This window comes from Acidobacteriota bacterium (assembly GCA_039028635.1).
In the GTDB taxonomy this organism is placed as follows: Bacteria; Acidobacteriota; Thermoanaerobaculia; order Multivoradales; family JBCCEF01; genus JBCCEF01.
In genome coordinates this window covers 57,672-115,342 of record JBCCHV010000012.1, presented here as the reverse complement: position 1 = coordinate 115,342, position 57,671 = coordinate 57,672, and the positions used below count along the sequence as shown (strand labels likewise).

The following is a 57,671-nucleotide window of genomic DNA, read 5'->3' as shown; positions in this document are numbered from 1 at the left end:
CACCCGGCAGCGGGCGCGCGACGCCAAGCGTCGAACCTCGTCGGAATCGCCGCAGAGCACCGCCAGGCCATCCTCCGGCACCAGCTCGAGAAGACGACCGTAGGCGTCGCGCAGGGCATCGAAGTCGGGGTAGAGGTCGGCGTGGTCGTACTCGACGGCGGTGAGGATGACGGTCTCCGGCCGATAGTGCAGAAACTTCGCGCCGCGATCGAAGTAGGCGGCGTTGTACTCATCGCCCTCGATCACGAAGCGCTCGCCCCGCCCGGCCCGGAAGCTGCCGTCGAGGCCGCTCGGCACCCCACCGATGAGGTACCCCGGATCGGCCCCTCCCTGGGTGTACACCCACGCCGCCAACGAGGTGGTGGTGGTCTTGCCGTGGGTTCCAGCGACCACCAGCGGCTGGCGCCCGGCGAGGAAGAAACGGCCGAGCGCCTCGGGCATGGAGATGCGCTCCAGGCCGAGGGCCTCGACCGCCTGTGCTTCGGGATTGTGGCGCGGCACCGCGTTGCCCACCACGACCAGATCCGGCGGCGGCTCGAGGTGGCTCGGGTCGTAGCCCACCAAGGGCTCGATGCCCGCCCCTTCCAGCAGTGTGCTCATCGGCGGATAGAGGGGACCATCGGCACCCCGCACACGATGGCCTTGCTCTTGCAGTAGACAGGCGAGCGGCGCCATTCCGGTGCCCCCGATGGCGATGAAATAGAGATCTAGGGGACGTTCCACAGCTACCGGCACACCCCACCCATCTCGAGAAAAGCCCTGATTTCAAGCATTATGACGTCCCGATCCGAATTTCGAAGGAGCTAGGCCCATGAATCGCGTCCTCAACCCCGCCATTTTGACACTCTGCATCGCGTTTCTGCTAGCCGGTGTGACCGTTGCCCAGGACGCCACCGGCGGTCCGAAGATCGTCCTGCCCGAACCGATTCACGACGCCGGCGTGACCCCCAAGGGCGAAAAGATCGCCCACGAGTTCGTGCTGCGCAACGAAGGCGCCCAGGAGCTCGAGATCGTCGACGTTCGCCCCGCTTGCGGCTGCACCGTCGCCGAGTTCGACAAGAGCGTCGCCCCCGGCGGCGAAGGCAAGATCCACGCGGTCCTCGACACCACCACCTTCGCCGGCCCGATCTCGAAGGGCATCACGGTGCTGACCAACGACCCGGTGAGCCCCCGTCTGCAGCTCGCCATCAAGGCCGACGTGCAGCCCTACCTGTTCGTGCAGCCGGGCTTCGCGCGCTTCATCGCGCCCCAGCACAGCGACGCCGGTAGCGTCGAGCAGATCCTCTTCACTCGCACCTTCGAGAACCTCGAGGTGGTGAAGGTGGAAACGCCGTACGATTTCATGACCGTCGACTACCGCCAGGCCACGGAGCAGGACGATCCGCGCGAGAACGCCGTCGGCAACCAGTATGTGTTCAACTTCAACATGGACTACGACAAGGCGCCGATCGGCACCATCGCCGACTACGTCACCATCCACACCAACCATCCGGATCAGCCGATCATCAAGGTGCCCGTCTCCGGCTTCGTGCGGCCGATGATCGCAGTCTCTCCGCAGGAGGCCGACTTCGGCGAGATCACCGCCGGCGAGGAGCGCCAGGCGAGCATGGTGATTCGCTCCTTCGCCATTGAAGAGATCGAGCTCACCGGCGCCGAGTCGACGGTCCCGGGCGTCGAGCTCGACATCACGCCGATCGAAGAGGGCCGGCGCTTCAACCTCAGCATCACCCTCAAGCCGGAGCTGCCGAAGGGCGAGTTCGACGGCAAGATCAAGATCACCACCAACAGCAATCGCAAGCCGATGATCGAGGTGCCGCTGCGCGGTAGCGCGATCTAGCAGTCTGCTGAACAAGTCGCGCTGCGACTTGTTCAGCGCCTGCTAGATATTCGTTTCAAGGGGGGCTAAAGGCGCCCCCCTCGAGCCAACGCACAGGTCGTTGGCTCTCACCCCCGACCTCGGCGCCGAAGGCGCCGCCTCGCGCTTTCGCGCTCGGAAGCAGGCTGCTGAGTTAGCAGCCTGCTTCTTGTTTGCGGCGTTTTCTTGAACAGCTCGAGGCGCCACCCTTTAGCCTACGCGCCCCGGATTCGCACAGGTCGCGCCCCTCGCGCTTTCGCGCTCGGAAGCGGGCTGACGAACTTAACGGCCCAGTTCTTGCTACCGATCTCTCAGGATTCTCGCGACACCAACCCGACAGGCCCGGTCCGACTCACGGCTCGAGGGCCGCTCGGACCACGACCTCAGGGTTCGGCGCCGGCTTCTTCTAGGCGGCGTTCTAGCTCGAGGCTTTTCTCGAGCTCGAGGCTGTCGGCGGTTTCGCGCAGCTTGTCGGCGATGGCGCGCTCGACCCAGGCGATGCGCTCGTCGATCAAGCGCCGCAGCTCAGCTTCGGCGGGCATCGCCGAGTCGAGGGGCTGGCGCTCGGCGCGCGGACGCCAGGGACTGAACTGGCCGCGCAGGGCGTCTCGGGTCTCGGCTCGAGCGGCCTCCGCCTCGACCGCCCAGGCGAGATCGAGCATCGAGGCATCGAGCGCCTTGAGCAGCTCGTCGAGGGTACCGAGGCTCGGCTGGTGGGTGCCGTTCTCGTACTCGCTCAGCCGCCCCTGGCGAATACCGGCCGCCTTCGCCACTTCGGCCTGACTGCGCGGTCCGCGAAGGCGCCGCAGACCCAAACCGACTCGATCAAAACCCGTCATCTCTGTGATGGTAGGGGTCACCCCAACGACCCGTCAAGGCGAATATCTCGAAAATGGACCGGCATTCGTGAGATATCACCAGCGACTGAGATAGTCGCCATCTCAACCGTTGCCGAGCCGAGCGAGTCCTACGGCGCCCCCCAGAGGTCGCCCTCGTCTTTGGCCGGCGCCGCCTGGCGCCGGCCCTTGCCGCGCACCAGCTCGACCTCCGCCATCACCGGCTCCAGGGCCTCGCGCTGCAGGCGGGCCAGGTCCGAAATACCGCCGAGGGCGAGATCGAGCAAAGCATCGAGCTCCGAGCGATGGAAGGCCCGGGTCTCCCCGGTTCCCTGGATCTCGATGATGTTGTCGTTCTGGGTCGCCACCACGTTCATGTCGACGTCGGCCACCGAGTCTTCGACGTACTCGAGATCGAGCAAGGGTCGACCGCCGACCACGCCGACGGACACCGCCGCCACCTGTGAGGTGAACGGCCAGGCCGAGATGTCACCGGTCAGGTAGAGGTGGGCAAAGGCCTGGGCGAGGGCGACGTAGGCGCCGGTGATCGCCGCCGTGCGGGTGCCACCATCGGCTTGAATGACGTCACAGTCGATCAGCACCGAGCGGTCCGCAATGGCGCTGCGGTCGACGACCGCCCGCAAGCTCCGCCCGATCAAGCGCTGGATCTCCGAGGAACGCCCGGAAGGCCGACCGCGCGACACCTCTCGCGTCGAGCGGGTCGAGGTGGCGCGCGGCAGCATGGCGTACTCGGCGGTCACCCAGCCCTGGCCCTTGTCGCGCAGGAAAGGCGGTACCCGATTCTCCACCGAGGCGGACACCAGCACCCGGGTATCGCCCATGTCGATCTGGGCCGAGCCTTCGGCGTGTTTCATGGCTCCGACTTGGATGCGCACCGGGCGCAGGGCATCGGCGGCACGACCCGCCGGGCGAACGACCTGATCTCCGCTGGCTTCGCTCATCGCTCTATCGTATCTCCTGGAGCGGTGACGTCGACCCAACGCAGAGACACCTCGGACTCGCCGAGAATGCGTCCAGCAAACCCTCCGAAGCTCGACTCACCGTCGCTGACGAAGAGCTCGAGGGAGCCGCGACCGGCCGCAGCCTCGACCCGATCGCCGGATTCCCTTCCGAGCGCCCCGGCCACCGTCTCCGCCACCGCCTCGGCCGAATCCACCAGCGTCACGGTGTCGCCAGCCACCCGCTGCAGTAGAGGCCTCAACAGTGGATAGTGGGTACAGCCCAGCACCAGGGTGTCGGCCTGCCAGGCCAGGAGAGGCTCGAGATAGCGCCGGGCCACCTGCTCGGTCACCGGATCGTCGTGCCAGCCCTCTTCGACCAGCGGCACGAACAGAGGACAGGGCCGGCTGTCGACGGCAAGCTCCGGTCGCGCCGACCGCAGGGCTCGTTCATAGGCACCGGAGGCCACCGTCGCGCGGGTGGCGAGCACCCCCACGCGCCCGTCGGAAACCGCCGCCGCCTGCTCGGCTCCGGGCTCGATCACTCCCCACACCGGCACCCGGGCGGCGAGATGATCGAGGGCCAACGCCGAGGCCGTATTGCAAGCCACCACCACCCCGCGCACTCCCTGCGACAGCAGAAAGTCGACGTTGCGGCGGGTGTAGCGGCGAACCGTCTCCGCAGACTTGTTGCCGTAGGGCAGTCGAGCCGTGTCGCCGAGGTAGACGATCGGCAGCGCGGGCAGGCGTCGGCGCAGGGCGGCGACCACCGTCAGCCCTCCGATGCCGGAATCGAACACCCCGATCGGGCGGGGATCGGACGAGCTCACCGGCTCTGCGCTCCGACCCGAGACCACCGTCCAGGGTCGGCCGCGGAGCCGTCGGCGGTCACCGCAGCCATCAGGGCTGGCGCTCGATCAGATCCGGCGCCGCCCCCAGCGGCCGAGAGGTGTCGAGGTGGCCGGAAAAGGTCAGCCCTTGCTGGCCTTCCCAGAGCAGCACCACACGACGCGCTTCGGGGACGTTGAGGGCGATGGTGTTGACCAGGCTGTAGACGGTCTGGATCTCCTGGTGGGAGCCCGCCGCGGGCTCGAGCTCGCCTTCTTCGGCGGGCTCGAGGTCGACGAAGGCGACGCCATCGACAGTGAGGTAGACCCCGGCGACAGCGACCGCGAAATCGAACACCGGCAGGTGGCCGTCCTGCTCCGGCCCCCCCAACAGGGCGGCCAGCAGGGTGCGAATGCGAGCTTCCGGCTCGCCGGCGAGGTCGAGCTCGCGCTCCTCCGGAAAGAGGCGGCCCCCGGGACCGGGGAAGTAGAGCGACGACGCGGCCCCCGAGGCCACCGCCACCGGTGCATCCGTCACCTCGTCCAGGGGTGCGTCGCTCCCGCCGCAGGCACCGATCAAAAGCGCGATCGCCGCCAGCGCCCAGCGCCAGCTCACTCGGCGGGCTCCTCGCGAGCCTCACGGCCTTCGGTCAGCGCCCGGAACCGCACCACCGCCCGCGTCACCGCATCCACCAGCTCAGCGCGATAGGCGGCATCCTGCAGCTTGCGCTCCTCCTCCGGGTTGCTGATGAAACCCAGCTCCACCAGCACCGCCGGCATCGCAGCCCCCATCAGGACTCGAAAGGGCGCCTGCTTGACGCCACGATCGCGCAGGCCGAGGGCGCTGTTGAGCTCCTCTTGGATCAGCGCCGCCAGCCGCTGGCTCTCCGCCAGATGCTGGCTTTGGGCGAGATCCCACAAAATGAGCTGGAGATCGTAGAGCGGGTCGCCGACATCGCCGACCTCGGCCGGCACCTCCTCGGCTCCCCGGTTCTCGACCTCGGCGGAACGCGCCGCCCGGGCATCGCTGGCCTGCAGGCTGAGGAAGTAGGTCTCGGCACCGTGGGCCCCACGGCCACCGGCCACCGAGTTGAGGTGGATCGAGATGAAGAGATCCGCCTTGTTCTGGTTGGCGAGCGCCGTGCGGGTGTCGTGGGCGAGATCGACATCCTCGTTGCGGGTGAGAAGGACCCGCACCGGCAAGCGCGCCTCGAGGCGACTCTTGAGGGCCCGGGCGAGGAGCAGAACGAGCTCCTTCTCGTGAATTCCGGAGGGGCCCGAAGCACCCGTCTCACTGCCACCATGGCCGGGGTCGAGGACGATCGTGCGCAGCCCTTCGGAACGCCGCGGCGGCGCCATCGACGCCGCTCCCGGCAAAGACGACGTGCGCGGTGCCGAGGGATGGATGTCGAACACCACCCGGAAGGGCGACTCCAGGGTGTAGCTTTCGTAGGTCGCCTCGGTGGCGAGCTCGAACACCACCTGGCGCTCTTCGAGGCGGATGTCGCGCACCAGGGGATCGCGCCCCTCGAAACGCCAAGCGCTGGGCGCCAGGCGATCGTCGAGGAGCTCGAGCACCGCCCCCGCCAGGCTGTCCCGAATGCGGTAGCGCGGCGCCTCCGGGAACTGCAGAACGACGGTGGTCAAGCCTTGCAGATTGACCACGTCGACGGCCACCGGCAGCTCGCGAGCGCCGCGCCGCTCGATCACCAGCCGCGACTCGGCGTCGTTCCAGGCGAAGCGGTAGCCCAACACATCGCCGAAGGTGGCGCGCAGGAACGCCAGCGGGACTTGAACTCCCTCGGTGCCGAGGGTCGGCGCCGGTAGCAGCGGCACCAGCTCCTGATCGTCGATCAGCAGTGACTCGCTGTCGCTCCCGAAGACGTACTGGCGCTCGTCGAGGGTCAGGCGCCAGCCATCTCCCAGGGGGGCCTTCTGTAACTCTCCGCCGAGGCGTTCGACCAAAGGAGCAAGGGCGAACAACGGACCCTCCGCCGTCACCACCGTCGGGACCGACCACGAGGGCGCCGACGAGACTCCCTGAGCGGCGAGAGGAGAGCTGAGAAGAACCGCCAAGACGAAGGCGAAAAGGAACCTGCGAAGACCGTTCACGCTCGCAAGAATACCATCGCCAGCGGAGCCGGCGGCGGCGATTCGGCTGCCGGTATGCTGGCCCGGACACAGCATCCGAAAAACCTTTCGTGAGACCGAATGTGATGAATCGCGAGCCAAGCCGTCATACCCTCCCGTTCCTGCTGATCGCCCTCCTGGGACTCGCCGCCGGCGGCGCTGCCGCGCCACCGAGCCAGAAGGCAAATCCGGATCCCCGCTGGACCGTGGAGGACGTCATCCGAGCGGAAACGGCGCGCGACTGGACCCTCAGCGCCGACGGCCGCTTCGCCGCCTGGGTGCGCTCGCGGATCGCAGGCAAGGGCGACGACGAGAAACGCTCCGCCAACCTCTGGCTGAGCCCACTCGCAGACGACGGCGAGGCCTACCCGTTGACCCGCGGCAAGCACCGGGTCAAGGCCCCCCGGTTTTCTCCCGACGGCCGCCACCTGGCCTTTCTGTGGAGCCGGCCACTGCCGGATGCCGGCGAGAAGGATCCCGCTGGACAGCTCTGGGTGCTACCCCTGCGCGGCGGCGAGCCCTGGCCGGTGACCCGCTTCGACCGTCCGATCGCCGACTTCCGGTGGCGCGACGACGAACGCTTGGTGGTGGCCGCCGCCGAGAGCCGCAGCGCCGACGAGCGCCAAGCCAAGGAGCGCGCCGACACCACCGAGGTGGTCGAGGACCGCGAGCGCACGCCGCCGGTGCGGCTCTATGGCGTCGACCTCGATGGCGAGGTCTCGCGGCTGACCGAGAACCGCCACTGGATCGACTCCCTGAGCGTCTCCCCGGACGGTCGCTGGGCGGTGGTCACGGAGCAGCAGAGCCTGTCCTTCGGGTTCGACGGCAAAACGCCTCCCAAGACCTTTCTGGTCGACCTCGCGACCGGCACTTTGACGGAGCGCTTCGCCGATGGCCGGCTGCGCCCCTACAAGGTGCGCTGGGCGCCGAACAGCCGGGGCTTCTATCTTGCCAACGAGTTCAGCAGTCACCCGATCTACCGCACCGCCACGGTCACCGAGCTGCACTTCCACCATCTCGAAAGCGGGGTCACGGAGGCCGTCGATCTCGGCGAGCGCGGCCTCGGCGGCGACTACCACCCGACCGCCGATGGAGTGATCGCCCTGGTCGCCGACGGCGTTCGCTATCGCCCGGTGCTCGCCACCGTCGGCGGTGAGCCGCCTCGGAACATCACCGGCACCCACGTGCGCAACCTCGACCGCTGGGCCCTGGCGGCCGACGGTCGCACCGTGGTGTACTCCACCTCCTCGGTGGTCTCGCCACCGCAGCCGTTCGTGGCACAGCTCGCCGGAACCACCCTCAGCCGAGAGCGACCGCTGGTCGAGCTCAACCAGCGTTGGCGCGGTAAACCCACCGGCCGGCGCGAAGTGTTGCGCTGGCAGGGCGCCCTCGGCGATGAAGTCGAGGGCATCCTGTCCTATCCCCTCGATTGGCGGGAAGGGCGCCGCTACCCGCTCATCCTCGACATCCACGGCGGCCCCACCGGCACCGACATGGACCGCTGGAGCGAGCGCTGGCCGACCCCCAACATCCTGTGGCGCCAGCAGGGTGCCTTCATCCTGCAGGTCAACTACCACGGCAGTGCCGGCTACGGCCTGGCCTGGGCGGAGTCGATCGCCAACCGCTACTACGAGCTCGAGATCCCGGACATCGAGGCCGGCGTCGACCTGCTGATCGAGCGCGGCCTGGTCGATGCCGACAGGCTCGGCACCAGCGGCTGGTCGAACGGCGGCATCCTGAGCGCCGAGCTGATCACCCGCACCCAGCGCTATCGGGCGGCCTCCGTCGGCGCCGCCGATGTCGAGTGGTTCAGCGACTGGGGCTGGGTCGACTTCGGCGCCACCTTCGACAACTACTACTTCGGCGGACCGCCCTGGGAGCGCGTCGACCACTACCTCGCCAAATCGCCCTTCTTCCGCCTCACCGAGGTCACCACGCCGACCCTGGTCTTCACCGGCACCGAGGACCGCAACGTGCCGCCGCACCAGTCCTGGTCCCTGTTCCGTGCCCTGCAGCAGATCGGAAAAGCCCCGACTCGGCTGGTGATCTTCCCGGGCGAGCCCCACGGATTGCAGAAAATCGCCCACCAACGACGCAAGATGGAGGAAGACCTCGCCTGGTTCGACCGCTACCTGTTCGACCAGGTCCGCGAAACCCAACCGGCGCTGCTGCCGGACAGCCCGCTGGCGGCCCTCCTCGAGCGCGCGACGGCCGCTCGCCGCGGCGCCGCTTACGGCCGCCAGATCGGCCCCCGTCTGATCCCCGAAGCGGTGCCCTTCCGCCAGCTACAGGTGGCGAGGTTCGAAGTCACCCGCGCCCAGTGGGCCGCCTTCGAACCGAGCCTCGAGGTGGACCCTCTTGAGCACAATCTGCCGATGACCGGAGTGTCCTTCGAGCGTGCCCAGGCCTACGCCGCCTGGCTCGCCGAAGTCACCGGCGAGGCTTGGCGCCTGCCGACCTTGGCGGAAGCCCGCGCCCTCGCCGCCGCCGCCGGCAGTGACGGCAACACCTTCGAGCACTGGGCCGGCTACGCCCCCAATCCCGACGACCGGCGCCGCCTCGAGGCGCGCCTCGGCGCCGCCTTCGATGGGCAGACGGCGCCCCTGCTGCTGTCCGTCGGCAGCCTCCCCGGCCACGGCGACCCCGCCCTCTTCGACCTCGACGGCAACGCCGCCGAGTGGGCGATCGGCGAGGACGGGGAAGGCGTCGCCCACGGCGCCAGCGCCGATCGCGCCTCGGACCCGCGAACCGACAGCCCGGGCGAGGCCGCGCCCCTCTACACCGGCCTGCGGGTGGTTCGCAACGCCGACTGAGCCGGCAGCGGCTCGGACGAGCCCGCACCTTGCCGAATGGTAAGGTCCCGGCAAGGTTCGGATGAGCCGGCCACGGCATCCTCGCTGGTGGCAATCGGCAGACCCTGGACCCGTCGTTCACCGGCTTTCCCGGTCGCCGCTCGACAGCAAACCCTCGATCCGCGAAGAGGAGTTTTCCGAGTGCTGCGTGTTCTGGTGGTCGAAGACGACCAAGCGACGTCCGACTTCCTGGTCAAAGGCCTACAGCAAGAAGGCTATTCCGTCGAGCAGGCGGCGAACGGCGAGGAGGGCTACTACGCCGCCCGGGACTTCGCCTTCGACGTCGTCATCATGGACGTCATGTTGCCCGGCTTGGATGGCCTGGCGGTGCTCCGTCGCCTGCGCCAGGACGAGGTCGACACCCCGGTGCTGGTACTCAGCGCCAAGAGCGACCTCGACGACCGCATTCGAGGCCTCAGGGCCGGCGGCGACGACTACCTGACCAAGCCCTTCGCCTTCGCCGAGCTAGTGGCGCGGCTGGAAGCCTTGGTGCGGCGATCCGGGAGGGTCGAGCTGGCTCCCAAGCTGACCCTCGGCGAGCTGACCCTCGACCACGAGCGCCATCAATTGTTCGTGCGCGGCCGGCAGGTCGAGCTGCAGCCGGGCGAGCTCAAGCTGCTCGGATACCTGATGCGCAATCGTGGCCGCGTGGTCTCGAAAACCATGATCTTGGAGTATGTCTGGGGCTACGGTTTCGACCCGCAGACCAACGTCGTCGAAGCCAAGATCTCGCGCCTGCGCACCAAGCTGGCGGGGCACACGTCGCAAGCCCTCATCCGGACCGTCCGCGGTTTGGGCTACATCTTCGAAGGGCAGGACTAGCCCGCCCTTCTCACCAGCTTTCCGCTGCGCGTCCGTATGTCCCCGAATCTGCTGCGTTTTCCGTCGCCTGCTCTCCTCGCAGTACGTCGAGTACGGCTGAGTCGTGGCAGCGACGGATGCCTTGCATCTTCAAGAACCTACGGCCTCTCGCGAGGAAACCTCGTGAGAAGGGCGGGCTAGCCCGTGGCTCTCACCCAGCCGGCGGCGACCGGCGGCAGCTGAAGGAAAGCCTACGCACGATGTTTCGCACTCTCACCAGCCGCCTGGTCCTGTCCTATCTCGCCCTCACCATCGCTCTGTTTCTGCTCGTCTTCCACATCCTGAGTATCGCCATGATGGCGAGCCTCGACCGCGCCATGGAGACCCTGCTGGGTCAGCTCGTCGACCGCGGACAGACTTTCGACGAGGCCCTCGCCGACCTCTCCGAAAAGGACTATTCGGTCGAGCAGTTCTACTTCCGCCTCTACGACGGCAACGGTCGCGTCGCGATCGCCGACGGCCTCGACCAGCCGGCCGCTCAGGATCTCGCCGTCCGCATGCAGCCCGGCGAGAATCGCACCGACACGCTCACCGTCGGGCCACGCACGACCCTGCGGCTGGTCTCCCGCAAGCTCGACGACGGCGCGACCCTGCAGGCCGGAGTCCTGCTCGACAACGACCAGAAGCTGTTTGGCGAGCTCGCCCAGCACTGGTGGATGGGCGTCCTTGGCTTGGCCCTGCCGACCGCCGTCCTGGCCTGGTGGATGGCCCACGGCGCGATGCGCGGCGTCCGCCGCGTGACCCGCACCGCCGAAGAGATCCTCGCCGGATCCCTCAAGGCCCGGGTGCCCGAGCGCCAGCAGGTGATCGAAGTCCAGGAGCTCACCGCCACCATCAATCGCATGCTCGACAAGATCGACACCCTGGTCACCGATCTGCAGTTCGTCACCGTCGATGTCGCCCACGACTTTCGCAGCCCGCTGACCCGCATTCGAAGCGCCGCCGAGATCGCCCTGCGCGGCGCCGACTCCCCGGAGACCTACCGCGACCTCGCGGTGCGCGCCATCGAAGAGACCACCCGCCTCGAAGAGGTCCTCGAGACCATGCTCGAGATCGTGCGCCTGGACTCCGGCCGTGAACGAGACCAGCGCGAGAACCTCGACCTGGCCGAGCTGGTCCGGGAGGTCGCGGAGCTTTACTCCGAGGCCGCCGAGTCACAGGGCGTCACGCTTTCCAGCCGAGTCGTTGCGGCGCCGTCGGTCGTCGCCGATCGCATCGCGCTGCAGCGCGCCGTCGCCAACCTGGTGGACAACGCCCTCAAGTTCACGCCCGACGGCGGCACCGTCGAGGTCGGCGTCGAAAGCTACGGAGAGGATCATGTGGTGCTGTTCGTCGAAGACTCGGGCCCCGGCGTTCCCGAAGCCGATCGACCGAAGATCTTCGAACGCTTCTATCGCGCCGACGCCTCGCGCCAGAAATCCGGCCACGGTCTGGGTCTGAGCTACGTCAAGGCCGCGGTCAAGGCGAACGGCGGCAGGGTCGCCGTGACCTGCCCACCGCAAGGCGGATCGCGCTTCGAGATTCGCCTGCCGGTCGGTGACCGAAACGGCTGAGCAGTGCCGGCCAACAGCGTCCATGTCACCAACCTTGCCGAGCCGTAAGGTCGCCACCAGATCAACGCAACCTCGAGCCTCCAGGCTCGGTGCATGAGAAAAGCACCGCAGTCCAAAACCTCCTTCGTCCGCTATTCGCTCGTCGCTCTCTTGCTCGTCTCCACCGCAACGACTCTCGATGCCACCGAGCCATCGCCCCAGGGGTCTGGCGACTACCGTGAACCGCGCTTCTCCCTCGGCCTCGATCTCACCTCCATCGCCGAGCTCGAGTTCAGCGACAGCCTCGCCACCGCCGAGCTCAACGCCGCCAGCGTCGACCTCGGGCTGCCGTGGTTCGAGCTCTCGGCCGGCATCTTCGACTTCACCTGGGAAGGCGCCGAGGACCTCGCCTTCGCCAATGGCGCCGCCATTCCCTGGGAGCAGCTCAGCTTCGTCGAGCTGCGCAAGACCATCACTCGGCCGCTCAACCAGCGCCTGTTCTTCACCACCTCCCTCGGGGCCGGAATGAGCTACGAGGAAGAGAGCGACGATTCCCTCTACGCCGACGCCTTCGCCGCCGTGATCTGGCGCAAGTCCGCCGACTGGAGCTTCCTGTTCGGTGCCGGCTACTCCTGGCATACGGCGATCGACGTCGAGTACGAAGTCATCCCGGCCCTCGGCTTCTCCTACCGCGAGGGCACCGAAAGGGGCTTTTCCGCCAGCCTGGGAATCCCCAAGACAGAGATGAGATACCGCTTCAATCCACGCTCCGCCGTCGCCCTCGGTGGCGATTTCCAGAGCTTCGTCACCCGCCTCGCGGACGACAGTGAGGTGGCCCCCGCCGGCTATGCCGAGTTCATCCGTTTCGGTGCCGGCCTGCTCTACGAGTACCGCGTCCCGGATCGCTTCAAGCTCGAGCTCGGACCGACCTTCGGTCTCGGCGGCGAGCTCAAGATCCACGATCGCGACGGCCTCCTTCTCTCCAGCGAGGACCTGGAGCCCACACCGGGCTTCGCCCTCAAAGCCAAGCTGTCGTTCTGATGTGGCGCGCCCTCCCTGCCGTTCTCCTCCTGGTCGGCTGCGCCACCGCCGTCGACCTGCCGGAGATCGATCCGAGCGCGGGAATCCCGCCGGTCTGGAGTGAGTCCTTCGAGGCGCCCGGGGAGTCCATCACGTCGCTGGCCGGCCTGAGCGGCGATCCGCGACTCCGGCAACTGGTCCGCGCCGCCCTCGAAGGCAATCCCGACATCGCCCGGACGGCGCTCCGACTGCGCGAGTCCGGGGCCCTTCTCGCCGTCTCGCAGGGGCGGCGCCTACCCGGTGTCGAGCTCGACGCCGGCCAACGCCAGGACCGCTCGGCGGAGCAGGCCAGCAGCACCTCGACCACCACCGTCGGCCTGACCCTCGACTGGGAGATCGACGTCTGGGGCCGCCTGGCGGATCAGGTGAGGGAAGCCGAGCGCCGCCACTCGGCCTTGGCCGCGGACCAGCGAGCCGCGCGCAGCTCGCTGGCCGCCCGCACTCTCCAGGCAGCCCTCGAGCAGATCCTGCGGTCGCGCCGCTTGGAGATCGAAACCCGTCGCGCCGCATCCCTCGAGCAAACCTTGGAGATCATCCGAGAACGCTATCGCCTCGGCCTCGGCAGCGTCACCGATTGGGACGCCGCCCAGTCGGAGCTCGCCCGCTCGCGCGCCCAAGGGCGCGAAGACGCCGAAGCCGTGGCGCGGTCTCGGCGTCGCCTGGGCCTCTTGCTCGGGGATCTCGCGGCCGCTCCTCCCGCGCTACCGAACTCCTTGCCGACGGTTTGGCGACCGTTGGTGCCAATGCCCGGCGAGACCCTCGCTCAACGGCCCGACGTCGCCGCTTCCCTCGACCGTCTCGCCGCCGCCGGGCTCGCCGAGGAGGTCGCCCGCAAAGCCCTGCTGCCGGGCTTTCGTCTCACCGGCAGCCTGACCGCCGAGGGTACGAGCCTCGACTCGCTGCTCGAAGACGATCCGGCCTGGACCCTGCTCGCCAATCTCGCGGCCCCGCTGATCAACCGCAAGGCCCTGTTGGCGGAGCACGAGGCGGCCCAGTATCGCCGCGCCCAGGCGGCCTACTCCCATCGCATCGTCCTGCTCGACGCCGTGCTCGAGATCGAGAATGGCCTGGGAACCGAGCGCTCCCTCCTCGAGCAACTCCCCGCTCTCGAGCTGTCGCAGCACCATGCCGAGCTCAGCCTGACCAGCTTCGAGGGGCAGTACACCCGCGGCCTCGCCGACATTCTCGACCTGCTGGCCGCCCAGCGGGCCGCCTTCGACTCCCAGCTTCGCCTCATCGAAGCCCGAACCGCTCTCCTCCAAAATCGCATCGATCTGGGTCTCGCCCTCGGCCTGGAGGCCATCTGAATGTTGAACAAGAAGATCTTGCTGGCCGCCGCCTTGACCATCGCCGTGGTCGCCGGCCTCTGGAGCCTCGGCTCTTCCAAATCTCGGCCGGCCTCGGCCGAAGACCGCGCCGCGCCGGAGCTGCGCCCGGCGGCGCCATCCCCGACGGACCTCGCGCCACCGGTCACCATCGTGACCGTGCAGCCGACCACCGCCCGTCCCTCGGTGCTCGCTTTCGGCGAGGCTCGAGCCCAGTACCGCACCATCATCGCCGCCGAGACCGCCGGCAGCCTGACCACCATCGCTCCCGACGCCCATTCCGGCGGACGCCTCGCCCGCGGCGCGGTCTTGATGACCCTCGATGGCTCCCGGCAGCTCGAGGCGCTCGCCGATGCCCGCGCCAAGCTCGGCCAAGCCCGGGTCCGGCTGGCGGAAGAGGAGCTCCGCGCCCAGCAAGCGAAGCTCGACTGGCAGCGCATCGGTAGCGACGAGCCCGCCACGGAGTTTTTGCTGAGGCAACCCCAACGAGAGTCGGCTCGCCTCGACGTCGAGGCCGCCGAGGCGGCCCTGGTCGAAGCCCAACGGGATCTCGACCGCACCGAGATTCGGGCTCCCTTCGACGCCACCGTGGTGCGCCGCATCGCCGCCCTCGGCAGCTACGTCGAGCCCGGCAACGAGCTGATCGAGCTCGACAGCACCCGCCAGGTCGAGATTCGGCTGCCGCTGAAGGCGAGCGACTGGGCCCTGCTACCGCCGGAGAAGGAGCTGCTCGCGGAGGGCTGGCCGGTCGACCTGACAACCACCGACAGCCCACCTCGCCGCTGGCAGGGGCGGGTCGACCGCATCGAGCAGCACGTGGTGCGGGAAAGCCGCCAGCGCACTCTGGTCGCGATCGTCGACCGGCCCCTCGAGCAGGAGTTCCCCCTGTTTCCCGGCACCTTCCTGCGCGCCACCCTCGCCGGACGTTCCGTCGACGGCGTTCTCGAGCTGCCCGCCAGCGCCATCACGGAGCAGCAGGAAATCTGGCTCGTCGACGCCGAGGGATTCCTCGAAAAGGCCCCGGTCGACCCCCTGTTCGCCGCCGACGGCCGAGCGCTCGTCCCCTTTGCCACCGACTCCGAAGATGGGCTGAAGGTCGTGCTCCATCCGATGGCGTCCTTTCTTCCGGGCCTGGCGGTGAGGAGCGTCGACAGCCATGACAACCGGTGATCGGCTGACCCCGTCTCCCGTCGCCTGGTTCGTCGCCAATCCGGTGGCGGCCAACCTGATCATGGCCCTGATCATCGTCGTCGGCATCGTCACCGCCCGCGGCCTGCCGCGCGAGTCCTTTCCGGGCTTTCCTCCGAAGACGGTCACCATCGAGGTGTTCTTTCCCAGCGGCTCCCCGGAGATCACCGAGGAGGGCATCGTCCTCAAGCTCGAGCAGGCCTTGCAGGGCACCTCGGGCATCCAGAAGATCTCCTCCCTCAGTCGTGGCGACGGGGCGACGCTGACCATCGAGAAGACCCCGGAGGTGGATCTCGACCAGCTCCTGGCCGACGTCAAGGCGCGGGTCGATGCGGTGCCCAACCTGCCGCCGCGGGCAGAGCGACCGGTCATCCGCAAAGAGACCCGCGAAGAGCAGGTTCTGTGGACCCAGGTCTCCGGAAACGTCGGGCGGGACGTTCTCGAGGCGATCGCCCATGATCTCTGGCGAGACCTGCAGCGGGAACCGGGCATCGACCGCGTCGAACGGGTCGGTCATCGCGACCCGGAGGTCCACATCGAGATCGCCGATGCCCACCTGGCCGAGCACGGCTTGACCCTCGAACAGGTGGCGGCGGCGATCGACCGGGAGTCGCTGATCGACCTCAGCGGCCAGTTGCGGGACGCCGGCGGCAGCCTGATGTTGCGCACCGCCCGGCAGTCCTACTGGGCGAGCGAGTTCGCCGACCTCGTCCTCTCGACGCGCCCCGACGGCACCACCCTCACCCTGGGAGACATCGCCTCCATCGAGGCCGGCTACCACGACTCCTCCCATGTCTGGATGCGCTACCAGGGCCTGCCGTCGATCGGCCTGCGCATTCTCAAGGAGCCGGGGGCCAGTACCGATCGCGTCAGCCAAGCGGTGCAGCGGGTGATCGCCCGCTGGCAGCAAGGCCACCGCCTGCCGAAGGGCGTCCGTCTCGACGCCTGGAACGACCTCAGCGAGCAGATCACCTCGCGCGTCGGCCTGCTGCTCGGCAACGCCTTGATCGGCATGGTCTTGGTGTTCGCCATCCTCGCCCTCACCCTCGACCTGCGCGTCGCCGTCTGGGTGGCCATGGGGCTGCCGGTGAGCTTCGGCGGCGCCTTCCTGGTGATGGATCGATTCGGCCTCTCCCTCAACGACCTGACCACCTTCGGCATGATCGTCGCCCTCGGACTGGTGGTCGACGATGCGGTGGTCGTCGGCGAGAGCATTCACGCCACCCAGCGGCAGCTCGGCAGCTCCCTGGCCAGCACCGTACGCGGGGTTCACCGGGTGGCGGTGCCCACCATCTTCGGCGTCCTCACCACCGTCGCCGCCTTCTCGGTGCTCGGTTTGGTCAAGGGAGATTTCGGACTGGTCTTTTCGCAGTTCGCCCTGGTCACCGCCGGCTGCCTGCTGTTCTCGCTGCTCGAGTCGAAGCTCATCCTGCCGGCCCACCTGGCTCACCTCCGCCCCGGGGACCGCCCGGGCTCGCGCCTCGGCCGGCAGTGGGCGCGGGTTCAGAACCTGTTCTCGCGCGCCTTCGATCGGCTGACGGTGCACTACAAGGGCTTCCTCGAGCAAGCCTTGAAGCGTCGCTACCTCGCCCTCGGAGGAATCCTGGTCTTGACCGCGATCACCCTCGGCCTGGTGGCTTCCGGATGGGTCCGATCGACCTTTTTCCCGGACATTCCCGGCGAGCTGGTCACGGCGACCCTCGAGATGGAGGACTCGGCCGGCTTCGGATTGACCGAGCGCAACCTCGCCCGCCTCGAAGCGAGCCTCGAACGAACCGGCCGGCGACTCGCCGGCGAGCGCCCCCTGTTCGCCTCGATTCAGACCCACATGACCGGCGATCGAACGGGCGAGGTCAAGGTCGAGCTGACGCCCCACCTCGAGACCCTCGCACCGCGCGACATCGCCGACGCTTGGCGCCTCGAAACCGGCCACCTCGAAGGCGCCGAGACGCTCATCTTCTCGGCCGACTTCGATGCCTTTCCGGCCATCAGCCTGGAGGTTTCGGCCAGCGAGGAGGCTTCCCTGGCGGCGGCCCATGGCGAGATCCTCGCCGGCCTCCGGGAGATCCCCGGAGTGCGCGACGTGCGCGACAACCTCTCCCCCGGCCGCTCCGAGCTGCAGCTCGAGCTCACCGCCGAGGGACGCGCCCTCGGCCTGACCACCGGTCGCCTCGCAGACCAGATCCAGCGGGCGTTCCTGGGATACGAGGTGCAGCGCTTCCAGCGCGGCCCGGACGAGGTGCGGGTGCGGGTGCGCTATCCGGAGTCGGACCGCAGCAGCCCGGGCGACCTGACCAAGGCCCGAGTTCGGCTGCCCTCCGGGGAAGCCGTGCCCCTATCCCAGGTCGCCAGCGCGCGCTTTCGCGCCGCCACCGCCTCGATCACCCGGGTCGATGGTCGCCGGGTCTCGACCATCGACGCCGATGTCGATCGCGCCGTCTCCTCACCGGAAGAGGTCTTCGCCCGCCTCGAGGAAGAGCTCTTGCCCGCCCTGCGGAGCCGCTACCCGGACATCGAGATCCGCCAGGAGGGGGAGCTGGCGGAGATCGCCGAAACCACCGCCTCGATCGCCCTCATGCTGGCCCTGGCGCTGGCTTCCATCTACGCCCTGATCGCGATTCCCCTGAAGTCCTACACCCAGCCGATTCTGATCATGGCGGTGATTCCCTTCGGCATTCTCGGCGCCATCCTGGGGCACTGGATCCACGGTCTGCCGATGAGCATTCTCTCCTTCTTCGGGCTCCTCGCCCTCAGCGGCATCGTGGTCAACGACAGCCTGCTGCTGGTCGCCCTGTTCAATCGCCGGCGGCAAGCCGGCGACGACCCCCCGACCGCCTGGATCAATGCCGGCAGCCAGCGATTGCGGGCCATCGTGCTGACCTCGATCACCACCTTCGCCGGGCTCGCTCCGCTGATTCTGGAGACCAACGAGCACGCCCAGTACTTGATCCCGGCGGCGGTCTCGATCGCCTACGGAATCCTGCTGGCGACCGGCATCACCCTGATCATCCTGCCGGTCTTTCAGGTGGTGGCCGACGACGCCCGCCGGGTCCTCGGACGCTGGCTAAGGCCCGCCGCCGCCAGCAAGCCGGTCTTCGACTAGCAGGCTAGAGCCTTACCCCAATCCAGGGCGGCGCCGCCTCGTCGAGGGCCCTCAGTCTTCGTCGCGCTCGAGTGCCCTTGGGGATGAAAGATGCCTAGGGCTCCCGAGCCCGATCAGGGCGAGGGCGGCGCCGAAGGCGCCGAGGTCGGGGCCGCCCTGGATCGGGGGTGATGGCGCACGACATGTGCGTCGCCGGGCCGCGCAGGCCTGAGGGGGGCGCCTTTAGCCCCCCTGGCCGGGCGCCCCTGAAACAAACAGCGGCTGCTGAACAAGCCGCGAATGCGGCTTGTTCAGCAGCCGGTCCAGCCGACGTGGCGTCGGCCGAGGGTGCGGACCTGGTCCCGAAACCAGCTTTCGACGACGGCGAGGTCGGGTTGGCGATGCCAGGCCGGCAACGGCTGATCACGCGCCACCGACCAGTCGGCGAGGCCCTTGAGGGCCTGGAGGGGAAAGTCGCGCACGCGCGAGAATTTTTCCGGCGAGCGCGCCAGCAGCTCTTCCAGGGGCAACCGCTGGCAGAGGCCGTAGAGGTCGAGGAAGTCACGCAGGGAGCCGCGGCTGATGATGGCGGCGATCTTCATCAGGCCGAGATCGAGCAACGAGGCCACCACCAAGGAGCCAGGATTGCCGGCGAGCCGCTCGTCGTCCGCAGCCAGGCGCGGGTACGGGTAGTAGAACAGCTTGAGGCCAATCCCTTCGCCGGTCCTCGCCGACAGATAGCCGTCCCGCGCCGTCTCGACCATCATCGCCGAATCGAAGCGCAGGAAGTCCTCGAGCAAGGCCCGGCGCTCCCGGCTGGCGAGCCGGTTGTGGCGCGTCATCAGATCGAGGTCGCGCACCGGCCGGTGCGACAGATGCAGCGACAGGGCCGCCGAGCCGGCGAGGTAGAAGTCGTCCTTCCAGGGACGCTCACCGAGGGTTTGGAGAAGGCGCTCGCTCACCGTCTCGAGGGATCCAGAGGCGCTCACAGCGGCCAAAGCTCCTCGCCGGCGGCATCCCCGGCCGTTTCGTCTGCCTCCGGTGCTTCGAGGAGAAGGCGCCAAAAGGCTTTGCTACGACGCGACAGGCCACGACCGCGATGGTCGTGCCACCAGCCCGCGAGACCGTTCGGTCCCAGGCGTTGCAGGAGAGCTTGCAGGTCCCGGCCGTCGCCTTCTTCGAGCAACCGGCCGACGACCCAGGGATCCGCGAGGTCGAGATCGGCGCGATAGCCGAAGAACCAGCGGCGCGCCGACGACGGGATCAAGCCTCTTTCTTCTTCAGCGGCATGGTGCGGACGATGGCGGTCTCGCGCTCGTCCTCCATGTCCGCTTCGAGGATGTGCTGGAAGAGATCGATGGTGTTCTTGAGCTTGAGCTGCATCTCGCGCCGAGCGATGCGAAGCTCTTCGAGCTTGCTCTCGATGCGAGTCGACTGCTCCACCGCCTGGCGCACGATCTTGTCGCCGGCGATCTCCGACTCGCGCACCATCAGCTTGGCTTCGCGCTTGGCCGCGTCGGTGATCTCGTCGGAGACCTTCTGGGCCCGCAGCAGAGTCTCCTGCAGCTGATGCTCGCGCTTTCCAGCCTCTTCGAGGCGCTGACGGTAGTAGCGGTTCTCGCGCTCCAAACGGTCGACCTCGCCGAGCTGCCGCGACAGCTCCTCGGCCACCAGCTCGAGAAAATCATTGACTTCCTGCGGGTCGTAGCCGCGCAGCTTCTGACTGAAACGAGTCTTCTGGATTTCGAGCGGAGTCAGTCCCATGGAGCCCTCCTCGGTCGACGGAGCAGCACCGCCCCGGAGCCAAGAAAGCGAGATTTTATCATGACTTAGCGATATATCCCTCAGCTCGTGCGGGAACCGAACAGAACCGTTCCCAGGCGAATGTGGGTCGCCCCCTCCTCGATGGCGATCTCGAAGTCGCGGCTCATCCCCATCGACAGGGCGGTCAAGCGGTCGGCCCACTCGGGCTGCTCGCCGAGCTCACGACGCAGATCGGCGAGGCGTCGGAACCAGGGTCTCGAATCCTCCGCCGTGGCGCTGCGGGGAGGAATCGCCATCAGGCCGGCGAGGCGCAAGTGCTCGAGCTCGGCGAGGGGCCGCACGGTGGCCGCAAGCTGACGCGGCGAGAAGCCGTGTTTGGACGGCTCGTCGCCGAGATTGATCTCGAGAAAAGCCGGTGCCCGGCGCCCGAGGTCGCCGAGATGGCGATCGAGGACGCGGGCGATCTTGGGTCGATCGATGGCATGGAAGACGTCGAACAAAGCCGCCGCCCGCTTCGCCTTGTTGGACTGCAGAGGACCGATCAAATGCCAGGCGATCGCCGGCTGCTCTCCGGCCGCCTCGAGCTCTCGCCGATGGGCTTCCGCCTCGGGCACCTGATTTTCACCGAAGACTTCGAGGCCGGCGTCGCGGGCCTGCCGCAGACGCTCGAGAGGCTGACGCTTGGACGCCCCCACCAGCACCACCTCCGCGGGATCGCGTCCGACTCGCTCGCAGGCCGCCGCCATCCGACGCCGCAGGTCAGCGAGTCGTGCTGCAACCATCGTTCCCTCAGGCGCTCTCTTCGTTCTCTTCTTCGACGAACAGAATGCGTTTGCAGCTATCGCACTGATTGATGCCGGAGTTGTTGCGGATGTCGACCACCACCTGCGGCCGGACGCGGTAGTTGCAGAGCGAGCAGTGCCACTCCCGCGGTCCTTTGCCACCGGGCCGCTCCATGATGCGGACGGCCGCCAGGGCGATCCCCGCTCCGCGCTCCCGAATGCGCTCGAAGAGCGAGATCGACGGCCGTGGCAGGCGCTCGCGGATCTCCGCCTCCTCGGACTGCAGCTTGGCCAGCTCCTCGGCAACGGACGGCTTCTCGGACTCCCATTGCTCGATCCCGGCCGAGTAGCGATCGTCGAGCTCCTGGAAGTCGGAGCGCTTTTCTTCCACCGTCTGACGAGCCGATTCGGCCGCCTCGAGAGCCTCCAGGCCCAACTCCTCCTCGCCGGCGATCAGCTCCTTGACGGCATCGATCTCGGTGAGCAGGGCGCCGTACTCGCGCTGGGTGGTGACGCTGTTGATCTGTTCCTGGTACCGCTTCAGCTTCTCCTGCGCATCGGCGATGGCGGCTTCCGCCAGCCGGCGCTTCTGGCCGGCTTCTTCGGCATTGGCCTCGAACTCTTCGATCTCGCTCCGCACGGCGGTGTGCTCTTCGTGGAGCTCGCGCATCCAGTCCGGAATCTCCTCCAGCCGTCGGCGAGCTCCTTCGACCGCCGTGAGGGTCTTATGGAGCGCGATGATGTTGTCGAGATCTCGAGTCATCTATTTGGTCTCTTCGAGGCCGGCCAGCGGCGAAGGCGTTGATGGAACGCGGTAATCCAGGCTTTCCCTCGTGGGTCCAACTGTGTGGGTCCACCTGGATTTGAACCAGGGACCTGCCGGTTATGAGCCGGATGCTCTAACCGCTGAGCTATGGACCCAAAAACCCCAGCCTGGGGAAGGCTCGACTATACCATCCGGGGGCGGCGAAAACCGACTCCACGGCGGCAGTTTGCGAACCTCCGCGGGCGAGGCCGCGGGGCCCGCGAAACGCCTCCAGGCGAGCTCCAGACGGCGCCCCAGGAGGTCCGCTCGGGAGGCGTCCGAGATCTCTTCGGCGGCACCGTCGGGACGCCACCGCAGAAGCCTCTCTCGCACCTGTGGAGAGGCGAAGACGGGACTCTCGTCGAAGGCTCCGGCAGGGAAGGGAACTACCCGCAGGAGCTGGTGCTCGTCCTCGATCCAGGCGAATCGGTTGTCGCCTTCGGGGCTGCGGTAGAGCTCCGTCAGAACCCCCGTCGGTGCCTCGCTGAACAGGGACGGCGCCACCGCCGGAGAGACCCGGCCTCCGCCTGCCTCGACCAGCGTCGCCCACAGGCGAACCAGGCCCACCGGCTGGTTCGCCGGGGAAACGATCTCGGCCTCGAAGGCACTCGGAAGCTTGATCAGCAGAGGCACCTCGAGATTCGCCCGGGCCAAGCTCGCTCCGTGGCCGGCACGCCCCTCTTCGCCGAGCTCCTCGCCGTAGAGGGAGGTGACCACCACCAGACTTTCGTCCCAGCGTCCGCTGGTGCGCAGGGCTTCGAGCAAACGACCCACCAGCTCGTCACCGTGGGCGACGTTGAGGCCGTAGTAGGCGGCGAGTCGGTCGCGCGCCCCGGGCGGCGAAAAGTCGTAGGCCAACAGGTCCGCCTCCTTGAGGCGTCCCGGCGCTCCACGGGGAAGGTCCGTCCCCAGGCGGTTCTCGAGCCAGTCGCGGCGCACGTAGGGCGCCCGCGGCACGGGCAGGTCGACCCACAAGAACAGGCGTTCTTCTTCCAGGCTGGCGAGGTGGCCGGCCGGGCGCCGGCCGCGGCCCGTCGCCGCAATGCTGTCGAAGCCATGGCCGAAGCCGTGCCGGCCGCGGAACCAGCGGCCGGCGGTGTAGGCGGCGGTCCGCCAGCCGGCTTCGCCGAGAGCCGCCGCCAGGGTGCGAAGCTGGGGATCGAGGCGCGCCTGCTCGTAGTGCAGGACCTGGTGGCTCCAGGGTTGGAGACCGGTGAACAGGGACGCCAGGCTGGGGGCTCCCCAAGACGACGCGGCGATGGCGCGGCCGGCCCAGTCGGCCTCCTGACGAAAGGCCTCGAGATTGGGAGTGGTGGCGCCGATGGCGTCGGCACGCAGGCCGTTCAAGGTGATCAGGACCATCGCACCGCGAGCCGGAGGCTCCACCGGCTCGACACCGACCGCACAGGCCGCCAGCAAGGCCAGCGCCAGGAGGCCGGCGAGGCGGCTCACAGCAGCCGCCGCTGGTAGCTGTCCGAAAGCAGCAGGATGCGCTTGACGTAGATGCGCGATTCGTCGATCTGGAGCCCCTCCAGGAAGCTGTCCACTTCCGAGGTGCGAGCGCGATTCCACAACCGCTTGATGCGGTAAGGTCCGCCGTTGTAGCCGGCCAGGGCGAGCTCGACGTTGCCGTCGAACATCTCCAGCACCTGACGGAAGTAGGTGGTGCCGAGGCGCACATTGAAGGCCGGTTCGATGAGCTTCGAGCGCGACCACCGCAGGCCCAGCTTACCGGCCACCTCGCGACTGGTGGCGGGCATCAGCTGCATCAGTCCGTGGGCCCCGGCCCAACTGCGAGCATCGAGGGCGAAGGCGCTTTCCTGGCGAATCATCCCGAGGACCAGGTGCACCGGCAGACTCTGGGCCGCCGCGTGCTGTCGGATGATGTCTTCGTAATCCACCGGGTAGTAGATCGCCAACGCCTCTTCCGGAACTCCCGCCTGGCGTGGGCTTCCCAAGGCCGGGAAAGCTTCGCGAATTCGGCGAATGCTCTCGACGCGCTCGCCCTGCCGGGCCAGCACCATGGCCTCGAGGGCCTTGCGCGACGCTTCCGGGATGTCCCGCGAGACCCCGGAGAGCTCGGCCTGGGCGAGATCGTCGAGGCCCAGGTCGGTCAACCACTGGGCGCGGGCGAGACCGGCCGGCCGCGGCCACGGTGCAACCGCCTGTTGGGGCGGCAGCGGGTCCGGCTCACTCTGCCCCTCGCCGAGCCGGGCGAGGGCGAACTTGCGATAGAAGTCGGTGGTGTCGGTGGCCGCCACCTCGGTGAAGATCTGGCGGGCGCGATCTCTCTGGCCCAAGCCCTCGAAGGCGCGACCGGTCCAGTAGCGCCCGTAGCGGTGGAACCGGCTCTCGGGATACAGCACTCCGAGCTCGGCCCAGTAGCCCACCGCCCCCGAGTAGTTGCGCTGTTGGAACTCGCTCCACCCCAATTCCCACAGGAAGCGAGCGCCGGTGGAGTCGGCAGCATCGAGAGCCCGCAGGCGGGTCAACACCTCGAGCGCGGGCTCGAAGTCCTCGGGATCGGAGAGCTCGCGGAAGAGTCGGCGCAGAGCCCGCTGCGACTGTTCCGGGTGCTCCGCGGCGCGGCGCAGAAAGCTGCGTCCCAGCTCGCGCAGCTCGCCGCGACGAGCCGACGGCAGGTTGACCCGGCCGCGGCGGGCGGTGGCGGCGTCGAAGGCCGCCATGGCGCGCTCCCAGTCGAGCTCCGCCGCCAGCGAAGCATCGCGACTCGCCTTGCCCTCGAGATGGGCCAGAGCGTCGACGCCGCGGCGCGCCGCGGTCAAAGCCCGCGCCCGGGTCAGGGACCACAGCAGGTCGCGCTCCGAATCGGCCACCTGCTCGAGGGTCGAGAGGGCGGCCGACGCCATCTCGAGATCGATCAGACGCTCGGCGCGCCGGCGCAGATCGTCGGCCGACAGCAGAAGACCCCACTGGACCTCGCCGTCCTCTCGGCGCAGGCTCTCCGCGACACCCAGCTCTTGAGCCACCAGCGGCTCCCGGACCAGTAGATAGCGGCCCGCCGCCGAGCGTTCCTCGATCCGCTCCCAGACCAACGACTCGAGGGCCGTACGGTGTTCCCCCTCCAGGCCGCGGCGGCGGCCAAGGTCGGCGAGCTCGCCGAGGCGGCGCAGGTCGTCGCCCTCGGCCGCCAAGGCGGCGGCTCGGCCGAGGGCGCGCGGCACCAGGGGAGAGCGCGGGAAGTCGGTCAACAGGCGGGCCAAAGTGGCCGCCGCTGCTTCGCCATCGCCGGTGGCGACGGTGCTGTCGGCCAGAATCCAAAGTCTCCAGTCTTCGAGCGGACTCTCGCTCCAGGCGGCGGTCAGGGCCTGCCGGGCGGTGTCGACGTCTTCGCAGGCATGGGCCTGGAGGCCCTCGACCAATCGCCTCGCCGCGACCTCGAGAGGAGATTCCTCGGCAGCCTGGTTCCACTGGCCGATGGCGGCAGCGCAATCGCGGCTGCGCAGCGCCATCGCCGCGGCGGCGACGCGATCTTCCGGCAACAGGTCCGCAAGGCGGGGCGCCAGCGCCGGGAGGGGCAGAGGATCAGGATCGCGCGCCGGCAGGTGCTGCGACGTCCCCGACAGGATCGACGCTGCGAGGATCAGAGGGGTAAAGAGGAGAAGCCGTCGCAAGGAGATTGCACCTACCCCTGTCGGTGAAGAGGAGCTCTACATTCCGAGGGCGGCCGCATCCCCGGCCCCCAGGATTCGCACCAGCTCCTGCTGGAAGTAGTCGGTCGAGGCCACGATGCCGGAGCTGACCCGCTCCTCGTACATCTGGCGCGAGCGGTCGATGTCGTCGCGCAGGCGCCGATAAATGTCCTTGGTGCGCCGCCCTTCTTCGACCTGCTCTTCGTTGTACAGCCGGATCTCGCTGACCAACAGCCGAGCCAATCGACGAGCCTCCTCGTGCTCGGCATCGTCGGCGCTCGCCTCCGCCTTCTCCTCGGTGTTGGCGAAGGCCCAACCAGGGCCCTCGAGATCCGATGGCGGCTGCACTTGAGCGCGCCCAGAGACGGTGCCGTCCATTTCTTCGCCGGGCGGCTCGACAACCGGCGGTGCCGGCGGCGCGGGAGGATCCCCGAAGGCTGCAGGGAAGCGGGAACGATCGATCATCACCGTCTCGTCGCCGGAGGGCTCCGGCATCGGCGACGGTGAAGGAATCTCGAAGGTATGGGCCGGACCCTCCGCAACCGGCGGCTCGACCGGCTCCTCCGGCGGCGCCGCGGCCATCTCCAGAGAGACCTCACCGAGCTCCTGAGTCGAGGTCAGGGGCGGCTTCTCCGGCTCCGGCTCGGGATCTTCGACGATCTCCGGCACCTGCGCCTTGTCGGCCTCGGCCGCGATGTCCTCGGGCATCGACCAGAAGCTGGAATCGGCATCCGCCAGCTCCATCTCTTCGAGGTCTTCGAGCCCCGAAGACGAGCCCTCTTCGGACGCCTTTTCAGCGGCGGGGGGTTCGACGGCGGGCGCCTCGGGCTCCGCGACAACCGCGGGCGGCTCGGGGGGCGCGACGAATTCGGGCGGCTCCGGGGTGACAAACTCCACCTCCGGCTCCGTCATCTCCTCCGGCTCCGCGACCGCAGCCGGAGGTTCGACCAGCTCGAGGCTCGGCATCTCCTCGGGCTCTTCGGCCGGCGCTGCAACCACCTCGGGAGTCGGCTCCTCGGCGACCTCTTCGATCACCAGCGGCGCGGGCTCGACCTCGGCAACGATCTCTTCCACCTCTGCGACCGTTTCGACGACTTCTGCCGCGACCTCGGCCTCTTCCTCGACCACCTCTTCGGGAAGCTCGATCGCCTCGACCACCGGCTCGTCGACCTCGGGCTCCGGGGTTTCGACCGGCTCGACCACCGGAGGGGGCGCCACCTGAGCCACGGTGGCATGGGACTCGGCGGCGGAAGCATCCGAGACCGCGGCCTCGGCCGGCTCCGACTCGGCGGTCGGCGAGCTGTCCCACAGGGGCAGCACCGCCAGCTCTTCGGGAGCCTCCTCGCCGTCCCACAGGGTCGGCGTCATGCTGCGATCCCGGAAGGTCAAGGTCTCGATCGCCTGGGCCGCGAGGTAGGTCAAGCTCTGCAGGCCCGGCACGCTGAAGGTGGGCTCGCCGTCGCGCCGATCGGCATAGAGGGCCGCGGCAATGCGATCTCGCAGGACCAACGGCACCAGCACTCCCTCCTGCGCCACCGGCGCTTCGAGGCGACTGCTGACGGCGGCACAAGCACCGGCATCGAGGCGCACCACGCCGGCTCCCCGGGCGAGCTCGGCCCACGGCTTGTCCTCGCCGTAATCGAAGCTCAGGGAGCTGACGTCACCCTCCCAACCGGAGCCACCCCAGGCACTGGCCTGAGACTCACGCACCAGAAACAGGATGCTGCGGCCGGCGAAGCCATGGCTTTCGGCCAGCAGGGCCTCGAGAACCTGGGCCTGGGTCTCGGCCCGGTCGAAGCGTCGCAGGATCGAGAGAAAGTCGTTCCAGGTACCCTGACGCGCCGCCACCTCGCCGGCCTCGAGGGCGGTGACCGTCTCCGGCGGCAGAATCTGCTCGGGTAGATCGAGGGGGCTCTCGTCGAGCTTCCGCAAGAGCTCCTCGTGCCCCTCGCGCAGGCGTTCCCGCATTCCGTCTCGAAGCTCCTTCAGAGCCTGATCGAACCGGCCCCGAAGCTCTCCGTCGAGCTGAGCAAACTTATCTGTTAAGGACATGCTTGGATCTCCCTGCCCATCACCGTCCATTCCGTCCCCGAAGGGGCCCTCGATTATTGGAGACGGAAGCCGCCGATGTCAAGCTGACGCAAAGCCGAAACTACCGATTAGAAAAGCGTTTAGGCCGCTGACCGGGAGTCACGGGAAAGCCGTGAAAGCTTGTTCGAGGTGCCCCCCTATGGTACCGTCCCGGCGGATTCTCGAGCTTGAGAGGAGGCTTTTTGATGCGGCGTTTTACCGGATTCTGTGCAGGCGTAGTTCTGCTGTCGGCCCTGGTGGCCTGCGGCCCGAGCGTCGAAGAGCAGGCAGCCACGGCCCTCGAGGGCCAGTGGGTTGCCGTGCAGGAGGCGAAGTCCGCCCTCGATCAGATGCGCCAGGAGCTGGCAGACCTCAAGGCTGCCGCCGAAACCACCGTCGAAGGCGCCGAAGAGGCGACGGAAGAAGTCACGGAAGAGGCCGCGGCGGCGAGCGCAGCCGCCATCGCCGAGCTCGAGCAGAAGGTCGACGACACCGCTGGCGAGTTCAACCAGCAGCTGGTCGACTTCATCAACAGCGATCCGCCGGTCGAAGGGGAGGCGCGCAGCGAGCGCCAGAACGCCGCCTTCGCCATGAAGAGCGACGAAGACATCCTGGTGGCCCAGGAGTACATCAACGTCGGCGGCGACTACAAGCGCGCCATCAGCATCTACGAGCAAGCGATGACCGCCGATCCGGAGAACGCCCGCCTGCAGGAGCTGCTGGCGGAGGCCCAGGAGCTGCGCTTCATGAGCGAGGAGCGCTTCGGGGCGGTCAAGAAGGGCATGACCGAAGAGGAAGTTCGTGCCAGCCTCGGCCCGGTGAATCTGCGCAACGTCCGGGAGTACGAGGACAAGGGGGCCACCGCCTGGTTCTACCCCAAGGACGACCAGGGCTCGGCCGCCGCCGTCTGGTTCCGCCGCGCCGGCCAGGAGGCTCCGCTCAAGGTCTACGACATCAACTTCGAAGCCCTCAAGGGTCAGCAGGGCGAGGGCTAGAGCCCGATTCCGGATGCTTCACCGGGCGGCCGTCGTCAACGGGGCTTGACGGCGCGCCCGGTCCTCTGGAAAACTTGCCGGCCCGCTGCTGTGCTGATGCAGTACGGAGCAGACGCTTTACGAAAAGAGGTGATGGAATCATGCCGGTTGTTCAAGTACGCGAGGACGAAAACTTCGAGAATGCGCTCCGCCGCTTCAAGAGGAAGGTCGAGAAGTCGGGAATCCTGACCGAGCTTCGCAAGCGCCAGCATTTCGAGAAGCCCTCGGTGAAGCGCAAGCGCAAGGTCGTGCAGGCTCGCAAGAAGGCGATGCGCAAGCTCGCCGAGGAGCGCCGCCAGGGTCTGGCCTAAGATCCACGGCGCCACCGCGGCAAGAAGACGGGAGCGGAGGAGATCCTCTGGCTCCCGTTTTTTGTTGCCGCCAACGACCCTATCCCGGAGGACCACAGTAGCGACCGAATCGGACCGTTCGGTCTTCCACCAGCAGGAGGTTCCGAGCCATGGCGCAACGCCAGCCATCAGCGCCCGAGGCGCCGGCAGCGAGCTCTTCGCCGGTCGCCTCGCCGGCGACCAGCGCGGCCGTCGAGCTGCCGGCCCTGCTGCGTCTGATCGCCGCCCTGGCCGCCACCGATCTGGGGCGGGCGCGCACCCTGGTCGCGACCCCGTCCGCCGACGAGGAGACTGTCGAAGCGCGCCGCCAGGCCTATCGCGACGCCGCCAGGCTAATCGCCGAGCGCAGGCTCGTGCCGCTCCTCGACCACGACCTCGAACCGCTCCTCGACAGCCTGCGCTCCGACGTGCCGCCCTTCGGCGGCGAGGAGCTGATCGCCCTCGCCGACCTGCTGCGAGCCAGCGGCGAAGCGATCACCCGCATTCGCACCGCCGACCCCGCCCTGCCGGTCCTCGGCGAGCGCGTCGCCGAGCTCACCGACCTGTCGGCCCTGAGCCGGGAGATCCTGCTGCGACTCGATCGCAAGGGCGCGGTACGGGAAGACGCCAGCCCCGCCCTCGGCAAGCTCCGCCGTCAGATCCGGGGGGTGCGAGACCAGATCTACAACGAGCTCGGCGACTACGTCGGCGCCCACGGCGAGCACCTCGGCGAGCAGACCATCCCGATGCGCGCCGGACGCATGGTGGTGATGCTCCAGGCCGGTGCTCGCGGACGCCTCGACGGCCTGGTCCACGGCCGCTCCGGCAGCGGCCGCAGCTTCTACTTCGAGCCCCTCGAGGTGGTCGAAGCCAACAACTCCCTGCAGCAGGCCATCTCCGATGAAGAAGCGGAGAAGGCTCGCATTCTCCGCGAGCTACTGGAGGAGGCCAGACGACAGCTACCGGAGATCGAGCGCCAAGCCGAGCTCCTCGGCGAGCTCGACGGCCTGCAGGCGGCCTACCGCTTCGCCGAGCTCGCCGACGCCCGCCTGGTGAACGTCGCCGAGCGGCACGACCTCGAGCTGGTGGCGGCGCGGCACCCGCTCCTCGACCCGCGCCTCGCCGACCTGCGACAGCGCGCCCTCGGCCGCAGCGGTCACGACGGCGAGGTCGTACCGCTCGATCTCGATTTCTCGTCGCAACGGCGCGCCCTGGTGCTCACCGGGCCGAACGCCGGCGGCAAGACCGTCGCCCTCAAGACCCTCGGCCTGCTCTGCCTCGCCCACCAGTGCGGCTTGCCGGTGCCGGCGGCGAGTGGCAGCCGCTTGCCGATCCTCACCCGGGTGGTCGCCACGGTCGGCGATGAGCAAGACCTGATGAGCGACCGGTCGACCTTCAGCGGCCGCCTGATGCGCCTCGAAGAGGCCTGGCGGGCGGCCTCACCGAACAGCTTGATGCTGCTCGACGAGCTCGGCTCGGGCACCGATCCGGCCGAGGGCTCGGCCCTGTCGGCGGCGCTTCTCGAAGGCCTGGTCGAGGCCGGCAGCCTGGCCCTGATCACCACCCATCTGGCGCTGGTGGCGGCCGAAGCCCTCGACCTCGAAGGCGCCGGTTGTGCCGCCATGGAGTTCGACGGCAGCACCGGCCAGCCGACCTTTCGCCTGGTTCACGGCCCCCCCGGCGGCAGCGAGGCGCTCGCCCTCGCCCGTCGCCTGGGCCTGCCGGAGACCTGGCTCGATCGCGCCGAAGCCCGCCTCGGACCAGAGCACCGTGACCTGCGCCGGCTGATCGCCGAAATGGAACGCCTGCGCCAGGAGGCCGCCGCGGCGCGCGACGAGGCGGTTCGCGAAGCGGCCGATGCGTCCCTCCTGCGCCAGCGCCTGGCGGACGAGCAGGACGCTCTCAAGGCGGATCGCAAACGCCTCGCCAAAGGCCTGCGCGCCGAGCTCGAGGCCTTCCGAGTCGAAACCACCGCCAAGCTCAAGGCCGAGACCGACAAGATTCGCCGCGAGCTCGAGTCGGGCCGGCGCAAGAGTCTCGAAGCCCGGGCCACGGCGCGCCTGTTCGAGGACGCTCCGAAGATCGAAGTACCTCGCGACCTCGACGACGCCCCGCCGGAGCTCGGCGACGAGGTCCAGCACCGCACCTTCGGCTGGCGAGGAAGGCTCGAGAAGGTCGACCGCGGCCGCGCCGAGATCCTGGTGCGCGGCAAGCGCGTGCGTTGCCGCCTCGACGAGCTCGACCGGATCGCCGGCAGCCAGCGCAAACGCCCCCCGAAGGCGGCCGTCGCCCAACCCGAGGCCGGTGACATCGCCGGCGAGATCAAGCTCCTCGGGAAACGCGTCGAGCCGGCCCTGGTCGAGCTCGACGCCTACCTCGACCGCGTGCTCCTCAGCGGCCGCGACCAGGTGCGCATCGTTCACGGCCACGGCACCGGCCGCCTACGGGACGCCGTACGCCACCACCTGCGAACCCACCCGGCGATCGCCGATCAGCGCCCGGGCCGCGCCTCGGAGGGCGGCGAAGGTGCCACCGTCGCCACCCTGCGCGGCGCCTGACGGACCTCCTCCCCGCGCCCCCATGGCCCTCGGCAACATCGATCTCACGCCCCAGCTCGTCCAGGCGGTGCGCGATGCCATCGACATCGTCGACATCGCTTCGGAGCACACCCGGCTGACGCCCAAGGGACAGCGCCACGAGGGGCTCTGCCCGCTGCACAAGGAGAAGACGCCGTCCTTCAGCGTCGATCCGGACCAGGGCCTCTACTACTGCTTCGGATGCGGCGCCGGCGGCGACGCCATCAAGCTCCACATGCAGCTCTCCGGGGACGACTTTCCGGCCGCCATCGAGACCCTGGCCCTGCGCTACGGCATTCCGCTCACCGCCCGCCGCGACAAGCGCCGGCGCAGCGACGAGCCCAACATCGAGGGCGCCCTGGCGGCGGCCGCCGAGTTCTTTCGCGAGCGCCTGGAGCGCGAACGTCTGCCGCGCGAGTACCTCGAGCGCCGACGCATTCCAGCGCAGCTCGCCGAGCGCTTCGCCCTCGGCTACGCCCCCGACGGCTGGCAGAACCTGTGCGACGCCCTGCGCGGCAAGGTCCCGACCAAGGATTTGATCGCCGCCGGCCTGGCCGGCAAATCCCCCAAGAGCGGCAACCTCTACGATCGTGTCCGCCACCGCCTGGTGTTCCCGATCCACAACACCTCGGGACGCCTGGTGGGCTTCGGCGGTCGCACCCTCGGCGACGACAAGGCGAAGTACATCAACACCCGCGAGACGGACCGCTTCCACAAGGGCACCCTGCTCTACGGCCTGTTCCAGGCGCGCAAGGCGGCCCGCGAAGGCGGTCGCATCCTGCTGGTCGAGGGCTATTTCGACGTCATCGCAGCGGCTGCCGCCGGCTTCGACGCGGCGGTCGCCAGCATGGGCACTTCGCTGACCGACAGCCAGGCCCGGCTGCTCAACCGCTTCGCCGAGGAAGTGGTGGTGGGCTACGACGGCGATCGCGCCGGCGAAGAGGCCTTCCGGCGCGCTCTCCCGACCCTGCTCGGGGAAGGGCTGGCGATCTACCGCGCCGACTTCGGCGAGGGCCACGATCCGGACTCGCTGCGCCTCGAGGCCGGCGAGGCGGCGGTGGCCCGAGCCATCGACCACGCCCCCGACGGCCTGCTCCTCGAGTTCGAGCGCCTGACTCCGGAGGCCAGCCTGCGCGACCCTCAGGGTCAGGCCCGCGCCGGCCGCGAGATCCTCCGCCTGCTCGAGGCCATTCCCGACTCGGTGCTGCGCTACAGCTATGCGCGCCGCGCCAGTCACCGCCTCGACGTACCGGTCGACGTCCTGCTGCGGCGGGCCCAGGCGCCGCCCCGCCAGGAGAGCTCCGAGCCGACCACCGAAAGCGCACCCCGGACCCCCGGCAAGGCCGCCGAGGAAGCCGCCCTGCGCCAGCTTCTCGTCGAGGGCGCCGAGGCCCCGGCTCTCGCCACCCTGCCACCGGTCGAAGTCTTTCTCGATGGTGAATGCAGGAATATTTTCGGGGCTTACCGCACTCTATATGGAGAACAGGGCCAGGCACCCTCCGCCAAGGAGGTCCTGGCGACGTTCGTACAGGGGGCGAGCGAAGTTGACCGCGTTGCCTCGATTTTGCTACAAACGTCATTTGGCCCAGAGGGTTTGGTGCAAGCCGATTCTCTGGCTCTCTTGATGAAGCGTTGGAGGCAGCAACGCCTGAAGCAGCTCATTCGCGAGATTCAAGACGCCCAAAAGGCTGGAGATGCGGAGCGGCAGCAGCGGCTCTTGCAAGAAAAGTCCGAGCTGACCCGCCTCCTTCATGGAGGCTCGCCATGAGCCCGGCTACGCCGGCGACAACTGGTCGTGCCCACCGCGCTCGCTTTGGCCGCAAGGCCGTGTCTTCTGAGGGGGAATATGGGAAATAGGAGGTCCACCTTGGCCACTGCGAAGTCGGCTACCGTCGAAGAGCGGTATCCGTCGGTACGACAGCTTCTCGAGCTCGGCAAGGAGAAGGGCTACCTTCTCTACGACGAGATCTTCGAGATGCTGCCCGAAGAGGTCGTTGCGATTCCCGACGACCTCGAGGATGTCTACGTCCGCTTCTCCGAAAACAGCATCGACGTCATCGACCGGCCCGAGCGCTACCAGAATCGCGATGACCTCGAGTCCGGATCGCCGGACTTCGAGAAGAAGGAAGACGGTTCGCCCGAGTACGGCCTGACGGTCCACGAGAAGACCAACGACCCGGTGCGCATGTACCTGCGCGAGATGGGAACGGTGCCGCTTCTCGACCGCGAAGGCGAGGTCGAGATCGCCCAGCGCATCGAGCAGGGAGAATGGCTGATCTACGAGGCTCTGTGCGAGAACGACCTGGTTCTCTCGGAGCTGCTGCGCCTCAACGAGCTCGCCCAAAAGGACAAGACCGTCCTGCGTGAGCTGATGGCGGCGGCACCGGACGAGCCCCTCGACAGCAAGGCCGCCGACCGCATCAAGAAGAACCTCAAGGTGTTCTCCAAGATCGGCGAAGACGACAAGGAGATCAAGGAGCTGCGCAAGCGCCAGAAGCGGTGCAAGGACGGCAGCGACAAGTTCCTCGAGATCGATCGTGAGATCGACCGCGTGGTGGCCCGCATCGCCAAGGCCATCCGCTCGATCGACTTCAGCGTCCAGGCGCGCAATCGCATGGTCGACTTCCTGAAGGGCATCGACAAGCAGTTCGGACGCTTCGAGCAGGACATCAAGCGTGCCCAGACGGCCCTCAAGCGGGAGACCAACGAAGAGCTCCAGGCCCTGCATCGCCGGCGCATCGACAAGTATCGCGGCAAGCTGCGGGAGCTCGAGGAGCGCTATGGCACCACCCACGCCGAGATCGGCAACACGATCAAGAAGATCCGCCGCGGCGAGGGCATCTGCGAGCAGGCCAAGGAAGAGCTGATCGTCGCCAACCTGCGTTTGGTGGTCTCGATCGCCAAGAAGTACACCAACCGCGGCCTGCAGTTCCTCGACCTGATTCAGGAGGGCAACATCGGCCTGATGAAGGCGGTGGAGAAGTTCGAGTACCGGCGCGGCTACAAGTTCTCGACCTACGCCACCTGGTGGATTCGGCAGGCCATCACCCGCGCCATCGCCGACCAGGCGCGCACCATCCGGATCCCGGTGCACATGATCGAGACCATCAACAAGCTCACCCGCACCAGCCGTTCGCTGGTGCAGGAGCTGGGTCGCGAGCCGACCGCCGAGGAGATCGGCGAGCGCATGGACCTGCCGGCCTCGAAGGTGCGCAAGATCATGAAGATCGCCCAGGAGCCGATCTCCCTCGAAACGCCCATCGGCGAAGAGGAAGATTCGCATCTCGGCGACTTCATCGAGGACAAGAATGCCGTCTCGCCGATCGACTCGGTGATCTTCGGCAACCTCAAGGACCAGACCCGCGGCGTGTTGAAGACACTGACACCGCGCGAAGAGCTGGTGTTGAAGATGCGCTTCGGTGTCGGCGAAGGGTCCGAGCACACCCTCGAAGAGGTGGGCCGTTCCTTCAACGTCACCCGCGAGCGTATTCGGCAGATCGAGTCGAAGGCCCTGCGCAAGCTGCGGCACCCCAGCCGCTCCGGCAAGCTCAAGCCCTTCCTCGACAACACTCTGCAGCAGTAAGTTCGGTCACGGCTCCACCCCTCTCGGCGGGGGGTGGAGCTGTTGACAGCTCCACCCCGGAGCCTTAAAATTCGCGGCTCGGGCGCCTCGTAAAGGGGCCCCACACTCCTGGGTAGCTCAGTGGTAGAGCGGTCGGCTGTTAACCGATTGGTCGGGGGTTCAAATCCCTCCCCAGGAGCCATTTCTTTAACGCACCCCACGCGGCTCCAGAGCTCCCTCCAGCGTTGAGACTCGCGGCCGCTTCCGGCGGCCCCGCGAGCGGAACTTCCGTCGCTGCCCTCGCCCGATCTCCCGGGCTCCCGGCCGCCTCGATGGGACGGTGACCCCACAGCCCGGGGTCAGCGTCAGAACTCAACCGGTGGCATCGCAGCATCAGGCCACCCGACTCTTTCGAGGAGCGTCATGTTCGAGATCATCGACCACGATTCGATTCGCGAGCTGAGGATCGCCCGCCCGCCGGTCAACGCCCTCAGCCCGGAGCTCATCGCCGGGCTGCGCAAAGCCATCGAGGACGCTCCCGGGATGGGCATCGAGGCGATGATCCTCTCCGGCCGCCCCGGCATGTTTTCGGCCGGTCTCGACGTGCCTCACCTGCTGGGTCTCGACCGCGACGCCATCGCGCCCTTCCTCGACAACCTCTTCGGCCTGATGCGCGCCATCGCTCTGGCGCCGGTGCCGATCGCCGCTGCGGTCACCGGTCACAGCCCGGCCGGTGGCGCCATCATGGCGATCTTCTGCGACACCCGCATCATGGCCGAGGGCAGCTACAAGATCGGCTTCAACGAAGTCGAGGTCGGACTGCCCGTGCCGGGGGTGGTCTACCGCGCCCTTGAGCGCCGCGTCGGTGCCCGCCAGGCCGAGCGCCTGTGTCTCAGTGGCAGCCTGATCACCGCCGACGAGGCCTACGAGATCGGCTTCGTCGACGCCCTGGCACCGGCCGAGAAAGTCGCCGAGCGGGCCCTCACCTGGTGCCAGAAGCTCCTCGCCCTGCCGCCGACGGCGGTGCGCAAGACCCGCCAAGTCACCCGCCAAGACCTGCACCGCGCCTTCGAAGAGCTCCAGGTGCAGACGGAGCTGTTCGTCGACGCCTGGTTCAGCGACGAGACCCAGGGCGCCATGCGCGCCCTCGTCGCCCGCTTGGCGGAACGAAAGTAGAGCCGCGACCATGTCCGAAACCGAGACCCTGGCCGACACCGCCACCGAAGTCCCTCCGCAGCACACCCTCAGCCGCGCCAGCGTGCTGCAGGATTACCGCACCTGCTACCTGAGCCGCCAGGCGAGCCTCCTCGGCCGGCGCGAGGTGCTCACCGGCAAGGCCAAGTTCGGAATCTTCGGCGACGGCAAGGAAGTCGCCCAGGTGGCCATGGCCCGGGCCTTCCAGCCGGGCGACATCCGCTCCGGCTACTACCGCGACCAGACGGTGATGATGGCCCTTGGGCTGCTCACCGTCGAGGAGCTCTTCGCCCAGCTCTACGCCCACACCGACCTCGCCGCCGAGCCGGCCTCCGGCGGCCGCCAGATGAACGGTCACTTCGCCACCCGCAGCCTCGACGAGGCCGGTCAATGGCGCTCCCTGACGGCGGGCTACAACTCCTCCGCCGACGTCTCGCCGACCGGCTCGCAGATGCCCCGCCTGCTCGGTCTGGCCCACGCCTCGCGCCTCTATCGCCACCTGCCGGACCTCGCCGAGCGCGAGGACTTTTCCCGCGGCGGCAACGAGATCGCCTTCGGCACCATCGGCAATGCTTCCTGTGCCGAGGGCATGTTCTGGGAAACGGTCAACGCCGCCGGCGTGATCCAGGCACCGCTGCTGCTCTCCATCTGGGACGACGGCTACGGCATCTCCGTACCCAACCGCTACCAGGTCACCAAGGGCGACCTGTCGCAGCTCCTCTCGGGCTTTCAGCGCAATCCGGAGAGCCCTCAGGGCTTCGACCTCTACACGGTTCAGGGCTGGGACTACGCGGCCCTCTGCGACACCTACCTCGAAGCCGCCGAGAAGGTCCGCCGGGAGCACGTACCGGCCATCCTGCACGTCATCGAGATGACCCAGCCCCAGGGGCACTCGACCTCCGGCAGCCACGAGCGCTACAAGTCCCCCGAGCGTCTCGCCTGGGAGAAAGAGTTCGACTGCCTCGATCGCATGCGCGCCTGGATTCTCGACCAGGGCCTCACCAGCGAGGAAGAGCTCGCCGCCGGCGAGGCCGAGGACAAGGAAGCCGTCCGCAGCGCCCAACGACGCGCCTGGGATGCCTACCGTGCCTCCATCGATGGCGACCGCAAAACCGTGGTCGCCCTCCTCGACTCGCTGGCTGCCAGTGCCGGCGACGCCGGCGAGGCGATTCGAGAGCGAGCGGCCAAGCTCGGCCGGAAGAGCGCCGCCTTCCGTCGCGACCTGCTCACCGCCGCCCAGGAGTCGCTGCTCGATGTCTGGCACCAGGACAGCGCCGAGCGCCGCGCCCTGATCGACTGGCGCGAGCGCTTCCACCGCGAGATCTCGCCGCTGTTCTCGAGTCAGCTCCACTGCGAGACCGAGCGCTCCGCCCTCGCCGTCCCGGTGGTGGCACCGCAGTACGACGACGAAGGCGCCACGGTCGATGGCTTCAAGGTGGTCAATGCCTGCTTCGCCGCCGCCCTCGAGCGCCATCCCGAGCTGATCGCCTTCGGCGAGGACGTTGGCCAGCTCGGCGACGTCAACCAGGGTTTCTCCGGCCTCCAGGAGCGCTTCGGGGAGCTGCGCGTCGGCGATACCGGGATTCGCGAATGCACGATTCTGGGACAGGCCATCGGCATGGCGATGCGCGGCCTGCGACCGCTGGCCGAGATCCAGTATCTCGACTACGTCCTCTACGCCCTGCAGATCATGTCCGACGACCTCGCCTGCCTGCGCTGGCGCACCCACGGCGGTCAGCAAGCGCCGGTGATCGTCCGCACCCGCGGCCACCGCCTGGAAGGCGTCTGGCACTCGGGCTCGCCGATGGCCGGCATTCTCAACCTGGTGCGCGGCATGTACGTGTGCGTGCCGCGGGACATGACCCGCGCCGCGGCGATGTACAACACCCTGCTGCAGGCCGACGACCCGGCCCTGGTGGTCGAGGTGCTCAACGGCTACCGCACCAAGGAGCCAATGCCCACCAACATCGGCGACATGACGCTGGAGCTGGGAGTGCCGGAGGTGCTGCGCGAGGGAACGGACGTCACCCTGGTGACCTATGGCGCCTGCTGTCGTATCGCCGAGACGGCGGCGGAGCAGCTCTCGCGGGTCGGCATTGAGGTCGAGATTCTCGACGTCCAGACACTGCTGCCCTTCGATCGCCATGGGCGCATCGTCCAGTCCCTCGAAAAGACCCACCGCGTACTGTTCCTCGACGAGGACGTCCCCGGTGGCACCACCGCCTTCATGATGCAGCAGGTGCTCGAAGAGCAGGGCGGCTGGAACTGGCTCGACGCTCCGCCGCGCACCCTCGCAGCCCGGCCCCACCGTCCGGCCTACGGCTCCGACGGCGACTATTTCTCGAAGCCCAATCGAGAAGACGTCTTCGCCGCCGTCTACGAGCTGATGCACGACTGCGATCCGGTCCGCTTCCCGCGGCCGGCGGCCTCTCAGGGGGGCTAAAGGCGCCCCCCTCGGGCCCGCGCGGCCCGCCAGCACGCACATGTCGTGCGGCCCCCCATCCAGGGCGGCCCCATCCTCGGCGGCCCCATCCTCGCCGCCTCGCCCATTGGGCTCGCAGGCCCTGTGCAGGGTCGCACAGGGCTAAGTACTACAGAGATTGAGTGCGGCTAGAGGCGCCGCCCTCGAGCCTGCGCGGCCCGGTGACGCAAATGTCGTGCGCCTTCGCTCCTTGGCAGAGCGCCCTAGTTCAGCGCGGGCGTTCTCGAAGGGAAACAAAAAGCCCCCTCGTCACCGAGGGGGCTTGGTGGACGAGCCGGAGCTCGTCGTTCCGGCGATCAAGCCTTACTGCACGACCGCGTCCCAGGCCGTGGTGTTGCCGGACTCGAAGCCGTCGGCGAAGATCGGCGGTGCCGAGACGGCGTAGCCGCAGTCCGCGTAGGCAGTGACGACACCGTTGATGTCGGCCTGACTGAAGCCGAGGTCGGCCGCCGCCTGCACCACCGCCTGGGCGGCGGCGAGCTGGTTGGAGCCGCCGTTGGTCATCTTGATGCCCTCCCAATGGGCCCGGTTGCCGTTGTCACGGCCGACCGCGTCCCACATGTCGAGGCTGCAGGAAGACCAGAACTGGCCCTGCGTGTGAATGCCACCGAAGAGATCCGCCGGATACGTCCGGGTATCGTTCCAATCGGTCACTCGGCCGCCCCAGAAGGGGTTGTGGCCGTCCCAGCTGAACACCCAGTCATAGGCGTCGTCGGCGGGCACCCAGCTGCCGACGATGCGGCTGTATTCGGCCGCCACGTAGTCACCGATACCCTCGCTCAGGCCCTCTTGCTGCGACAGGCCACCGACCGTCGCCCAGTCGTGCAGACCGTGGCCGAGCTCGTGAATCACGACGTCGGCATCCTCGGCATCGTCGACGCCGCCCTCACCGAACTGCAGCCGGCCAGTGCCCGGCGAGTAGGACGAGTTGTCGGCACCATTGAAGCCGTGGGGGTCGAACTGCACACCACCCGGGTACTGATACGGCTCGATGTTGAGGCCGAGGGTGTCGTTGAGATACGCCATGTAGACGTCGATGTGGTAGTAGGTGTTGGCGGCCTCGAAGCCGTCCTGCTCGCGGGTGAAGGTGAAGGACGAGCTGCCCTGGGTGAAGAGCCCCTTGAAGGGCGACGCCCAGTCGGTGATCTCGGCACGCGGCCCGACCAGCGAGAAGGTTCCACCATTGTTGGTGATGTCGCTCAGGGTGCGATTGAAGATCTCGGCGGTGAGCTGGGGCGTGTCGGCATCGTTGCCGTCGACATAGCCGGCGGTACCGTAGGCCACCGTCGCCGAAGACAGCGGATCCGGATCGAAGACATCGCCGTCACCGTCGACCGTCGAGGTGCCACCGTAGGCCATCTTGTCCTCGGCTCGGAAGACCTCGCCACTGTGGGCGTCGACCAACACCTCCCAATCACCCAACGGCGAGACCCGCGGACTGGAGAAGATGCGGTAGGCGAGCCGACCGGCCGTCGCTCCCGGGTAAACCACCAGACCGGCGCGGTCGAAGTGGAAGCCGCCGCTGGCGTCGAGATAGCCGTGGGCGATCTCGCGCGCCTGCTCGGTGGTCAGGGTCGGCCGCAGGTTGTCGACATCGACCCTCGACTTGTAGGTGTTGGCGACATAGGTCACGCGATCGTCGTTGTTGATCTTGATCGTGACCTCGGCACCGTAGACCGGAATGCCCTCGACCTGCTGGCGGTAGCGCACGACGTGGCCCGAGAGGCCGGTGCGGGTGGCGTGGTGCTTGAGATCCGAGAACGTCGGATCGCGCAGCTCGAGAACCCCCTCGGCGGCCTTGAGGTACTGCTTGGCCATGTCTTCCGGGGTGCCGTGGTCGGCCTTGAAGTTCTGATGGAACAAGGCGGCCGGCGAACCGTTGCGATCGATCCGGGAGTGACCGGACTTCTCATAGACGGCGGCACCTTCGAGACCTTTCTCGAGGCCCGTGTCCGGCTTCGGCTTGGCCGCCATCGCCGGCACTGCGACGAGCGCAAGAGCCAGCAGGACGGCGAAAGCAATGCGCTGGTAAGTCGCCATGACTTCGCTTCTCCTTGGAGTGGTAGACGAATACTCGATCATTTGAGTCGGGGCTCTTAGGAAGAGCCCATCTGTCGAATTCGACCTCAAGACGGCCTGTCAGCCGGCCCCTACTCTGCTTGATCCGTCTCGCGGATCCAGCAGTATAGCGCAAGCACCATGAACGCCGAGGCGATCGCGCCGCGGGGCGTCAGCTCGAACTGTGCCGCGGCGCCGGCTGCAGCACCCGGCCGAGACGCTCCTCGGCGAGGCGCAGCAGGTCGTCGAGACCGGTGCGTTGACGGGCGCTGACCGCCACGCCGCTCCAGCGCCGGGCCAGGTCCTCGGCCGCCGCCGCCGTCAGCCGATCGCACTTGTTGAGCACCACGAGCTGCTCCTTGGCTGCCAGATCGAGGTCCGAGACCAGCCCCTCGACGGCGGAGAGCTTGTCGTCGAGGCGCGGATCGGAGGCGTCGGCGACATGCAGCAGCAGATCGGCGTCGACGAGCTCTTCGAGGGTGGCGTGGAAGGCGGCGACGAGGTCCTTGGGCAGGTCCGAGAGAAAGCCCACCGTGTCGGTGACGATGACCTCTCCCTGGCGCGGGAACCGTAGTCTCCTGCTGGTGGGATCAAGGGTGACGAAGAGCTGGTCGGCGGACTCCACCTCGCTGCGGGTGAGGGCATTGAGCAGGGTGCTCTTGCCGGCATTGGTGTAACCGATGATCGACAGCACCGGCAGATCCGCTCGCCGGCGGCGACGGCGCCGCAGGTCGCGCTGGCGGGCTAGCCGGGCCACCTTCTTCTCGAGCCCTCGGATGCGGTCGCGGATGCGCCGCCGGCTGACCTCGAGGGCGGTCTCGCCGGGCCCCCGACTGCCGATACCACCGGCCAGCCGCGAACGACCGGACTCGCGGCCGGAAAGGCGCGGCAGCGCATACTTGAGCTGTGCCAGCTCGACCTGCAGCTTGCCGTCGCCGCTGCGCGCCCGCTGCGCGAAGATGTCGAGGATGAGCTGGGTGCGGTCGACCGGCCGGAGACCACTCGAATCCTCGAAGGCGCGGGCCTGGGCCGGCCGCAGATCGACATCGAAAATCGCCACCTCGGTGCCATGGCGCATGCCCTCGAGCATGATCTCGCGCAGCTTGCCGCGCCCCACCACGGTGCGCGGATGCAGCCGCTTGCGGCGCTGCCGAACTGTACCGGCGACCTCGACCCCGGCGGCGCGGGCGAGCTCCAGAGTTTCTTCGAATCGCTCGTCCTCGAGCGCCACACCGACCACCAGAGCCGGCTCGCCGGCAGTGCGGGCGGCGGCCTCGGCCTTGCGTGACAGCTCGTCTTCGAGAGCGCGCATGGTGGCTTCGAAGTCGAGCTCGAGGCGGGGCAGCTCGGCAGCCGAGAAGATGCGGAAGGCGTCCTCCCAGGAGCTGTCCTCGGCGGGCGTCTCGGGCGCCAGGTGAGCCACCTCGACGCGGCCGGCGTCGCCGTCCGGCAGCGCCTCGATCACCGCCACCATGTCGAGGCGAAGCAAGGCCAGATCGTTGAGGTCGTCCTGGCTGAGGGGCTCGCCCCGCAGGTGGGTGTGGATCAGGCGCAGTCCACGGAATCGCCGATTGGCACCGCGCAGCCGGCCGACGTCCGGCAGCTGAAGCTGGAAGGCATCGCCCACCATGACATTGCGCACCACCCCCTCGCGGGAGAGGAAGACACCCACCTGGCGACCGAGCTGGCGGGAAACCGCCGCCAAGTGCCGACCGAGCTCGAGGGACACCAGCTGTCGCGGCGAGACGCGCCGCCGATAGGTGCGCTCGAGGGCGTGGCGTTGGGACGCCTTGACGCCCTTGAGATCGCCATGGACCGGTTGGGAGATCAGTGACCTCCGGGGGTACGACCGGCGCGACGCCGAGGACGGCTCAGTGGACGACTCCGTCCGAATCCGGGCTCGAGCGCTCGCCGACCATCGCGATCAGCGAGGTCAGGAGATCGCGGCGCGCCAGCGGGCCGTCGGCCTCCAGCAGCGCCTGCTTTTCCGCTGGAGAGAAGGGCAAGGCTGCCGCCAGACCATTGACCACCGTGTGGCCGGGAAGCTGCTCGAGCTGAGCGAGATCGACTTCCCCGGGTCGACGCTCCTGGAGGGCCGCGATCAGCGGCAGAGGATCCACTTCCACCTGATCTTCTTCGAGATCGGCCGAAAACTCGGAGCAGTCCGCTTCCACCCGCCGGTAGCCCCGGCAGAGCTCGAGCTCGCGACGCACGCGAAAGCGGCTGACGCCGCGCAGCACGATCACGAAGCGGCCTCCCGTCTGCGGCTCCAGACGCTCGATACGGCCGGCGCAGCCGATCTCGTAGAGGTCCGGCCGCTGTCCCTCGTCGCCGGGCCGCGGCGTGTTGTCCTGGCGCGGCGCAAGGGGCTGGATCATGCCGATCACCCGATCTTCCTCGGCGACGTCCTCGACCATCGCGCGGTAGCGCGGCTCGAAAATATGGAGCGGCAAGAAGCTGCTGGGCAGGAGCAGGACGCCGGTCAGCGGGAACACCGGGAAGACGGAAGGCAGGGGCTCAGCCATCGCCTCCATGATTCCACGAGCCGACCCGCCAGGTCACCTCCCAATCTGCTCGCCGTCAGCGCCCGTGCCCCGGAGCCGCCGAGCGCATCACCGTGTTGCTCCAGGAGGTCGTGTCCCCGGACTCGAAGCCGTCAGTGAAGATGAAGCTCACGCGAGCCACCAGCAGGTCTCGAATGCTGATCGGCAAGTTGCTATGGACGTCGACCGGATTCGAGCCATCGAGGCCAGCGCGGCGAATGCGCGCACCGAGGGCAGAACCGTCGCCGACGCCCTCGGTCCAGTACAGCATCCCGCCGGCGTTATCGACGGCCACATCATGAGGCTGAGCGAGACCGTCGGACGAGTCCAGGATGGTCTCGCGGTTCATGCCGTCGAGGTCCGAGCGATGGATGCAGTCGCAGTCGTGATCGGTCCAATAGAGCTTACCCGCCGTCGGGTCGAGGTCGATACCGCGGATCGAGGAGCTCTCACCGAGATGGATGTCGACGACGTTGCTGCCGTCGAGATCGGAGCGGCGAATCGCCGCCACCGGCGAGGAGCTGTCGGCGATGCCATCGACCCAGTAGAGGTGTCCCTGGGTGGCGTCGAGGGCGAGGTCGTGAGGCCGCTCGAGCCCCGGCACGACGGTCGTCAACCCGGTGCCCGCGGTGGTCGCCGAGTAGATGCCACCACCGGTTCCGACGGGCGAGTTCTTCGCCCAGTAAAGGCGCCCCCCGGCGGCGTCGAGAACCATGCCTCGAGAGTTGACCAAGGTGCTCTCGCCGGTCATCAGGAGGCTGGCTTCGTCGGCCTGGCGAGGCTGGTGCATCAGGGTCCCGTTGTCGCCTTCCGCGAAGTAGAGATCACCGGTCGCGCCGTCCACCGCCAGATCGTGACCCTCGTCGGAAAAGCGCTCGACGAGGAAGGTGCGATTGACGACCTCGAGGCTGAACTCGACGCGATCGAGGCCATTGTCGTTATCCGTCGTCCCGACGCCGTAAGCGTACTCGTTGGTGAGATCGACATCGAAGGGCCTGGAGAGCGGTAAGTTGGTCGAGGGCAGGAGCGCCGTGAGATCGGAACCGTCGGTGCCGACCCGCTGCAGCGAACGATCGACGGCGACGAAGTAGATGTCCCCTTGGCGCAGCTCGAGGGTCGACGGCACCTCTCCGGTGAGCACCGTGATCGGATTCTGCCCATCGAGATCCCGCCGCACGATGCCGACAACGCTCGAACCGGCACCGAAATAGAGATGGCCGTTGGCGGCGTCGACCTCGACCTCGACGGTGGAGTCGTTGACAACCGTCAGGGCAACGGCATTGGAACCGTCGAGATCGGCGCGATTGAGGGTCTTCAGCGAATCCGTCAGGTAATAGACATGGCCGCCGGCCGGATCCAATCCCAGCCCTCCCGGCTCGTCGAGACCGGACAGCAGGTTTTCGAAGGCGGAGCCGTCGGTCGCCACGCGATCGAGGGTGCCGCTCTCGTTGGTCCAATAGAGCCAGCCGCCGGCGGCGTCGAGCTCGAGATCCTCGACATTGCCGAGACCTTCCCACAGCAGCTGCCGATTGCTGCCATCGAGATCGCCGGCGAAGAGCCGCATCTCCTCCGACTTGAAATCCTCGCTCCAGTAGAGGCGACCGCCGGCCAGATCGACGACCACGCCGTCGACCTCCCAACTCGCGACCACCCGTTCCGGCGCCTCGTCCGGGAGCCGGCTTTCGAAGATCTGAAGGTCATTGTTCGTAGCCCAGTAGAGAAAGTCACCGCCCTCGGCGGGTGGGACCACGAGAAGGGTAGAGGCCGCCAGGAGGGCGGCCTGCCAGGTCCGAAGCTCAGCCATGTCGCTCACCTCAAAAGAACTTCCGTTTCCTCTCCCGGAACCAAGACGACTCGGCGCTGAGGAGCTCTCTACGAGAAGATCGACGGAACCTCTACCCGCTCGCAGCGGCTCACTCTCAACGGGCTCACTCCCAACCGTTCGAGACCCGCAGCGCGCCATGACGCCGCGCGAAGGCGACGTCGACCAGGCCGAGGGCGCCGTCGCGGGGTCGTCGCAGACACCAGCAGATGTCGTAGGGCACGTAGCCGTAATTATCCATGAAAGCCACGACTTCTGTGAAGATCGGCTGCTCCGGGCGAAAGCGAAACCAGGAGGTCTCGAGGACGAAAAGCTCGCTCTCGCCGAGCAGCGGACCGGCGGCTTCCAGCACTTCCAGCTCGAGGCCCTCGACGTCGAGCTTGACCAGGTCCGGCGGCGGCTGGGTTGCGTCGCACACCGAAGCCAGGGTGACCAGCGGTACCGTGCGCGCCTCCCAGCCGACGGCGGCCGCGCCTTCGGCGCCGGGAAGGAAGGACGAGCTGCCGCCATCCGGCGCCACCGCCAGCACCGACTCGCCACAGCGGCCAGCGGCGCCGGCGGCGATCCAGCGCCGACCCGGCGACTCTCCGCAGAACTTCTCGAGGGCCGGCGCCATCTCTCGCCGCGGCTCGATCAGGGTGAAGCGGGCATCGGGGAAGAACCGGCTGGCGGTACGGCTCCAAGAAGCCTCATTGGCCCCGACGTCGAGGACGTGGCGCGGCGCGAAGCCGCGCCCCTTCAGGCCGGCGAAGAAGGCGGGCAGGGAGCCCAGCGAATCGCCTTCGCCGGAGGAGCGCCGAACCCACCTCCTGAGGGAGGTCAGCATCTTGGTACTCTACCGCGATGACGGCGGCTCCCCAGCCCAAATCCGAAGCCCCGCCTCTGCCCGATCTGCTCTCCCTCGAGGGCGGCCCCGGGGTCGACCGCGACCTGCTTTCGGAAATCCTCGAGCTCGCCTTCCTGGGGAGCGAGAAGGCCGCCGACCTCGACCGCGCCATGGGTGACACGGGCCTCCCAGAATCGCGTTGGGACGGCCGGCTGTTCGCCGACGACCTGTTCCTCGCAGACTTCGTTCGCGAATCCCTCACCCTGGCCTTCGATGGCCATCGCTACCGGGTCAACGAGCGCTTCCTCCGCCGTGTCCTGGCCAATCCTCCGACCGACCTGGCGGCGGTGGAGTTCCGCCAGCAGATCCTCGGCGAGCTGGTCGCGCGGCCCCAGCTCGCCGAGAAGGCTCGGCAGCTCTATCGCCAACTGATCGTGCTGGTGTCGATGTTCAAAGCGCCGAATTCCGGCGCGCGCCTCGATACGGTTCTCTTCCGCCTCGACATCCTCAAGCAGTTGCGTCGCCTGGTCGGCGCCATGGTCGACGACTTCGCCGAAGCCCAGTCCGGCCTGCGGCGGCTGCACGAAGCCGGGCGGGCGACCCGCGCCAGCCGCGAGTTCCGCATCCTCGAAGCCCTCCTCGACCACCACGACCGGGCGGCCCGGCTGCGCATCGACGTCGACTTCGGTGCCGACGGCAAGATTCGCGACCTGCGCGTCGCCGAGCTCCTCGAGGACACCGCCAACCGCTTCCATCACGGTTTCGCGCGGCGTCTCTGGCTGCGTTTGAAGATGGCCCTGCGCGGCTACCGGCCGGACCGCGTCGAAATCCTCAAGCGGCTGGTCCTGCGGGTCTACCAGGACATCGCACCGGCGCTGCGACCGATCGTCCAGGTAGCCGGCCATCTCGAGGTCTACCTCACCGCCCTGCAGTTCGCCGAAAGCGCCCGCCAACGTGGCCTCGAGGTCTGCCTGCCGGCGATGGGGGGCGACGCCCTCCGCCTGTCAGGTTTGTTCAACCCCCTCTTGCTGGCCCGCGGCGAAACCCCGACCCCCAACCACCTGCAGGCCGCCACCGCCACCACCACCTTGATCACCGGCCCCAACTCGGGCGGCAAGACCCGCCTGCTGCAGGCCGTCGGCCTGGCCCAGATCCTCGCCCAAAGCGGCCTTTTCGTGCCCGCCGCCGAGGCCCAGATGCCGCTCGTCGACGGGCTCTTCGCCTCCCTGCTGCACAACGCTGCCGCCGACCAGTCGGAAGGCCGCCTGGGGACCGAGCTGGTGCGCATTCGAACCCTCTTCGAATCGGTCGGCTCCCGCTCCCTGGTGATCCTCGACGAGCTCTGCTCCGGCACCAATCCCTCGGAGGCCGAGGACATCATCGCGATGGTCCTCGAGCTGCTCGAGGAGCTCGCGCCCCTGGCCCTGATCAGCAGCCATTTTCTCGATTTCGTTCGCCGCCTCGAAGCCGCACCGCCGGTGCCCGGCCTGACCTTCCTGCAGGCCGAGATCGACGCCGCCGACCGACCGACCTATCAATTCCTCTCGGGGGTGGCGACCAGCTCGCTGGCGGCACAAACCGCCCGCCGCCTCGGCGTCACCTCCGAAAAGCTCGCCGCCCTGGTCCAGGACCAGCGCACGGCGAAGGTACCCAGCGAGGACTCACCATGTTCCGCCAAACCACCCGCCTCCTGACCCTTCTTCTGCTGCTGGCGAGCGCTGCTCCGCTCCTCGCCGACTCGCCGCAGCAGTCCGCCATCGATCGCCTCCTCGAGCTCCATGGCGAGACCGAACGCGACCGCATCGAGCGCGGCGTCGACCAGGTCGCTGCCGCCTGGACCGACTCCGACGGCGACCTGGCGGAGTTCGTCGTCGCCGAGTTCCTGCCCCGCGGCGACCAGCTCGAGGCCACCTTCGAGCGCTTCGAATGGGCCCGCGAACGCATCGACGGCTACATGACCTCGATGGTGCGCGATCTGCGCCGCGGCGTCGACCTCGAGATCGGGCCACTGCTCGCCATCGACCACCGGCTGGCCGCCTTCAACCCTTCGGCGCACCTGACGGAAGACCTCTACGCCAGCAAGCTGGCCTTCATCGCCCTGCTCAACTTCCCGCGCTCTACCCTCGAGGAGCGGCTCGCCGAAGGCGACCGCTGGAGCCGCCGGGAATGGGCCGAGCGCCGACTGACGGGAGGCTTCGGAAGCCGCGTGCCGGCGCAGATTCAACAGGGCATCACCGCCGCCATGTCGGCCGCCGACAGCTACATCAACGGCTACAACATCCACCTCCACCACCTCCTCACGGCGGACGGCCGGCGGCCCTTTCCGGAAGGTCTGCGGCTGATCAGCCACTGGGGCCTGCGGGACGAGCTCAAGGGTCGCTATGCCGACCCTGAAGGCCTCGAGAAACAGCGCCTCATCCAGCAGGTCTTCGAGCGCATCGTGCGCCAGGAAATTCCAGCGGTGGTGATCGATGACCCGCGCTTCGATTGGGACCCGGTGGCCAATCGGGTCACCCTGGCGACCGGAGCCGAGGGCCAGCCTTCGAACGCCCGCGAGAACGACGAGCGCTATCGCCACTGGCTCGAGATCTTCCGCGCCCAGCGCGCCGCGGACACCTACTCACCGGATCAGCCGACCTTCATCGCTCGCCGCTTCCAGTCCAACCGCGAGATTCCCGAAGCGCAGGTCGAAGCCCTGTTCGACGCCGTGCTCAGCTCGCCCCTCGGCCGTCAAGTAGCGGAAGAAGTATCGGACCGGCTCGGCCGCCCCCTCGAACCCTTCGACATCTGGTACCCGGGCTTCAAGCCCGGCGGCGGCCAGGACGAAGCCGAGCTCGACCGCCTCACCCGCCAGCGCTATCCCTCCGCCGATGCCTTTGCGGACGACATCCCGCGCATCCTGCGCGAGCTCGGCTTCACCGGGGAGACGGCGGAGCTGGCGGCCAGCCACATCGTGGTCGAGCCATCGCGCGGCGCCGGCCACGCCTACGGCGCCTCGCGGCGCGACGACAACGCCCATCTGCGCACCCGCATCGGCGCCCAGGGCATGGACTACAAGGGCTACAACATCGCGGTCCACGAGCTCGGCCACAACGTCGAGCAGGTGTTCTCGATGACCACCATCGACCACACCCTCCTCCAGGGGGTGCCCAACACCGCCTTCACGGAAGCCCTCGCCTTTGTCTTCCAGGAGCGCGACCTCGAGCTGCTCGGCCTCGCCGACGGAGGTGGCTCCGGCGCGCGGGACGAGTCGATCCTCGACACCTTCTGGTCGACCCGCGAAATCGCCGGGGTGGCGCTGGTCGACATGAAGGTCTGGCGCTGGCTCTACGACCATCCGGAGGCCACCCCAGGGGAGCTGCGGCAAGCGGTGGTCACGATCGCCGAGGAAGTTTGGAACCACTACTTCGCCGACCTCTTCGGAGTTCGCGATGTCCCTCTTCTCGCCGTCTATTCGCACATGATCGACGCCGCCCTCTACACTCCCGATTACCCCCTCGGCCATCTCATCGCCTTCCAGATCGAGGAGCACTTCCGCTCCCTCGGCGGTCCCCTGGGGCCCGAGTTCGAGCGCATTTCGCGCCTCGGCCGACTGACGCCCGATGCCTGGATGCGTCAAGCCGTCGGCTCGCCGCTCTCGGCCCAGCCGCTGCTCGACGCCACCGCCCGAATCCTCGGCGAAACGCCTCCGAAAACCGCGCTCTCGCCCGATGGCGTGCCGATTCGCTACGGCGTTCACGGGGAGGGCGACACCACCCTGGTCTTGATTCACTGCTGGTGCTGCGACGCCACCTTCTGGCAGTCGACCGTCGACCGGCTGGCCGGCGCCTTCCGGATGATCACCGTCGATCTCGCCGGCCACGGCCTGTCGGGCCTGAATCGGGACGTCTTCAGCATCGAAGCCTACGGTGAAGACGTCGCAGCGGTGGTGCGCGCCGAGAAGGTCGAGCAGCCGATCTTGGTCGGCCACTCGATGGGTGCCTTCGTGATGATCGAAGCGGCTCGTCGGCTGGGACCGGACCGGGTGCAGGGATTGATCGCCGTCGACTCGCTGCAGAACCTCGAACGCGAGTTCGATCAGGAGCAGATGGCCGCCTACTTCGAAGCCCTCGAAACCGACTTCGCGGCCCAGGTGCAGCGCACCGTCGGCCCCTACTTCGACCCCGCCACCGATCGCCAGGTGGTCGAGCGCGTCGCCGCCAACATCGGCCAGGGACCGCTCGAGGTCGGCGTCTCGTCCCTACAGTCGATCATCACCTACGACGCTCCGGCAGCACTCGCCGGCACCGACCTCGACCTGCGGCTGGTGGCTTCCCCGATCGACCCCATCGAGCACGCCACCAACCGCCGGCACACGCGCAGCTTCGAGGCCGAGGTGCTCCCCGGAGTCGGCCACTGGCCGATGTTCGAAAAGCCGGACGAGCTCGCCGCGGCCCTCGCCCGGATGGCGAACGACTTGATCGACGACGACTGAGGCTCTCGAAAGCCGAGTCGTCCCGCCCTCAAAGGCGGCGCTCACGACATCAGAAGGCTGCGCAGCTCACGGAACCTTGCAAGCCAGCCTGAGGCTGCGGGATAGGTTTCGGTTCTCGACTGCGATCAGCCGACGCAGGGCTTGAACCTCAGACGGTCCGAGCCAGCGGCGATGCAGAGACCCTTCTCGATGGATTCGAAGCCGCGACGCTTCCGACTGAACAATCGTCTGCTGAAAGCGACCCAAAGGAGAATCTCCCGAATCCACCGATCGTCGCGCCGCCACCTGACAAGGCCAAGGCAAAGTCACGTCGAAGACAGAACCCAGCTGCCCGGGCGCGACACTTCCGACCTCGTTCTCCAACCGGCGACTCTCGGGAGTGAGACGCAAGCCCGGGATCCGGAGAGCAAATTCTCCACCGTGCCCAATGAGCAGTCGGGACCAGCGGACGGTGGCCGAAAGCTCTACAAAGGGTCCGTTGTCATCCTTCGACAGCCAATCGAGGCGATCGATCTCGACACCCGACAGCCGACGTTCCACGAACGAACGTCCAGTGACTCGCATCTGGTCAGGCGGCCCTGCCGAGAGAAGCTCGACAGCCGCTTGCCCCCGCAGTTTGAGGACCAACTCTCCGACGGCATCGCCTGATGAATCGACCGTCAGGTTCACCTCGAGCTCCCGGCGCTCTGCCTGCGCCGAAACCGGGATCTGAACCAGATCGTTGATGGACGATCCCACCACGAGAGCCAGTTGACCGCCCAGCAGCGGATTCAGCCAGCGGCTACCTCCCATCGACTGAGTAGGGTCGACGAACAGATAACCGCCTCCAACGGCATCTCCAGAGGCTGTCGCCAGCTGCCGAGCCGGCACCGCGAGAATCAAGTGGTTGAACTGTGTCGGGGACGGAAAGTCCTCGTCGACGGCATCTTGGCGAGCGCGAACCAGTGCTGGAAAGGCGTCGATTCCGACCGCTCGCAACATTTCCATGAGCAGCATCGACTTGTCTTTGCAGTCCCCCCAACGACGCTTCAGAACCAGCCTCGGCGGCGACGGCTGAAACCCACCGATTCCGACCTCGACTGCGACATACCGCACGCTCTGCTGGACGAATCGGGTGAGCTCCTCGAGGGTTGACCGTGGACTGTCTGACAGCAGGCTTCTGGCTTGTCGCGCAACTTCAGGGCCACCTTCAGGGACGCCTGAAAGCAGCTCTCGATACCATTGCCCAACTCGCTCCCAGGTCGGATCACTGGCCCAGCTATATCGCAACACCGAGGGCCCATCCGCAGCCGGCTTCAGCCCGGTTGTCGAGATTTCAAGCCCGCCGTTCTCGAGGGTTTGGACATCGAAGGGATCAGCATCTCCCTCGATTTTCCAGTATAAAGAGGGGCCTCCACCATCGAGGCGAACTGTTAGGTTCTCCACTGGCAACTCCCCGGACAGCAGCACCGACTCGACCGGATAGTAGGGCTCTATCTCGACCTCGGTCCTCACTTCCAGAACAGAACCGACTACGGCCTCCGGAAAACTCATGATCAGAAGTTGGCTCGAGTCGTGGAAGTTTCCACTCGGAAGCTTGACCCGATCCTGGTTCTTGCGACGCCCTCGTCGAACCTCGCCATCGGGCATCCGGAGCAAGCCTCGGGCAGAGACCAGTTTCCGGTGATCGTCGAGGTAGACCCTGTGCTGGCGCCAGAGAGCCAAGTCTCGCCGGTCTTCGATCCGCACTCGAAGACTCTCGTGCTCCCTGACCTTGCCGTCACCCCTGATCTCGATGGCAACGGACCGCTCGACAACAGTGGCACCGTGCACCGACCAGCCGAGCGCTATCAGGGCGACGATCCAGAAACTACTGCGCCAAGAGAACAAAAGCCTGAGCATCTCCCTGCACCGTGGCCTCATAGAGCTGCCGAAGCGCGGCATACGGGCCTCCCGGATCGACCTCGGGCTGCCTGATCTCCACGACACGGACCCAGGTGGCTTGGCGCCCGACCCGGTCGAGCTCGACACTTTGGCTCGACCTGCCAACTCGGCTCGCCGAAAAGTGGTCTTCCGGAATCGCCGTCATCGACCAGCCCTCAGGCCAGGTGATCGTCGATTCGAGCCTCTCGGTGCGAGCGAAGTCGAGCCTCACCGCCGTGCGCCTTTCGTGAGGCGGCAGGACAAAAGGTTGGATGGTCAGCCCAAGGGGCCTACTTGGCTGCAATCGAACTTCATCGCCCAAGATCTCCTCGTCCCGCAGACGGACCCTCCAGCTCACCTGATAACCCTTGAGCGAGGTCTCCGAGACCGAAATCTCGAAGACCTCGAAGCGCGGAAGATTCTCACTCAAGACTTCGGACCAGCGCTCCTCTGAATCTCCGAAAAGGTCGAGCAATCGTTGCGCTGCAGCTTCGTGACCCGTAAGAAGCAGCTCACCAACTCCCGAAACCCCGCCGGCAGTATCGATACTCCACCGAGTCCGAGCAAACCGTTCACTGTCCTCGGCCGACGACCTCGGCAGCTCCACAAACTTCGGTTCTCGATTAGGGAGAACCAGACCGGGAGTGCCCTCGAACCCTGCCTGAATCTCTCCGAAGTCCACAAACCGGTTCACGGGATCGAGAAACAGTGGTTGGTCCTCGAGCGAGACCAAGACCAGCACGTGCAGAAACTGAAACGGGTTCGGCATCTCTCGATTGATCTCACCAAGTCTCCGGTTCGCCACCAGGACGAGTTTGCTCGGGACATCGATCGCTTCCAGCATTTCATGTAACAGGAGAGCCTTGTGGGCGGCCGGCCCTCCCTTGTTCTCGAAAACTTCGTCCAGTGTCGGCTCGCCGGCGAATACTCCCCAGCTACCGGAGGTGTCAACTTCGTCCCGAACGAATCGCCAAAGGGCCTGGACACGCTCCCGAGTACCGGACAGCTCACGCACCATCTTCTTGCTCTGACGGCGGACCTTTCTGTTGTCCCTCTGCGCCACCTTGTGGCTACGACGCAGCATGGCCAACGAGCTTTCCCAGCTACCCATCAAGGGAAGCGGTCCGCCGGTCGCAGCGACTTCGGTCGGTAGCAGGACAACATGGGTGGAAACGTCGACCGCCGGAGGCGACAGCGGCTCTTCGGGAATCGGAGGCAAATTCTCAACCCAGAAGCGAAGAATCCGCCCCTCGGGCGTTCTGTCCTTCGCTCCGTTCACGAACACCCCAGGCACTACCCGTGGCCATGGCTTGACGCCCAGATCCTCCGGTACTGCATAGGTGATTTCAGACCGTAAAGTCGGAATCTCGCGACCGAATATCCATGGTTCAAGCCACCATGAACTGTTCCACTGAAGGGTGTATCGGTAATCGATGATCGACCCCACCCGGAGGCCTGGAAAAGCAATCTTCGTCACGTACCGACCCGCAAGCTGAGATCTCGCTTCCTCGAAGATGGACTCTGGACCGAGCATGTCGACCAGACCGTCGGGGTGCACCGCTCGCGCCTCAAGCTCGCTCAGACGCCGGCTCCTGTCATGCTCGATCTCGACTTCTCCGAGGATTTCGACGCCCCTCGGATCAAGGATCTTGATCCGCACCTCGACCTCGAGCCGCGACGTCTTGTGTCGGGAATCGTCTCGAAATCGGCAATAGCCCCGTTCGAAGAGCACGACTCCAGGCGCCGAAGGGAAGCCAGCAACCGATTCCAAGGCTCGCTCGGCTGCAGTTACGGGAGCAAATTCCCGCGCAGCCGAGGAGTCCCCCGGCATGAGGAGCAGAAAAACCCCGAGAACGAGGGCGGCCCACTTCCGGTCAACCCTGAGAGTGGTCAGTCTCATAGACCTCACCGAGAGCTTTCGTCATTTGCCTATCCGAAAAGACGGACAGAATACCTATTTATCCATAAAATTCGTCAAGATTATAGAGGTGAAGTGTGGCGCGAGTCCCGGAACCTCTTCCGAGACGAACGGTCTACGCCAGGCGGCCCTGCTCCCCCAGCACCGGCGATTTCTTGACTCGACGACCACTCCGAATCGGAGAATACGAGCTCCCCTTGTTCTCGCCTTCCGCAATTTCTTACCTGGAAAACGACCATCACGCCCTCATACCATTCGAGGATAAATTTATCCCTTGCCAAAAAATTTTTTCCCCGTAAGTCACACGAACTAAGGCTCTAACCCTCTGAAACCACGAGGCTTACGGTTGCTTCTGGCGATGATTGTCGCTACATTGGTGTACATGACGCGCTTCGAGAACATCGGTAAAGCTCTGCGCCTCTTGCGCGAGAAGAAAGGCAAGAGCCAGAAGGAGCTCGCCCTCGCCGCCGGGATCACCAGCGCCATGCTGAGCAATTACGAGACCGGCGAGAAGAAGCCTTCCCTCGACAGCCTCGGCAAGATCATCGAAGCACTGGACTTGCATCTCGGCAAATTCGACGACGCTCTCGACGTCGTCAACGACCGTCCCCTGCGCTCCCAGCAGTTCGGGTACGCCGCCAATCCCGCCCCGGGGCAGGCGATGGGGGTCGACGTCAAATCCTTCATCGGCGTCGAAGAAGACTTGCCGCCGGACCTCGAGCAGGGCTTCGCGGAAATGATCCACGGCTTTCGCCAGATCTCCCGCTACATGTACCGCACCGCCATTCGCACCGGCCGCGGCCTGCCCTGACCGCCTCTCAACGGTGATGCCGATGCCAAACATCGGCATCGCGCCCAAGGCTCTCACCCTGCGGATTACCCCGCCGCTCAACGGGCGGACAGATTTTCGCGCCTGCGGATAATCCTCGGCATATCCGTCCTGTCGAAAATTGTGCGCGACCCTCGACAACGCAGCGCACCTTTTGTCGCGAGGAGGCGGTACCTTGTTATTTCCAAGGGGAACATTTGTCGAGACTGTAAGTCTCTGATCTAAAAGGGTTTATCTTGCCACGAAGGCGGTTAGCAAGTAGATTGCAGCCATGCCCGTTTTCGATGGACTCGGAAAAGCCCTGCGCTGGCTCCGCGCCAAGCAAGACAAACGCCAGTACCAGGTGGCGGAATCGGCGAGCATCACCAAGGCGATGCTGTCGGCCTACGAAACCGGCAAGCAGAAACCCTCGCTCGAGACCCTGGAGAAGATCATGGAGGCCCTCGGCGTCGACCTCGCGGACCTCCACGATGCCCTGCTAATCGTCACCGAGCGCAAGCCCTACGCCGGCATGGCGCGCCGCGGCGCCGGTCCCTCCGGCGACGTCTTCGGCGAACCCTCCCTCGATGTCTACCGCATCCTGAGCGTCGACCGCCTCCTGCCCCCGGAACAGGAGCAGGCCTTCCTCGAGATGCTACGCGGCTTCCACCGCTTGATGCGCTTCATGCACCACAGCATGGACGACTCCCGCGACAACGGCGATCCCGAAGACTAGCCGGCCTCCGAAGCTGAGAGAGGAAGTAGACTGCCAGGCCATGCCTGGTGAAGGGGTCCTCCAGTTTCGCGCCGACCACCGCCAGCGCCCCCTCGACAAGGAAGCGATGGCGGCGGTGGCACCGCTGCTCGCCTGGCGGCGCGTCCTCCAGAGGCTCGGCCTGATCGGCCGCCAACCGGAGCGCTACGAGGGCCTCGCCTACGGCAATCTCAGCCTGCGCCTGGGCTCAGAGAGCTTCCTGGTGACCGCCTCCCAAACGTCTCATCTCGAAGCCGCTTCGGAGTCGGACCTGGTGGTGGTCGATGGCTGGGACTTGGCCGCCAATCGACTCACCAGTCAAGGTCCGTCGCTGCCCTCCAGCGAGAGCCTGAGTCACGGCGCCCTCTACCAGCGCGACCCCGCCATCGGCGCCGTCTTCCACGGTCACTCGCCGGAGATTTGGCGCTCGGGCCTTACCCAAGGCCTGCCGGCGACCCCCGAAGACGCCCTCAACGGCACCGTCGAGTTGGCTCGAGCCCTGGCCGAAGAGCCGGCCTTTGGCAACAGCGGCCTGATCATCATGGCCGGCCATGAAGACGGCGTCCTGGCCTACGGCGCCACCGCCGAGGAGGCCGGCGGCCATTTCGTCACCGCTCTCGCCAAGGCCTGGCAAGACAGCCGAGAGTAGCCCCCGACCCTTCAGCTCTCGGCGAGCAGGCGCAGGTGGTGGCTGGCGACGGTCATCATCGCGGCCTCGACCTCGGGGGCCTCGCGCAGGCGGCCGAGGAGCTCGTCGAAGCGCCGTACTTGGGGCCGACGCTCGGCGAGCCAGGTCTCGCCATCCGCACCGGTGGTCAGGATTCGGCGGGTGATCATGCCCTGATGCGCCTGGAGGTCCTGGACCAGAGCCTCGGCGGCGGCCTTTTGCCAGGGATCTTCCTCGCCGAGGGCGGCGGCACGCCGACGCAGCCAGTCGAGACCGAGGCGAGCGCCGAGCTCGAAGTAGGCCCGGCCGGCCTCCAGGATCGGCACTTCGGCGTCGCTGGCGATCGCCACCAGCTCACAGGCCGCCGCCACCACCCGCAACCCGGCGATGCGCTGCGCCAGAGGCTCGGGCAGACCTTCCGCCACCAGCTCGCGACAACGCTCGTCGGCGCCCTCGCGCAAGGCCGGAGGCAACAGGTCGCTGCCCGCTCCGAGCAGCTCGGCGGCCTGCGGACGGATCTCGTCGATGCGACCGGCGAGGGCTCCGAGGCCGTGCGGATTTCGCCGCAGCAGCCACAGCACGGTGCTCTCGAGGAGGGCCCCGACCTCGCGCAAACGGGCTAGCTGGACCGCCGCCGGGACCGCCAGATCGAGCGCTTCGATGGCGCTCCACAGGGAGCGCAGATCGAAGGCATCGCGCACCACCACGAAGGCTTTGGCAACCTCCGGAGCGCTGGCGCCGGTTTCCGACATCATGCGGCTGACGAAGGTCGGACCGACGCGATTGACCAGGCTATTGGCGAGATCGGTGGCGATGATCTCGCGGCGCAATCGGTGGCTCTGAATTTCGTCGCCATAAGGCTCGCGTAGGGGCCGCGGGAAGTAGTCCGCGAGATCCGCCGCCATCGCCGGATCGTCGGGCAGCTCGGAAAGCAAGACCTCGCGATAGAGAAAGATCTTGGCGTAGGCCAGCAAGACGGCCAGCTCGGGCCGAGTGAGCGCCTCGCCCGCGGCCCGCCGACGGTCGAGCTCGGCGTCGTCCGGCAAGAGCTCGATCTCGCGGTCGAGAAGGCCCACCTGCTCGAGCTGGCGCAGCGCCCCCTCCTGAGCCTCGAGGGCCCG

41 protein-coding genes, 2 tRNA genes and 1 pseudogene (2 of these 44 cut by a window edge) are annotated in these 57,671 nt (G+C 67.5%); 22 read left to right on the top strand and 22 right to left on the bottom strand.

Annotated elements, in window-relative coordinates; all coding sequences use genetic code 11:
• A protein-coding gene (locus AAF604_07505; protein MEM7049486.1) for a Mur ligase family protein crosses the window boundary here: on the bottom strand, positions 1 to 723 show its 5' portion. Its footprint begins 684 nt before the window's first position; 723 of the gene's 1,407 nt are visible here — the first part of the coding sequence; it begins with the start codon at positions 721 to 723; its stop codon lies off the left edge, out of view.
• Positions 724 to 811: 88 nt separating this feature from the next.
• Between AAF604_07505 and AAF604_07500 the strand changes: the two genes are divergently transcribed.
• A complete protein-coding gene (locus tag AAF604_07500; protein MEM7049485.1) occupies positions 812 to 1,837 on the top strand; it encodes a DUF1573 domain-containing protein in 1,026 nt (341 codons plus the stop codon).
• A gap of 401 nt (positions 1,838 to 2,238) precedes the next feature.
• Here the strand turns inward: AAF604_07500 and AAF604_07495 are convergent, their stop codons facing one another.
• The 5 genes and pseudogenes from AAF604_07495 to AAF604_07475 form a co-directional block, all read right to left on the bottom strand.
• On the bottom strand, positions 2,239 to 2,694 hold the full coding sequence (locus AAF604_07495) for a helix-turn-helix transcriptional regulator (protein MEM7049484.1): 456 nt from the start codon (positions 2,692 to 2,694) through the stop codon (positions 2,239 to 2,241).
• A gap of 224 nt (positions 2,695 to 2,918) precedes the next feature.
• Positions 2,919 to 3,653 (bottom strand): annotated as a pseudogene (rph, locus tag AAF604_07490) (ribonuclease PH).
• Entirely contained in the window at positions 3,650 to 4,480 is an 831-nt protein-coding gene (murI, locus tag AAF604_07485) for a glutamate racemase (GenBank protein ID MEM7049483.1), read from the bottom strand. Before murI ends, rph begins: the two are co-directional and overlap by 4 nt.
• A gap of 70 nt (positions 4,481 to 4,550) precedes the next feature.
• Entirely contained in the window at positions 4,551 to 5,093 is a 543-nt protein-coding gene (locus AAF604_07480) for a GerMN domain-containing protein (protein MEM7049482.1), read from the bottom strand.
• The gene (locus AAF604_07475; protein MEM7049481.1) at positions 5,090 to 6,589 is read right to left on the bottom strand and encodes an N-acetylmuramoyl-L-alanine amidase; all 1,500 of its coding nucleotides are present in this window, start codon (positions 6,587 to 6,589) and stop codon (positions 5,090 to 5,092) included. Before AAF604_07475 ends, AAF604_07480 begins: the two co-directional genes overlap by 4 nt.
• A 104-nt stretch (positions 6,590 to 6,693) precedes the next feature.
• Between AAF604_07475 and AAF604_07470 the strand changes: the two genes are divergently transcribed.
• From AAF604_07470 to AAF604_07440, 7 genes are all read left to right on the top strand, one after another.
• A complete protein-coding gene (locus tag AAF604_07470; protein MEM7049480.1) occupies positions 6,694 to 9,420 on the top strand; it encodes a prolyl oligopeptidase family serine peptidase in 2,727 nt (908 codons plus the stop codon).
• 180 nt (positions 9,421 to 9,600) lie between these two features.
• On the top strand, positions 9,601 to 10,281 hold the full coding sequence (locus AAF604_07465) for a response regulator transcription factor (GenBank protein ID MEM7049479.1): 681 nt from the start codon (positions 9,601 to 9,603) through the stop codon (positions 10,279 to 10,281).
• Between the two features lie 239 nt (positions 10,282 to 10,520).
• A complete protein-coding gene (locus tag AAF604_07460; GenBank protein ID MEM7049478.1) occupies positions 10,521 to 11,873 on the top strand; it encodes an ATP-binding protein in 1,353 nt (450 codons plus the stop codon).
• A gap of 93 nt (positions 11,874 to 11,966) precedes the next feature.
• A complete protein-coding gene (locus AAF604_07455; protein ID MEM7049477.1) occupies positions 11,967 to 12,893 on the top strand; it encodes a hypothetical protein in 927 nt (308 codons plus the stop codon).
• Entirely contained in the window at positions 12,893 to 14,239 is a 1,347-nt protein-coding gene (locus AAF604_07450; protein MEM7049476.1) for a TolC family protein, read from the top strand. Before AAF604_07455 ends, AAF604_07450 begins: the two co-directional genes overlap by 1 nt.
• Positions 14,240 to 15,427, top strand: a complete 1,188-nt coding sequence (locus tag AAF604_07445; protein ID MEM7049475.1) for an efflux RND transporter periplasmic adaptor subunit — start codon at positions 14,240 to 14,242, stop codon at positions 15,425 to 15,427. It begins immediately after the preceding gene.
• On the top strand, positions 15,414 to 18,548 hold the full coding sequence (locus AAF604_07440; protein ID MEM7049474.1) for an efflux RND transporter permease subunit: 3,135 nt from the start codon (positions 15,414 to 15,416) through the stop codon (positions 18,546 to 18,548). The genes AAF604_07445 and AAF604_07440 overlap by 14 nt, the downstream gene beginning before the upstream one ends.
• 290 nt (positions 18,549 to 18,838) lie before the next feature.
• Here the strand turns inward: AAF604_07440 and AAF604_07435 are convergent, their stop codons facing one another.
• The 6 genes from AAF604_07435 to AAF604_07410 form a co-directional block, all read right to left on the bottom strand.
• On the bottom strand, positions 18,839 to 19,516 hold the full coding sequence (locus AAF604_07435; GenBank protein ID MEM7049473.1) for a nucleotidyl transferase AbiEii/AbiGii toxin family protein: 678 nt from the start codon (positions 19,514 to 19,516) through the stop codon (positions 18,839 to 18,841).
• On the bottom strand, positions 19,513 to 19,794 hold the full coding sequence (locus tag AAF604_07430; GenBank protein ID MEM7049472.1) for a hypothetical protein: 282 nt from the start codon (positions 19,792 to 19,794) through the stop codon (positions 19,513 to 19,515). The genes AAF604_07435 and AAF604_07430 overlap by 4 nt, the downstream gene beginning before the upstream one ends.
• A complete protein-coding gene (locus AAF604_07425; GenBank protein MEM7049471.1) occupies positions 19,791 to 20,291 on the bottom strand; it encodes a DivIVA domain-containing protein in 501 nt (166 codons plus the stop codon). The genes AAF604_07430 and AAF604_07425 overlap by 4 nt, the downstream gene beginning before the upstream one ends.
• Positions 20,292 to 20,371: 80 nt before the next feature.
• Positions 20,372 to 21,073, bottom strand: a complete 702-nt coding sequence (locus AAF604_07420; protein ID MEM7049470.1) for a YggS family pyridoxal phosphate-dependent enzyme — start codon at positions 21,071 to 21,073, stop codon at positions 20,372 to 20,374.
• 7 nt (positions 21,074 to 21,080) lie between these two features.
• Positions 21,081 to 21,836 (bottom strand): hypothetical protein, encoded by a 756-nt coding sequence (locus tag AAF604_07415; protein MEM7049469.1) that lies wholly within the window; start codon positions 21,834 to 21,836, stop codon positions 21,081 to 21,083.
• 85 nt (positions 21,837 to 21,921) lie between these two features.
• Positions 21,922 to 21,994, bottom strand: a tRNA-Ile gene (locus AAF604_07410).
• Positions 21,995 to 22,883: 889 nt separating this feature from the next.
• Here AAF604_07410 and AAF604_07405 point away from each other — a divergent pair.
• On the top strand, positions 22,884 to 23,348 hold the full coding sequence (locus AAF604_07405) for a hypothetical protein (protein ID MEM7049468.1): 465 nt from the start codon (positions 22,884 to 22,886) through the stop codon (positions 23,346 to 23,348).
• Here the strand turns inward: AAF604_07405 and AAF604_07400 are convergent.
• Positions 23,327 to 25,513, bottom strand: a complete 2,187-nt coding sequence (locus AAF604_07400; GenBank protein ID MEM7049467.1) for a transglycosylase SLT domain-containing protein — start codon at positions 25,511 to 25,513, stop codon at positions 23,327 to 23,329. The genes AAF604_07405 and AAF604_07400 overlap by 22 nt on opposite strands.
• Before the next feature lie 36 nt (positions 25,514 to 25,549).
• Positions 25,550 to 27,499 (bottom strand): hypothetical protein, encoded by a 1,950-nt coding sequence (locus tag AAF604_07395; GenBank protein MEM7049466.1) that lies wholly within the window; start codon positions 27,497 to 27,499, stop codon positions 25,550 to 25,552.
• A 308-nt stretch (positions 27,500 to 27,807) separates the two neighbouring features.
• On the opposite strand from AAF604_07395, the gene AAF604_07390 reads away from it, so the two are divergent.
• The 8 genes from AAF604_07390 (at position 27,808) to AAF604_07355 (ending at position 38,739) form a co-directional block, all read left to right on the top strand.
• Positions 27,808 to 28,596 carry a hypothetical protein gene (locus AAF604_07390; GenBank protein ID MEM7049465.1) on the top strand — a complete coding sequence of 263 codons (789 nt, stop codon included), beginning with the start codon at positions 27,808 to 27,810 and terminating at the stop codon, positions 28,594 to 28,596.
• A gap of 140 nt (positions 28,597 to 28,736) precedes the next feature.
• A complete protein-coding gene (gene rpsU, locus AAF604_07385; GenBank protein MEM7049464.1) occupies positions 28,737 to 28,946 on the top strand; it encodes a 30S ribosomal protein S21 in 210 nt (69 codons plus the stop codon).
• A gap of 149 nt (positions 28,947 to 29,095) precedes the next feature.
• Complete coding sequence (locus AAF604_07380) at positions 29,096 to 31,522, top strand: Smr/MutS family protein (GenBank protein ID MEM7049463.1); 2,427 nt, start codon at positions 29,096 to 29,098, stop codon at positions 31,520 to 31,522.
• 22 nt (positions 31,523 to 31,544) lie between these two features.
• Positions 31,545 to 33,308 (top strand): DNA primase, encoded by a 1,764-nt coding sequence (gene dnaG, locus AAF604_07375; protein ID MEM7049462.1) that lies wholly within the window; start codon positions 31,545 to 31,547, stop codon positions 33,306 to 33,308.
• Between the two features lie 99 nt (positions 33,309 to 33,407).
• A complete protein-coding gene (gene rpoD / locus AAF604_07370) occupies positions 33,408 to 35,123 on the top strand; it encodes an RNA polymerase sigma factor RpoD (protein MEM7049461.1) in 1,716 nt (571 codons plus the stop codon).
• Positions 35,124 to 35,229: 106 nt separating this feature from the next.
• Positions 35,230 to 35,304, top strand: a tRNA-Asn gene (locus AAF604_07365).
• Between the two features lie 221 nt (positions 35,305 to 35,525).
• On the top strand, positions 35,526 to 36,278 hold the full coding sequence (locus AAF604_07360; GenBank protein MEM7049460.1) for an enoyl-CoA hydratase/isomerase family protein: 753 nt from the start codon (positions 35,526 to 35,528) through the stop codon (positions 36,276 to 36,278).
• A gap of 10 nt (positions 36,279 to 36,288) precedes the next feature.
• A complete protein-coding gene (locus tag AAF604_07355) occupies positions 36,289 to 38,739 on the top strand; it encodes a thiamine pyrophosphate-dependent enzyme (GenBank protein MEM7049459.1) in 2,451 nt (816 codons plus the stop codon).
• A gap of 342 nt (positions 38,740 to 39,081) precedes the next feature.
• Here AAF604_07355 and AAF604_07350 read toward each other — a convergent pair whose 3' ends face one another.
• From AAF604_07350 to AAF604_07330, 5 genes are all read right to left on the bottom strand, one after another.
• Positions 39,082 to 40,818: a peptidase gene (locus tag AAF604_07350; protein MEM7049458.1), complete on the bottom strand. Its 1,737-nt coding sequence runs from the start codon at positions 40,816 to 40,818 to the stop codon at positions 39,082 to 39,084.
• A gap of 190 nt (positions 40,819 to 41,008) precedes the next feature.
• Complete coding sequence (hflX, locus tag AAF604_07345) at positions 41,009 to 42,565, bottom strand: GTPase HflX (protein ID MEM7049457.1); 1,557 nt, start codon at positions 42,563 to 42,565, stop codon at positions 41,009 to 41,011.
• 142 nt (positions 42,566 to 42,707) lie between these two features.
• Positions 42,708 to 43,361 carry an LON peptidase substrate-binding domain-containing protein gene (locus AAF604_07340; protein MEM7049456.1) on the bottom strand — a complete coding sequence of 218 codons (654 nt, stop codon included), beginning with the start codon at positions 43,359 to 43,361 and terminating at the stop codon, positions 42,708 to 42,710.
• 55 nt (positions 43,362 to 43,416) lie between these two features.
• On the bottom strand, positions 43,417 to 45,183 hold the full coding sequence (locus AAF604_07335; GenBank protein MEM7049455.1) for a DUF5050 domain-containing protein: 1,767 nt from the start codon (positions 45,181 to 45,183) through the stop codon (positions 43,417 to 43,419).
• A 124-nt stretch (positions 45,184 to 45,307) separates the two neighbouring features.
• The gene (locus AAF604_07330) at positions 45,308 to 46,027 is read right to left on the bottom strand and encodes an FkbM family methyltransferase (protein ID MEM7049454.1); all 720 of its coding nucleotides are present in this window, start codon (positions 46,025 to 46,027) and stop codon (positions 45,308 to 45,310) included.
• 17 nt (positions 46,028 to 46,044) lie between these two features.
• Between AAF604_07330 and AAF604_07325 the strand changes: the two genes are divergently transcribed.
• Both AAF604_07325 and AAF604_07320 read left to right on the top strand, forming a co-directional pair.
• A complete protein-coding gene (locus AAF604_07325; GenBank protein MEM7049453.1) occupies positions 46,045 to 47,721 on the top strand; it encodes a DNA mismatch repair protein in 1,677 nt (558 codons plus the stop codon).
• Complete coding sequence (locus AAF604_07320) at positions 47,694 to 50,501, top strand: alpha/beta fold hydrolase (protein ID MEM7049452.1); 2,808 nt, start codon at positions 47,694 to 47,696, stop codon at positions 50,499 to 50,501. Before AAF604_07325 ends, AAF604_07320 begins: the two co-directional genes overlap by 28 nt.
• Before the next feature lie 66 nt (positions 50,502 to 50,567).
• Here the strand turns inward: AAF604_07320 and AAF604_07315 are convergent, their stop codons facing one another.
• Both AAF604_07315 and AAF604_07310 read right to left on the bottom strand, forming a co-directional pair.
• Positions 50,568 to 52,370, bottom strand: coding sequence for a transglutaminase family protein (locus tag AAF604_07315; protein ID MEM7049451.1), 1,803 nt, complete (start codon positions 52,368 to 52,370; stop codon positions 50,568 to 50,570).
• On the bottom strand, positions 52,351 to 54,234 hold the full coding sequence (locus AAF604_07310) for a DUF3857 domain-containing protein (GenBank protein ID MEM7049450.1): 1,884 nt from the start codon (positions 54,232 to 54,234) through the stop codon (positions 52,351 to 52,353). Before AAF604_07310 ends, AAF604_07315 begins: the two co-directional genes overlap by 20 nt.
• A 445-nt stretch (positions 54,235 to 54,679) precedes the next feature.
• Between AAF604_07310 and AAF604_07305 the strand changes: the two genes are divergently transcribed.
• The 3 genes from AAF604_07305 (at position 54,680) to AAF604_07295 (ending at position 56,532) form a co-directional block, all read left to right on the top strand.
• On the top strand, positions 54,680 to 55,132 hold the full coding sequence (locus tag AAF604_07305) for a helix-turn-helix transcriptional regulator (GenBank protein ID MEM7049449.1): 453 nt from the start codon (positions 54,680 to 54,682) through the stop codon (positions 55,130 to 55,132).
• Between the two features lie 289 nt (positions 55,133 to 55,421).
• Positions 55,422 to 55,865, top strand: a complete 444-nt coding sequence (locus tag AAF604_07300) for a helix-turn-helix transcriptional regulator (protein ID MEM7049448.1) — start codon at positions 55,422 to 55,424, stop codon at positions 55,863 to 55,865.
• Positions 55,866 to 55,905: 40 nt separating this feature from the next.
• Positions 55,906 to 56,532: a class II aldolase/adducin family protein gene (locus AAF604_07295; GenBank protein ID MEM7049447.1), complete on the top strand. Its 627-nt coding sequence runs from the start codon at positions 55,906 to 55,908 to the stop codon at positions 56,530 to 56,532.
• An 11-nt stretch (positions 56,533 to 56,543) separates the two neighbouring features.
• On the opposite strand, the gene AAF604_07290 is transcribed toward AAF604_07295, so the two are convergent.
• Positions 56,544 to 57,671: the end of an NAD-glutamate dehydrogenase gene (locus AAF604_07290; GenBank protein ID MEM7049446.1), read on the bottom strand. 3,660 nt of this gene lie beyond the right edge of the window; 1,128 of the gene's 4,788 nt are visible here — the last part of the coding sequence; the start codon falls outside the window, past its right edge — the gene reads right to left on this strand; its stop codon occupies positions 56,544 to 56,546.

Bases quoted from the DNA above. Each gene is read 5' to 3' on its own strand.
- AAF604_07470 (MEM7049480.1), top strand. From the start codon at position 6,694: ATGAATCGCGAGCCAAGCCGTCATACCCTCCCGTTCCTGCTGATCGCC.
- AAF604_07355 (MEM7049459.1), top strand. From the start codon at position 36,289: ATGTCCGAAACCGAGACCCTGGCCGACACCGCCACCGAAGTCCCTCCG.
- AAF604_07455 (MEM7049477.1), top strand. From the start codon at position 11,967: ATGAGAAAAGCACCGCAGTCCAAAACCTCCTTCGTCCGCTATTCGCTC.
- AAF604_07495 (MEM7049484.1), bottom strand. From the start codon at position 2,694: ATGACGGGTTTTGATCGAGTCGGTTTGGGTCTGCGGCGCCTTCGCGGA.
- AAF604_07395 (MEM7049466.1), bottom strand. From the start codon at position 27,499: ATGCGGGAACGCCTGCGCGAGGGGCACGAGGAGCTCTTGCGGAAGCTC.
- AAF604_07320 (MEM7049452.1), top strand. From the start codon at position 47,694: ATGTTCCGCCAAACCACCCGCCTCCTGACCCTTCTTCTGCTGCTGGCG.
- AAF604_07415 (MEM7049469.1), bottom strand. From the start codon at position 21,836: ATGACTCGAGATCTCGACAACATCATCGCGCTCCATAAGACCCTCACG.
- AAF604_07295 (MEM7049447.1), top strand. From the start codon at position 55,906: ATGCCTGGTGAAGGGGTCCTCCAGTTTCGCGCCGACCACCGCCAGCGC.
- AAF604_07440 (MEM7049474.1), top strand. From the start codon at position 15,414: ATGACAACCGGTGATCGGCTGACCCCGTCTCCCGTCGCCTGGTTCGTC.
- AAF604_07335 (MEM7049455.1), bottom strand. From the start codon at position 45,183: ATGGCTGAGCTTCGGACCTGGCAGGCCGCCCTCCTGGCGGCCTCTACC.
- AAF604_07305 (MEM7049449.1), top strand. From the start codon at position 54,680: ATGATTGTCGCTACATTGGTGTACATGACGCGCTTCGAGAACATCGGT.
- dnaG (MEM7049462.1), top strand. From the start codon at position 31,545: ATGGCCCTCGGCAACATCGATCTCACGCCCCAGCTCGTCCAGGCGGTG.
- AAF604_07420 (MEM7049470.1), bottom strand. From the start codon at position 21,073: ATGGTTGCAGCACGACTCGCTGACCTGCGGCGTCGGATGGCGGCGGCC.
- AAF604_07300 (MEM7049448.1), top strand. From the start codon at position 55,422: ATGCCCGTTTTCGATGGACTCGGAAAAGCCCTGCGCTGGCTCCGCGCC.
- AAF604_07310 (MEM7049450.1), bottom strand. From the start codon at position 54,234: ATGCCGGGGGACTCCTCGGCTGCGCGGGAATTTGCTCCCGTAACTGCA.
- AAF604_07460 (MEM7049478.1), top strand. From the start codon at position 10,521: ATGTTTCGCACTCTCACCAGCCGCCTGGTCCTGTCCTATCTCGCCCTC.
- rpsU (MEM7049464.1), top strand. From the start codon at position 28,737: ATGCCGGTTGTTCAAGTACGCGAGGACGAAAACTTCGAGAATGCGCTC.
- AAF604_07390 (MEM7049465.1), top strand. From the start codon at position 27,808: ATGCGGCGTTTTACCGGATTCTGTGCAGGCGTAGTTCTGCTGTCGGCC.
- AAF604_07340 (MEM7049456.1), bottom strand. From the start codon at position 43,361: ATGGCTGAGCCCCTGCCTTCCGTCTTCCCGGTGTTCCCGCTGACCGGC.
- AAF604_07325 (MEM7049453.1), top strand. From the start codon at position 46,045: ATGACGGCGGCTCCCCAGCCCAAATCCGAAGCCCCGCCTCTGCCCGAT.
- AAF604_07360 (MEM7049460.1), top strand. From the start codon at position 35,526: ATGTTCGAGATCATCGACCACGATTCGATTCGCGAGCTGAGGATCGCC.
- AAF604_07450 (MEM7049476.1), top strand. From the start codon at position 12,893: ATGTGGCGCGCCCTCCCTGCCGTTCTCCTCCTGGTCGGCTGCGCCACC.
- AAF604_07330 (MEM7049454.1), bottom strand. From the start codon at position 46,027: ATGCTGACCTCCCTCAGGAGGTGGGTTCGGCGCTCCTCCGGCGAAGGC.
- AAF604_07500 (MEM7049485.1), top strand. From the start codon at position 812: ATGAATCGCGTCCTCAACCCCGCCATTTTGACACTCTGCATCGCGTTT.
- AAF604_07425 (MEM7049471.1), bottom strand. From the start codon at position 20,291: ATGGGACTGACTCCGCTCGAAATCCAGAAGACTCGTTTCAGTCAGAAG.
- AAF604_07350 (MEM7049458.1), bottom strand. From the start codon at position 40,818: ATGGCGACTTACCAGCGCATTGCTTTCGCCGTCCTGCTGGCTCTTGCG.
- AAF604_07445 (MEM7049475.1), top strand. From the start codon at position 14,240: ATGTTGAACAAGAAGATCTTGCTGGCCGCCGCCTTGACCATCGCCGTG.
- AAF604_07380 (MEM7049463.1), top strand. From the start codon at position 29,096: ATGGCGCAACGCCAGCCATCAGCGCCCGAGGCGCCGGCAGCGAGCTCT.